General features: G+C 57.6%; 52 protein-coding genes and 1 tRNA gene (2 of these 53 cut by a window edge). 11 read left to right on the forward strand and 42 right to left on the reverse strand.

The window, feature by feature from the left end:
- On the reverse strand, positions 1-2,066 hold the 5' portion of the coding sequence (locus tag TM5383_RS03260) for a Hint domain-containing protein (protein WP_058317626.1). The gene continues 1,369 nt to the left of window position 1, outside the view; the window shows 2,066 of its 3,435 coding nt (coding positions 1-2,066); the start codon lies at positions 2,064-2,066; its stop codon lies off the left edge, out of view.
- A gap of 20 nt (positions 2,067-2,086) precedes the next feature.
- Positions 2,087-2,326 carry a hypothetical protein gene (locus tag TM5383_RS16820; RefSeq protein ID WP_058317627.1) on the reverse strand — a complete coding sequence of 80 codons (240 nt, stop codon included), beginning with the start codon at positions 2,324-2,326 and terminating at the stop codon, positions 2,087-2,089.
- A gap of 357 nt (positions 2,327-2,683) precedes the next feature.
- On the opposite strand from TM5383_RS16820, the gene TM5383_RS03270 reads away from it, so the two are divergent.
- From TM5383_RS03270 to TM5383_RS03280, 3 genes are all read left to right on the forward strand, one after another.
- Complete coding sequence (locus TM5383_RS03270) at positions 2,684-3,466, forward strand: helix-turn-helix domain-containing protein (RefSeq protein ID WP_076400273.1); 783 nt, start codon at positions 2,684-2,686, stop codon at positions 3,464-3,466.
- A 730-nt stretch (positions 3,467-4,196) separates the two neighbouring features.
- Positions 4,197-6,461 carry a Hint domain-containing protein gene (locus TM5383_RS03275; RefSeq protein WP_231725019.1) on the forward strand — a complete coding sequence of 755 codons (2,265 nt, stop codon included), beginning with the start codon at positions 4,197-4,199 and terminating at the stop codon, positions 6,459-6,461.
- A 385-nt stretch (positions 6,462-6,846) separates the two neighbouring features.
- Positions 6,847-9,564 carry a Hint domain-containing protein gene (locus TM5383_RS03280; RefSeq protein ID WP_058317629.1) on the forward strand — a complete coding sequence of 906 codons (2,718 nt, stop codon included), beginning with the start codon at positions 6,847-6,849 and terminating at the stop codon, positions 9,562-9,564.
- Here the strand turns inward: TM5383_RS03280 and TM5383_RS03285 are convergent, their stop codons facing one another.
- From TM5383_RS03285 to TM5383_RS16825, 5 genes are all read right to left on the reverse strand, one after another.
- Positions 9,565-10,170: a nucleotidyltransferase family protein gene (locus tag TM5383_RS03285; protein ID WP_058317630.1), complete on the reverse strand. Its 606-nt coding sequence runs from the start codon at positions 10,168-10,170 to the stop codon at positions 9,565-9,567.
- Between the two features lie 7 nt (positions 10,171-10,177).
- Entirely contained in the window at positions 10,178-11,515 is a 1,338-nt protein-coding gene (locus TM5383_RS03290; RefSeq protein WP_370695951.1) for an HlyC/CorC family transporter, read from the reverse strand.
- A 90-nt stretch (positions 11,516-11,605) separates the two neighbouring features.
- A complete protein-coding gene (locus tag TM5383_RS03295; protein WP_058317631.1) occupies positions 11,606-12,580 on the reverse strand; it encodes a site-specific tyrosine recombinase XerD in 975 nt (324 codons plus the stop codon).
- Positions 12,577-14,133, reverse strand: coding sequence for a hypothetical protein (locus TM5383_RS03300; RefSeq protein WP_231725021.1), 1,557 nt, complete (start codon positions 14,131-14,133; stop codon positions 12,577-12,579). Before TM5383_RS03300 ends, TM5383_RS03295 begins: the two co-directional genes overlap by 4 nt.
- A 7-nt stretch (positions 14,134-14,140) precedes the next feature.
- On the reverse strand, positions 14,141-14,290 hold the full coding sequence (locus TM5383_RS16825; protein WP_197407358.1) for a CusA/CzcA family heavy metal efflux RND transporter: 150 nt from the start codon (positions 14,288-14,290) through the stop codon (positions 14,141-14,143).
- A 120-nt stretch (positions 14,291-14,410) separates the two neighbouring features.
- On the opposite strand from TM5383_RS16825, the gene TM5383_RS03305 reads away from it, so the two are divergent.
- The 4 genes from TM5383_RS03305 (at position 14,411) to TM5383_RS03320 (ending at position 18,667) form a co-directional block, all read left to right on the forward strand.
- Positions 14,411-14,959: a shikimate kinase gene (locus tag TM5383_RS03305; protein ID WP_058317633.1), complete on the forward strand. Its 549-nt coding sequence runs from the start codon at positions 14,411-14,413 to the stop codon at positions 14,957-14,959.
- Positions 14,956-16,086 carry a 3-dehydroquinate synthase gene (gene aroB / locus TM5383_RS03310; protein ID WP_058317634.1) on the forward strand — a complete coding sequence of 377 codons (1,131 nt, stop codon included), beginning with the start codon at positions 14,956-14,958 and terminating at the stop codon, positions 16,084-16,086. The genes TM5383_RS03305 and aroB overlap by 4 nt, the downstream gene beginning before the upstream one ends.
- A gap of 95 nt (positions 16,087-16,181) precedes the next feature.
- The gene (locus tag TM5383_RS03315; RefSeq protein ID WP_058317635.1) at positions 16,182-17,831 is read left to right on the forward strand and encodes a U32 family peptidase; all 1,650 of its coding nucleotides are present in this window, start codon (positions 16,182-16,184) and stop codon (positions 17,829-17,831) included.
- Positions 17,832-17,959: 128 nt separating this feature from the next.
- Positions 17,960-18,667, forward strand: coding sequence for a DUF2971 domain-containing protein (locus tag TM5383_RS03320; protein WP_058317636.1), 708 nt, complete (start codon positions 17,960-17,962; stop codon positions 18,665-18,667).
- A 131-nt stretch (positions 18,668-18,798) separates the two neighbouring features.
- On the opposite strand, the gene tyrS is transcribed toward TM5383_RS03320, so the two are convergent.
- Positions 18,799-20,055 (reverse strand): tyrosine--tRNA ligase, encoded by a 1,257-nt coding sequence (gene tyrS / locus TM5383_RS03325; protein WP_058317637.1) that lies wholly within the window; start codon positions 20,053-20,055, stop codon positions 18,799-18,801.
- A gap of 112 nt (positions 20,056-20,167) precedes the next feature.
- On the opposite strand from tyrS, the gene TM5383_RS03330 reads away from it, so the two are divergent.
- A complete protein-coding gene (locus tag TM5383_RS03330) occupies positions 20,168-21,280 on the forward strand; it encodes an anhydro-N-acetylmuramic acid kinase (RefSeq protein WP_058317638.1) in 1,113 nt (370 codons plus the stop codon).
- A 90-nt stretch (positions 21,281-21,370) separates the two neighbouring features.
- Here the strand turns inward: TM5383_RS03330 and TM5383_RS03335 are convergent, their stop codons facing one another.
- From TM5383_RS03335 to TM5383_RS03360, 6 genes are all read right to left on the reverse strand, one after another.
- Positions 21,371-21,616 (reverse strand): hypothetical protein, encoded by a 246-nt coding sequence (locus tag TM5383_RS03335; protein ID WP_058316999.1) that lies wholly within the window; start codon positions 21,614-21,616, stop codon positions 21,371-21,373.
- 96 nt (positions 21,617-21,712) lie between these two features.
- Positions 21,713-21,958, reverse strand: a complete 246-nt coding sequence (locus tag TM5383_RS03340) for a hypothetical protein (RefSeq protein ID WP_058316998.1) — start codon at positions 21,956-21,958, stop codon at positions 21,713-21,715.
- A 110-nt stretch (positions 21,959-22,068) separates the two neighbouring features.
- The gene (locus TM5383_RS03345; protein ID WP_058317565.1) at positions 22,069-22,314 is read right to left on the reverse strand and encodes a hypothetical protein; all 246 of its coding nucleotides are present in this window, start codon (positions 22,312-22,314) and stop codon (positions 22,069-22,071) included.
- Positions 22,315-22,410: 96 nt separating this feature from the next.
- Entirely contained in the window at positions 22,411-22,656 is a 246-nt protein-coding gene (locus TM5383_RS03350) for a hypothetical protein (protein ID WP_058316999.1), read from the reverse strand.
- Between the two features lie 97 nt (positions 22,657-22,753).
- Entirely contained in the window at positions 22,754-22,999 is a 246-nt protein-coding gene (locus tag TM5383_RS03355) for a hypothetical protein (RefSeq protein WP_058317244.1), read from the reverse strand.
- Between the two features lie 111 nt (positions 23,000-23,110).
- On the reverse strand, positions 23,111-23,356 hold the full coding sequence (locus TM5383_RS03360; RefSeq protein ID WP_058316999.1) for a hypothetical protein: 246 nt from the start codon (positions 23,354-23,356) through the stop codon (positions 23,111-23,113).
- Positions 23,357-23,928: 572 nt separating this feature from the next.
- On the opposite strand from TM5383_RS03360, the gene TM5383_RS03365 reads away from it, so the two are divergent.
- Positions 23,929-25,086 carry an acyl-CoA dehydrogenase family protein gene (locus tag TM5383_RS03365; protein ID WP_058317639.1) on the forward strand — a complete coding sequence of 386 codons (1,158 nt, stop codon included), beginning with the start codon at positions 23,929-23,931 and terminating at the stop codon, positions 25,084-25,086.
- Positions 25,087-25,676: 590 nt separating this feature from the next.
- On the forward strand, positions 25,677-26,453 hold the full coding sequence (locus TM5383_RS03375; RefSeq protein WP_159438584.1) for a capsule assembly Wzi family protein: 777 nt from the start codon (positions 25,677-25,679) through the stop codon (positions 26,451-26,453).
- A gap of 577 nt (positions 26,454-27,030) precedes the next feature.
- On the opposite strand, the gene TM5383_RS03385 is transcribed toward TM5383_RS03375, so the two are convergent.
- The 20 genes from TM5383_RS03385 to TM5383_RS03480 all read right to left on the reverse strand — a co-directional run bounded on the left by TM5383_RS03385 (position 27,031) and on the right by TM5383_RS03480 (position 49,929).
- Positions 27,031-27,106 (reverse strand) — tRNA-Trp (locus TM5383_RS03385).
- Between the two features lie 135 nt (positions 27,107-27,241).
- Positions 27,242-27,907: a CatB-related O-acetyltransferase gene (locus TM5383_RS03390; RefSeq protein WP_058317643.1), complete on the reverse strand. Its 666-nt coding sequence runs from the start codon at positions 27,905-27,907 to the stop codon at positions 27,242-27,244.
- A 309-nt stretch (positions 27,908-28,216) separates the two neighbouring features.
- On the reverse strand, positions 28,217-28,579 hold the full coding sequence (locus TM5383_RS17150) for a DUF6331 family protein (protein WP_370695952.1): 363 nt from the start codon (positions 28,577-28,579) through the stop codon (positions 28,217-28,219).
- 308 nt (positions 28,580-28,887) lie between these two features.
- A complete protein-coding gene (gene tuf, locus TM5383_RS03400; RefSeq protein ID WP_058317645.1) occupies positions 28,888-30,063 on the reverse strand; it encodes an elongation factor Tu in 1,176 nt (391 codons plus the stop codon).
- An 89-nt stretch (positions 30,064-30,152) separates the two neighbouring features.
- A complete protein-coding gene (fusA, locus tag TM5383_RS03405) occupies positions 30,153-32,270 on the reverse strand; it encodes an elongation factor G (RefSeq protein WP_058317646.1) in 2,118 nt (705 codons plus the stop codon).
- A 21-nt stretch (positions 32,271-32,291) separates the two neighbouring features.
- Positions 32,292-32,762 carry a 30S ribosomal protein S7 gene (gene rpsG / locus TM5383_RS03410; RefSeq protein ID WP_058317647.1) on the reverse strand — a complete coding sequence of 157 codons (471 nt, stop codon included), beginning with the start codon at positions 32,760-32,762 and terminating at the stop codon, positions 32,292-32,294.
- Between the two features lie 12 nt (positions 32,763-32,774).
- On the reverse strand, positions 32,775-33,146 hold the full coding sequence (gene rpsL, locus TM5383_RS03415; RefSeq protein WP_005621086.1) for a 30S ribosomal protein S12: 372 nt from the start codon (positions 33,144-33,146) through the stop codon (positions 32,775-32,777).
- 294 nt (positions 33,147-33,440) lie between these two features.
- Complete coding sequence (locus TM5383_RS03420; RefSeq protein ID WP_058317648.1) at positions 33,441-34,349, reverse strand: DMT family transporter; 909 nt, start codon at positions 34,347-34,349, stop codon at positions 33,441-33,443.
- Between the two features lie 188 nt (positions 34,350-34,537).
- Positions 34,538-38,767 carry a DNA-directed RNA polymerase subunit beta' gene (rpoC, locus tag TM5383_RS03425; protein WP_058317649.1) on the reverse strand — a complete coding sequence of 1,410 codons (4,230 nt, stop codon included), beginning with the start codon at positions 38,765-38,767 and terminating at the stop codon, positions 34,538-34,540.
- Positions 38,768-38,820: 53 nt separating this feature from the next.
- Positions 38,821-42,960, reverse strand: a complete 4,140-nt coding sequence (rpoB, locus tag TM5383_RS03430; protein ID WP_058317650.1) for a DNA-directed RNA polymerase subunit beta — start codon at positions 42,958-42,960, stop codon at positions 38,821-38,823.
- A gap of 455 nt (positions 42,961-43,415) precedes the next feature.
- A complete protein-coding gene (gene rplL, locus TM5383_RS03435; protein ID WP_058317651.1) occupies positions 43,416-43,790 on the reverse strand; it encodes a 50S ribosomal protein L7/L12 in 375 nt (124 codons plus the stop codon).
- Between the two features lie 69 nt (positions 43,791-43,859).
- Entirely contained in the window at positions 43,860-44,378 is a 519-nt protein-coding gene (rplJ, locus tag TM5383_RS03440) for a 50S ribosomal protein L10 (protein ID WP_058317652.1), read from the reverse strand.
- 326 nt (positions 44,379-44,704) lie between these two features.
- Complete coding sequence (tagD, locus tag TM5383_RS03445) at positions 44,705-45,160, reverse strand: glycerol-3-phosphate cytidylyltransferase (RefSeq protein ID WP_058317653.1); 456 nt, start codon at positions 45,158-45,160, stop codon at positions 44,705-44,707.
- Positions 45,157-46,071: a LicD family protein gene (locus TM5383_RS03450; RefSeq protein WP_058317654.1), complete on the reverse strand. Its 915-nt coding sequence runs from the start codon at positions 46,069-46,071 to the stop codon at positions 45,157-45,159. Before TM5383_RS03450 ends, tagD begins: the two co-directional genes overlap by 4 nt.
- Positions 46,072-46,284: 213 nt before the next feature.
- Positions 46,285-46,983: a 50S ribosomal protein L1 gene (gene rplA / locus TM5383_RS03455; RefSeq protein WP_058317655.1), complete on the reverse strand. Its 699-nt coding sequence runs from the start codon at positions 46,981-46,983 to the stop codon at positions 46,285-46,287.
- Position 46,984: 1 nt separating this feature from the next.
- Entirely contained in the window at positions 46,985-47,410 is a 426-nt protein-coding gene (gene rplK / locus TM5383_RS03460; RefSeq protein WP_058317656.1) for a 50S ribosomal protein L11, read from the reverse strand.
- 253 nt (positions 47,411-47,663) lie between these two features.
- The gene (nusG, locus tag TM5383_RS03465; protein WP_058317657.1) at positions 47,664-48,197 is read right to left on the reverse strand and encodes a transcription termination/antitermination protein NusG; all 534 of its coding nucleotides are present in this window, start codon (positions 48,195-48,197) and stop codon (positions 47,664-47,666) included.
- A 261-nt stretch (positions 48,198-48,458) separates the two neighbouring features.
- Complete coding sequence (gene secE / locus TM5383_RS03470; protein ID WP_058317658.1) at positions 48,459-48,656, reverse strand: preprotein translocase subunit SecE; 198 nt, start codon at positions 48,654-48,656, stop codon at positions 48,459-48,461.
- 91 nt (positions 48,657-48,747) lie between these two features.
- The gene (locus tag TM5383_RS03475) at positions 48,748-49,197 is read right to left on the reverse strand and encodes a YtoQ family protein (RefSeq protein ID WP_058317659.1); all 450 of its coding nucleotides are present in this window, start codon (positions 49,195-49,197) and stop codon (positions 48,748-48,750) included.
- Positions 49,198-49,278: 81 nt separating this feature from the next.
- Positions 49,279-49,929, reverse strand: coding sequence for a class I SAM-dependent methyltransferase (locus TM5383_RS03480; RefSeq protein WP_058317660.1), 651 nt, complete (start codon positions 49,927-49,929; stop codon positions 49,279-49,281).
- A 126-nt stretch (positions 49,930-50,055) separates the two neighbouring features.
- Between TM5383_RS03480 and TM5383_RS03485 the strand changes: the two genes are divergently transcribed.
- The gene (locus tag TM5383_RS03485) at positions 50,056-50,958 is read left to right on the forward strand and encodes a LysR family transcriptional regulator (RefSeq protein WP_058317661.1); all 903 of its coding nucleotides are present in this window, start codon (positions 50,056-50,058) and stop codon (positions 50,956-50,958) included.
- A gap of 60 nt (positions 50,959-51,018) precedes the next feature.
- Here the strand turns inward: TM5383_RS03485 and TM5383_RS03490 are convergent, their stop codons facing one another.
- From TM5383_RS03490 to pyk, 8 genes are all read right to left on the reverse strand, one after another.
- On the reverse strand, positions 51,019-51,516 hold the full coding sequence (locus TM5383_RS03490) for a hypothetical protein (protein ID WP_058317662.1): 498 nt from the start codon (positions 51,514-51,516) through the stop codon (positions 51,019-51,021).
- 271 nt (positions 51,517-51,787) lie between these two features.
- A complete protein-coding gene (gene pheT / locus TM5383_RS03495) occupies positions 51,788-54,187 on the reverse strand; it encodes a phenylalanine--tRNA ligase subunit beta (RefSeq protein WP_058317663.1) in 2,400 nt (799 codons plus the stop codon).
- Between the two features lie 3 nt (positions 54,188-54,190).
- Positions 54,191-54,853, reverse strand: coding sequence for a hypothetical protein (locus TM5383_RS03500; protein WP_058317664.1), 663 nt, complete (start codon positions 54,851-54,853; stop codon positions 54,191-54,193).
- A complete protein-coding gene (gene pheS / locus TM5383_RS03505) occupies positions 54,853-55,926 on the reverse strand; it encodes a phenylalanine--tRNA ligase subunit alpha (RefSeq protein WP_058317665.1) in 1,074 nt (357 codons plus the stop codon). The genes TM5383_RS03500 and pheS overlap by 1 nt, the downstream gene beginning before the upstream one ends.
- Positions 55,927-56,224: 298 nt before the next feature.
- Complete coding sequence (gene rplT, locus TM5383_RS03510) at positions 56,225-56,587, reverse strand: 50S ribosomal protein L20 (RefSeq protein ID WP_058317666.1); 363 nt, start codon at positions 56,585-56,587, stop codon at positions 56,225-56,227.
- 16 nt (positions 56,588-56,603) lie between these two features.
- Entirely contained in the window at positions 56,604-56,804 is a 201-nt protein-coding gene (gene rpmI, locus TM5383_RS03515; RefSeq protein WP_058317667.1) for a 50S ribosomal protein L35, read from the reverse strand.
- Between the two features lie 171 nt (positions 56,805-56,975).
- Positions 56,976-57,200: a hypothetical protein gene (locus tag TM5383_RS03520; protein ID WP_058317668.1), complete on the reverse strand. Its 225-nt coding sequence runs from the start codon at positions 57,198-57,200 to the stop codon at positions 56,976-56,978.
- Positions 57,201-57,269: 69 nt separating this feature from the next.
- Positions 57,270-57,671, reverse strand: the 3' portion of a protein-coding gene (gene pyk, locus TM5383_RS03525; RefSeq protein WP_058317669.1) for a pyruvate kinase. Its footprint extends 1,047 nt past the window's final position; only the last 402 of its 1,449 coding nucleotides appear in the window; its start codon lies beyond the right edge, outside the window; the stop codon is at positions 57,270-57,272.

Raw genomic sequence — 57,671 nt, forward strand, 5'->3', positions numbered from 1 at the left:
TCACCGCCATCGATGCTGTCTTCGCCATCGCCGCCGTTGATGACATCGTTGCCGATGCCGCCGTCGATGGTGTCATTGCCACCGCCGCCCTGCAGGATGTCATTGCCAGCGCGGCCTTCTAGGCGGTTGGCGCCACCGTCGCCGGTGATCCAGTCACTGCCCTGAGAGCCGATCGCGTTTTCAAAATTGATAACGGTTTCACGGCCTACAGTGTTGCCGCCTGCACCGCGCAGGGTGGCCTCACCACGATCCATGACGTAGCGCACACTGTCGACGCCATCGCCAGTTGCGCCTTGGAACGAAACCGTATCGGTGCCAGCGCCACCGTCTTGGTAATCCTCGCCACGGCCACCGATCACCAGATCGTCGCCATCACCAGCCAAGAGGGTGTCATTACCATCGCGGCCATCCAGCGTATCGTTGCCACCGCGTCCTTCCAGACGGTTGGCGTCAGAGCTGCCCGAGATATCATCAGCGCCGCGCGCACCAATCGCGTTTTCGAAGTTGGTTACGGTTTCGGTCTGGTTAACATCGCCGTTCAGGATGCCTGTGCCAGCTTCCAGATCCAATTCGACGTATTCGCCCGCGGTTCCAAAGGCCGTGGTGTAGTCTACGGTGTCGATACCGTCGCCGCCATCCATGTGGTCGGTGCCAAATCCACCATCAACCGTGTCGTTGCCATCACCGGCAGCGACCGTGTCCTGACCCCAGCCACCGTCGATGCTGTCGTTACCTTCACCACCTTGCAGCGTGTCGTTGCCTTCACGGCCATAAAGGGTGTCGTTGCCATCGCCACCGGCCAACACGTTGGCGCCGGATGTGCCTGCGATGGTGTCATCGCCCTGCGACCCGATTGCGTTTTCAAAGTTGGTTGCGGTTTCGACGGTGCCATCGCTCAACCGACCAGTGCCAGCCTGCAGGTCGAGGTTGACGTTTTCATTCGAAGAGCCGAACGCGCGGTCATAGCTGACTGTGTCGATGCCATCGCCACCATCCATATGATCGGTCGAACGTCCGCCATCCACAGTGTCGTTGCCGATACCGCCTTGGATATTGTCGCCACCGTCGCCACCAAACAGGCTGTCGTTGCCTTCGCCACCGCGCAGCTGGTCGTGTTGTGCGCCACCATCCAGCGTGTCATCGCCAGTGCCGCCATAAAGCGTGTCGTTTTGGTTGCCGCCGGACAGGTTGTCGTCGCCACCACCGCCGTGGATTTCATCGTGACCGTCACCACCGGCCAGTGTGTCGTCACCTTCGACGATCGGGCCGGTTTCCACAACGGATACGTTATCAACGCGGGCGTCACTGCTGTGATGCTCGCCGGTCGATGTTGTGTTGATGATCCGCAGCGTGGTGTTCGGAGTGGTCGCCGTAAAGGTGAAGCTGACGCTCTGCGTGCTTTCGTTTTGGATCGCAACGGTCTCAGACGAAATAACGTTGCCATTCGCGTCGACGACATCAATGCGGACCTCGTGGTGCGCTGCACCGCCGTGGTTTTCATACAGATCCATCGAAACGGTATGCTCAGCGCCCACGTTTGTGCTGATGGTCTGTTCAATCCCATCGCCAGGTGCACGCCCGCCACCGTTAAAGTTGGCTTGGTTCCCATAGTAGTCGGGCGCAACGCCGTCGCCGTTCAAGTCAAGGCCGGTCCAGCCCGCTCCGTTGTTGTTGAACGAACCATTGCTGATCAGATTGCCAGAGGCAGGCGAGCTGCCGTCGCCGTCACCGTAGATTTTGTCGTTGCCAACGCCGCCTCTGATGTAGTCGTCATTGCCGCCGCCAAACAGGGTGTCGTTGCCCGCTTCACCGTTGATGGTGTCGTTACCAGTGTTCCCCGCAACAAAGTCGTTGCCGTCGCCGGAATAGATCGAGTCATTGCCGGTTCCGCCATCGACATAGTCGTTGCCGTAGCCCGCGTTGACGCTGTCATCGCCACCGTTTGAGTAGATGATGTCGTCGTTGCCGCTCTCACCGGGGAGGCGTGCATCTGCACTGTCGCCGCGATCGCCGTCTTCGTCGGTATATCCGGGGAAGATATTGTCGGTGGTTTCACCGCCGCGCACAACGCCGTCGGGGCCAACTTTCAGCGGGCCGCCGCCGCCACCGCCGCCTGGGCCACCCGAAACTGGACCGCCACCACCGGAACCGCTGCCAGAACCGCTACCGGAACCACCGCTACCGGAACCGGACCCACCGCCATGATGGCCGCCACCCGATCCGCTGCCCGAACCAGAACCTGTTGCTTTGTGTCCGCCGCCACCGCTGCCGCTGCCCGAACCACTGCCAGATCCGCTACCACGACGACGCCCACGACCTCGACCACTTCCGCTCCCGCTACCACCGGACATCGCTACACTCCTACGTTCTGCGGGTCAGCAGCGACCCGTATTTCTGAATTTTCGTAACCTGAATCGGTCCGTCTCCACCGGGGTAACGGCACGCGATCCAACTTTTTTATAGCGCGGAATGTGGCAAGTTTGAGGTAAGGTCATGTCACATTCGCGCCAAACGGTAGTGAACATCGCGTTAAGTCCGCAGTTTTGACCCTGCCAGAAAGTCGCCTCTCCGCATCGGAGGTGACGGATGGCATAAGTCTTGCACCACTGTAAATCCAAAGAGTTGGCACGAGGTGTTGCGCCTTGTCGCGGTTGCGGCACAAAGCGCAACAAATTGCAGTAAGATGACAGAACAGAAACAGTGTTTTTCAAAAAACCTAACGATTTCGTGTGCTTCACAACGGTCCGTTTCTCAGGTTTGCCGTGAAATCGGAATCAACCGACCGCAGTTTGCGCGCTATCTGAAGGGTGATTCGCTGCCCTCTGCAAACAATCTTCTGAAAATTGCGAACTTCTTTCAGATGGCCGAGGCAGACTTTTTCTTACCTGAGGAATTGTTTCGCGCCCGCTTTGAGCGCCAGCGTCGCCAATTGCGTGACGATCCACGAGAGGTTGTATTGAGTGCCTTTCGAAATCAGGACGCAAAGCTGGGGGATCGGGCCGGGCTGTACCACAGTTACTATATCTCTCCGTCTTGGGGGTACGGTGTGGTGTGTAGCGTCATTCAGGTGAGCATCGAGCAGGGGTTCGCTGTGACCCGTGGAATTTTGCGCAGCCAAAGCCGACCGAAACGAGCCGCACAGAAGACACGATATCATGGCGTCATGAGTGCTGCGCGCGGACATCTATTTGTTGTCGAAAAATCCAGCATCGGGGCAGGGATCTTGTGCGAAACAATTTTCGATACCAAACACCAACCAGATTACGCCGATCCACGGTCCCTGCGCGGGATGATTATGTCGGTGTCTTGGCGGGCAGATGAACGAATTTTCACCTCTCCGATTGTGTGGGATCCTGTTGACGATAAGGTCGGTCTGCGACAGGCAATGCGCAAATGTGGCGTCTATGCCAGTGACAGCGACCAGCTGCCTGATCATGTGCGGCGCTATCTAGCGCGCAATCGTTAACCTGAATATCGCCAGAATCGCCGGGGTGTGCGGCTGAGAAGTGATTCGGTTTTTAGCTATCAAAGCGTTAATGGTTCCCAAATGTGGACCGTAAAATCCGTAAACAATGAGCTGGTTTTGCCTGTAATTGCGGACGATTTGTAAACGCATTGCATTTTTTTGCCCCACCTCTCGGCAGAAATTTGACACAACTTTGGTCGGATCGCCTGTTTCGCATCCTGCAACAATCACAGAGCGCGGACAGGGAAATTCGGCGGACATTCCCCTTAAAGCTGCGCATATTCCACTATAGATACCCCAACAGGCATGCTTATTATCCCAGGTTGCGCGATAATGTTGCCGTTTCGAGGGGGATAGGTCACGGCGATTTGACGAAATTAGACGAAAAATTGGCGGCAAAAGCGCGGCCATCCCTTTGTCTGAGGCGCTGACTAAAGTATGTATGGATTAGCCCAACTGGGGGGCGACGTCTAATGGCTGCGGGGGCGGCCAGCGAAAATTTGTGATGCATTCCACGTGGATGCAGGCTGCTGCTGATCTTTTGCGCCAACTGCTAGGCACTGGATCATAGAACCGTTGGTACTGCGCCGACGGATCCGGAACGTGCGCCTGATCGTCTTGTATCGTGACACTGCATCTCACTTAGGTTGACTGTCGGCCTCCGCGCAAGCGTCTGCCGATGACAGGGTGGCTACCATGTGCAGTGGGCCGCCCGTGAGAGAGGGTTGAGATGGCTGATTTGGTTCTGGATTGGTCCCTATTTGGGACATACAACAGCGCGCTGACAGGCGCTTCCACCGCAGATACTGGTGGGGTTGCTGTTTCGGTGAACTACACCGGCATTTATGATGGCGCCGAGGCGTTCATTATGAACCTCGACGGCTATGTTGCCGAGGATGATCCGTTTAACCCCAACTCCCACCTGAAACTGCTGGGCAATGGCGGCGACGAACAGGGCACCAGCGCGACCTCAACTGTTGAGTTGAGCTTTGCATCGACCGATGAGCGCTTTGGCGACACGGTGCAGAACGTCAGCTTCCGCCTGAACGACATTGATGCGGGCACCGATCCGTTCAACGAAGGTGGCACCCATCTGGATGGGATCGAGATTGTTGCCTTTGACGCCGACGGAAACGAGGTTGCCGTTACCCTGACACCGGGTGCTGCAGTGGATAGCGCCGGTGGTGTTTTGTCTGGTGATGGCGGACCCTTTACCCCCACAGATGCGGAAGCATCAGCGTTGGTCGAAATCGCTGGTCCAGTGGCCCGACTGGAAATTCGGTACACTAACGGTGGGGATGACGAACAGCGCGCCTTTATCAGTGATGTACATTTTTCGACCGTAGATACTGTGGTTGACCCGACCCGCGACGGGATCGTGTGGGGCACTGATGATGATGACCTGATTGATCTGGGATATGACGGCGACAACGATGGTGATTTCGTTGATGCGGGCGACAACATCTTCCCCGAGAACGGCCCAGAGGATGACATCATCCGCGCAGGCGATGGTGATGACACTGTCTATGCCGGCGAGGGCGACGATGACATTACTGGTGGCGATGGGGCTGACAGCATCTTTGGTGAGGATGGATCGGACCTGATCGTGTCTGGCCCTGATGCGTTGGATGGTGCCTTGCCTGATCTTGGCTACCCCGGCCTCTACCCGGCGGACGAAGATCCTGAAAACGATCGTGATTTCGTTGATGGTGGCAATGGGGCCGATACCATTCGCACTGGCGATGATGCTGACACGATCCTAGGCGGCGAGGGCGCAGACCTGATCGACGGGGGCATTGACGCCGACGAAATCGATGGTGGCCTGGGCCGTGATACCATCGTTGGCGGCGAGGGGTCTGACACCATCTATGGCGGGTCCGGTCACGACCTGATCTATGGCGGCCTGACACCCGACGTGCCGGATGCAGTAAACATCCCCGACGACCGCGATCTGGTGCCTGAAAACGGTCAGGATCTGATCTTTGCCGGATCTGGAAATGATACGGTGTTTGGCGCAGATGATGATGACACCATCTATGGCGGGTCCGGCAATGACCTGCTGGACGGTCAAATCGACGAAGATGAAATCTACGGTGGCGGCGGCAACGACACTCTGCGCGGTGGTGACGGGAACGACACACTGACTGGCGGGAACGGTGACGACAGCATCTCTGGCGGTGCGGACCGTGACCTGATCATCGGCGCTAATGCGGGCGACGTAATCGAAGGTGGCTCTGCTGGCGATGACTTCGATACGTTGGATCTGTCAGATGTTGGCCGGTTCCGCCTGACGGATGTTGTCACCGACAGCGATGGCAACGGTTTTGATGGCACGGTAGAGTTTCTGGACAGCGACGGCGACGTTACCGGGACCGCCAGCTTTACCAACATCGAAGACATCGTGCCCTGTTTCACCCCTGGTAGTTTGATTGCCACCCCGCAGGGTCAACGCCGCGTTGAGGACCTGCAAGAAGGTGACAAGGTTATCACCCGCGACAATGGCATTCAGGAAATTCGCTGGGTCGGCCACAAGCGTATGAACGGGATTGATCTGGCCCGCCAGCCGCAGCTGCAACCGGTGCTGATCCGCAAGGGTTCCTTGGGTAATGACCTGCCAGAGCGTGACATCATGGTCAGCCCGAACCACCGTGTTCTGGTCACCAATGAAAAGGTTTCGCTCTACTTCAATGAAACCGAAGTGCTGGCTTCGGCCAAGCATCTGGTTGGGCTGGACGGGATCCATAAGGTCAACGTGGTGGGCACAACCTATATTCACTTCATGTTCGACCGCCATGAGGTCGTTCTGTCCGATGGCGCCTGGAGCGAGAGCTTCCACCCTGGTGACTATACGCTGAAGGGCATCGGACGGGATCAACGCGAAGAAATCCTGACCCTGTTCCCGGAACTGAAGGAGCAAAAGGGTCTGGACAGCTACCATGCCGCGCGCCGTTCTTTGAAAAAGCACGAAGCGCAGATCCTGACGCTGAAACGCTAAGCGACGAAAATCAGACGGCCCATCTTCGGATGGGCCGATTTGATTTCCGCATTGCACAACTGAAACCTGCGCTGATTTATTAGAAGATCAACTCCTGCGGGGCAGGATAGCCGTAATGGCCGCGAAGCGGTCGTGAACCTGTCCATATTTTGACAAATTGTCTGAATACCTCGGGAGTGTACTTAAATCAGTTGCCTTATTGCCGTTAGTTGAGTGTAGGAATGAACCCGTTTGTAGTGAGTGCCGTGGCCCGTCTGTTTGACACCGCTTCCGCCCCATGTGGCGGCCAGGTCTTTGGGACCTGCTTTGCTGTGCCGCGCGCAACTGCTGCCTTTTCCGTATCCTACGTTTCGACACGTCTTGTTGCCGAAGGGCAGGTGTCGGCATGAACGGAACCTTCCTGACATACGGAAATGACCTGCTGACGGGCGCCACAGTGGCGGCCAGCGGTGATCAGTTGACCATCAACAGCGGCAGCGCTGCCTTTGGCGACGGGCAGGTTCTGATCTGGGATGTGGTCGATGCTGCAGATGATGGCAGCTTCACCAGTGCGACGACAATCACAGGCGTCACAGTCTATGCAAGCTACGCCGACTATCAGGCGGCAAACCCACTATACACCTATGGCGGCACCGCATCCGTGGGAACCGCAGCAGCAGATATGGGGAACGCCTATCTGACGCTGGACCTCAGCAGCTTTGCCGCGCCACAGACGGGTGCGCCTGTTTTATCGACCACTGTTGTTGCACCAGGCAGTGATCTGACGGCCGAAGGTCTGCCGCAAACGCTAGATCAGATGCAGGATCTGGATGGTGCAGGGGGCGCAACAGCTGATGGAGTCTTCACGCTGGACGCGGCGCATCTTGCCTATCATGGCGGGGGCAATGAGCGCTATGTGATCGACGGCACCGATGGTGACGACGCAATCGGGTATGATCTGGCCCCTGACGCCGATGGCGATCGCCGTGATTCAGGCGATGCTGCGGATGGGTCGGACGATGACGTGATCCGCGCCGGTGCAGGCAATGACAGCGTTTTTGCCGGCATGGGCAATGACGTTGTTTTCGGCGGTCACGGCAACGACAGCCTACTGACCGGCGAAGGCGACGATACCATTCACGGCGGCGCGGGCGATGACACTGTACGTGCTGGCGTTGGCGCTGATCACATCTATGGCGGCAACGGCAACGACAGCATCGAAGGATTTGATGGTGGTGATTATATCGTCGGCGGCGACGGTGATGATTGGATGAACGGCGACCGCGGGTCGGACACGATGTTCGGCGGTGCGGGCAACGACTGGATGCGCGGATCCTTCGGCAACGAATGGATGGAAGGCGGCACCGGCAATGACTTTATCTGGTCGGGTTATGGCGATGACACCATCCGGCTGGAAAACGATTTCGGCAATGATACCATTGAGATGGAAGGTATTGATGAGGTCACAGGCGACGTTCTGGACCTAACTGCCATCACCGATGACCTGACCATTGACCTTAGCCACAACCTAGAAGGTTGGGGCAGCCTCAGCGATGGCACCTACACTGCCACCTATGAGGACGTGGAAAACCTGCGGCTGGGATCGGGCAATGATACCTTGCGCATGGCGGACTACGGCGGGCGCGATGCGGTGCAGGGTTTCCGTTTGCCGGACGAAAACCCTGATGGCAGCTTCACCGTCTATGACCGTTTTGACCTGTCGGCCATGACCGATGAGGGGGGCGAGGCATTAGGCCCCGGCGATCTGCGTATTCAGGTCGATACCGACGGCAGCGTGATGCTGCTCTTCCCCAAGGCGGAAAGCATCACCCTGACGGGGATCACACCCGATCAGATCACTGGCTCTGACATGCTGGAGGCGATGGGCCTGCCCGCGACAGAGGTTGTGGTGCCCGGCAGCGACGGCGTGGTGCGCGGCACCGATGGCGACGACACGATTGATGGCGATTACACCGGTGACGCCGACGGTGATGTTGTGGACGGCGGCGACAATGAAACCCCGGGCGAAGGTGCGGATGATGACCATATCGAAGCGGGGGATGGAAATGACCTGATCCGCGCGGGCGTTGGCGATGATCTGATCTACGCCGGTGAGGGCAACGATACAATCTATGCCGGTGACGGCCATGATGAGGTACGCGCCGGCGCGGGCGACGACCTGATGATCGGCGGGATCGGCAATGACTCGATGTATGCGGGTGAGGGCAACGATACCCTGATCGGCGGCGGCGGCTCTGGCTGGATTCACGGCGAGGCGGGTAATGACGCCTTTTCCATCGGGGACGGCGATATCGCCTTTGGCGGCTCTGGCGATGATATCTTTGAAATTCAGTATGACACGCTGGGTTTCGATGTTGAAATGACCATCACCGGCGGAGAAGACGGCGAAAGCGCAGGCGATCACCTGAAAATCCTCGGTCCGGCGACAATCACCTATGATCCTGATGATCCCGAGGCTGGCACTGTCTCTTGGGACAATGGCGCGCGGCTATACTTCTCGGAAATCGAGAAAGTTCATCATGTGCCTTGTTTCACTGCCGACACGATGATCCTGACTCGCGACGGCGAGCGCCGCGCCGCTGATTTGCAGGTCGGTGATATGGTGATGACCCGCGACGCTGGATTCCAGCCGATCCGCTGGATTGGCAGCCGCCGTTTGGGCGCGGCTGAGGTGGCCGCGATGCCTGATCTGCGTCCTGTCCATATACGCGCTGGCAGTCTGGGCGCAGAACGGCCGTCCCGCGATCTGACTGTATCACCGCAGCACCGGATGTTGGTTCGCGATCCCAAAGTATCCCTTTGGTTCGGTGAAGAAGAGGTACTGGTGCCCGCCGTTCAGCTGACCTGTCTGGACGGCGTGCAGCGTGGTGAAACCGCGCCTGTGACCTATGTGCACCTGATGTTCGATCAACACCAACTGGTGCTGGGTGATGGCGCGTGGAGTGAGAGCTTCCAGCCAGGCGATTACACCTTGGCGGGATTGGACGCGCCACAGCGCGAAGAGCTGTTCAAGCTGTTCCCTGAACTGGCGGTGGAGGCAACAGCCTATAGCGCCGCGCGTCCGACGCTCAGCCGTCATGAGGTGGCAGTACTGTTTGCCTGACTATCCGCGGCGTGCCCGCCACGCGGCCCATGCCTCGGGCGTGTCGAGGTCAGTGAGCGCGTGATTTTCTGGCAGGTTGATCAGCTTTACCGGTCCATCAAATCCCTTCACCACAGAGCGTGCGCCTTCGTCGCCCTGTAGCTGCGACAGGGCTGCGAAACACCGGGATGGGAAGATCACTGGATGCCCCGCCTGACCCGATGCGCTGGCGCCGCGGGTGATCTGATTAGGGCAGTGTGCGCTGACGACGCACCGTAGATCATGCGCCGTCAGTTCGGGCATATCGGCGGGTAATACCATCACGTTTTCAATACCTTGCGGCAGACACCTGATGCCGGTGCGCAATGATGCCCCCATGCCTTCCGCAGCATCCGGCACGGCAATCGGGATCACACCTTCTGGCAGCATTGAAGTCCTCAGGTGGGCTAAATCAGGCACGCAAACGCAAACATCCCAACCCGTTTCAAGCGCCGCCTCTGCCACGCGGGTTAACAGCGGCTTGCCATCCACATGCTCGGCCAGTTTGTCACGCGGCACGCCCGCAGCATCAAATCCCATGCGGGATGAGGCGCCTGCGGCCAGGATCAGGATCGCGCCGCCAGCCATCACAACATCACAACTTGCCGATTTTCAGGCGGGTGACACGGTTGTCTTTGCGTTCGATCACGCGGAACCGGAACCCGTGGAAGGAGAAGACCTGACCTACGGTCGGGATCATCTGTGCTTCATGGATGACCAGACCAGCGATGGTGTTGGCCTCTTCGTCCGGCAGGTTCCATTCCAGCGCACGGTTGAGGTCACGGATGGTCATCGCGCCTTCGACCATGAATTGTCCGTCTTTGGTTCTATGGACCTGACGCTCATCTTCGTCGTCGTATTCATCGGTGATTTCACCGACGATTTCTTCCAAAATGTCTTCTAGCGTGATCAAACCTTCGAGTGAGCCGTATTCATCCACCACCAGCGCGAAATGGGCGCGGCGGCGCAGGAATTGGCGCATTTGGTCATCCAGCGTTGTGGTGTCGGGCACAAAATAGGGTGGGATCGCAACGGAACAGATGTCAAAATCCGTCAGCCCCTCGCACTCAGGACCAAAGGCGCGTTTATGAATAGCGCGCAGCAGCTCCTTGGCGTGGACCACACCGATAATGTTGTCGGGATCATTGCGCCACAGGGGCAGGCGGGTGTGGGGGCTGTCCATACATTGTGCGACGATTACCTCTGGGTCATCATCGGCGTTGATCATTTCGATCTGACTGCGGTGCAGCATGATCTCATCCACCGCGCGATCACCCAGATCTAGTGCGCCAAGAATACGGTCGCGGTCTTCCTTCTCAACCACGCCTTCGGATCGGCCCAGCTGCAGCGCGCCGGCGATTTCCTCGCGCACCGCCAGAATGTGGCTGTCGGGATCGGTTTTTACCCCAAACACCCGCAACACCCCACGCACCAGCCAGCGCACGGCGCTAACGATAGGGGAAAAGACGGTGATCACGATGGCGATGATCGGCGATGCCTTGGCCGCTGCGGCCTCGGGGTTGGTGATGGCGTAGGTTTTTGGCAGCACCTCGGCAAAGATCAGGACGAGGAGGGTCATCACCAAGGTCGCCAGCGCTACGCCGCTTTCACCAAACAGGCGCGTGAACAGCGCCGTCGCCAGCGATGTGGCGAGGATGTTGACAAGGTTGTTGCCCAACAGGACCGAACCGATCAGCCGTTCGCTATCCTCGGTAATGCGCAGGGCACGCGCGGCGCCGCGCGATCCCTTGTCCGACTGGCTGCGCAGCTTGCCGCGCGAAGCGGCAGTCAATGCGGTTTCTGAACCGGAGAAAAAGCCAGACATGACCAGCAGAAACAGGATTGCGCCTGCCGTGCTCCAAAACGCGGTGTCGAGGGTTATTCCGTTGGTGATCAGGTCGGTGTCCATATCGTGGTCCAGATGCGGGTTCATCGCGCCGGCGCAAAACCCAGTTCAAAGAGGTGTTTAACTGGTTATGGGGTGGGCGGCGGCGCGGATCAAGGGGCTGCGCGCCACGATAGATCAGACGCTGTCGTCTTCGGCCGCACCTTGGGCCAATGGGTGATGGTCCAGCACCAGTTGTTTCAATCGTTCTTCTTGAACGTGGGTGTAAATTTCGGTCGTGGCCAGATCAGCATGGCCGAGCAGGGTCTGGATCACCCGCAAATCAGCACCATTCGCCAGCAGGTGGGTGGCAAAGGCATGGCGCAAGGTGTGCGGTGTAACTTCAGCCGGTGGCACACCCGCGTTCAGGGCAAACCCCTTGATCATCTGGAAAAAACGGTGCCGCGTCAGGTGCCCTAGTTTGCCCCGACTGGGAAACAGATAGGGGCTGGGCGGTGTGCCTTTTTCGATGCGGGCAATTTCTTCGATTTCATCGCGGTGGGTCAGCCATTCGGCCAATGCAGCGCGGGCCGGTGGGGATAACGGGACAATACGTTCTTTGTCCCCTTTGCCAGTGATCAGCAAAACCCGTGGGTCGCCACGGCAGGCATTGACCGGCAGCGACACCAGTTCACTGACCCGCATTCCCGTTGCGTAGAGCAATTCCATCAGGCAGGTGCTGCGTAGGCGGCTGCCCTCTTTTTGGTCGGGATCGCGTGCGGCCTGTAGCAGCGCTTCGACATGCGCCTCGCTCAGGGTTTTGGGAAGACGCTTGCTGCGGCCAGGTCCGGATATCTGGATCGCCGGATTGCTGTCACGCCAGCCTTCTTCAAAGGCGAAGCGATAAAGCTGCTTGATGGCAGACAGGCGGCGGGCGCGTGTGGATTGCGACAGCCCCTCCGCCTCGCAGTCGATGAGGTAGCTTTCGATCTGATCACGGGTCACACTGGCAAAATCAGATGCTGCACGGTCCAGCCAATCAGAAAAGTTTCGCAGGTCGCGTCCGTATGCCGCGAGCGTGTTTTGGGCTGCGCCCAGTTCGGCGGCCTGCGCGTCAAGAAAGGTTGAAATCCAGCGGACACTATCACTGCTACCGTTGCTGTGGTCGTTCAAAGCGTGCCCCGTTCCAGAATAAGAATGTGCAATGCAGCGCGTCGCGCCGTGTCTTCCAGACCCAGCGCACGGAATGTGGCGAGGGCGACCGGCAATTCCTTCACCTCACCTGCGACGGCGCGTTGATATAGCAACATTGCGCGTAAGATGACTTCGCCCAAACGGCGATCTGCCATGTCTGCCTGAAACTGAGCGGGCAGGGCGAGGGTTGCAAACCCTTCGGCGACATAGCGTTCCAGCGCAGTTTGTGCTGGTGCGCTGCCCGGTTGCCCTTTGGCCAGCGCGGTGAGGAAGGCCGATTGCGGCAGCACGTCACCCATTTTTAGGGCCGCTGCCTCATAGTCAGGTGACAACAGCGCTGTGTGATAGGCGGTTTCTGCGACCGCCCCGCTCAACGGTAGGGAAATCAGATCCTCTGCATAGATTTTGGCAAATGGTACCTCTAGGCGCGCCAGTTGCATCGCCTGAACCGCGCGCGGCAGGGTGTTGGCTACGGCGCTTGGGTCACGGGCACGCAGGGCTATATCGAACCGTTGCACCGCATCCACACGATCCCACAATCCGCCAGATGCAGCAGGCAGGCGTTCCGAATAAATCCCCAGTAAACGATTGGGTGACAATGCGCCCGTCTGGGCCAGCCGTTCCGCGGCCTCAATCCGTGCTTTCCATCCGGCGGTGCCACGCAGGTCCGACACTGCAAACGCCCGAGGTAGAGGGGCGGTTGGCAGGGCCTCGCCCACTGCTTCGCGCAGCCGGAACACCAGCGGGGTGGGGCGCACCGGCGGATGCGGTAGCGGATCACCCTCAAACAGTTCGGGATCAAGAAACAGGTTCAAAAGCGCCCGTTCCTGCGGATCAATCAACCCCAGCGCATTGCTGGTTTCCAGCGTCAACGCGGCGGTACGCCAATCACCAGTGCGCGCGGTGCAAAAAACCCGCGCGGCCTGTGATGGGCTAAGGTAAGGCGTCGTTTGCAGTTGGCGACAGGCGCGATCTTCATCACCGGTCATCAGGGTGGCATTGAACCAACGCTTGAACAGTGCAGGACTCGTTGCGCCACTGGCATCCAGCATTGCCTGCACGGCCTCAACCGCCCCGAGGTGCATCAGCGCGTCAAGGCGCGCGGTCAGCAGTGATGGCGCGCCTGCTTTGGTTGGTGGCGCCTCCGCTTCGGTCAGCAGGAGGGTGTAAAACAGCGCTTGCATCGACGGCAGTGCCTGCAAACGTTGGGCCAGCATCAGATCCGCAAGAGTGGCCGCATCCGAATGACGCCAAAGATCCGCCGGCAAGCCTGTTGCCTGTGATGATAGCAAACCAACCGCATCCGCCGTCGGCGCCCCTAACGGGGTGACATCTACTGTCGGTACAGATGCACCGCCGCTAGTTGGCGGCTCCACTGGGCGGGTCGGGTTGATAATCGGTGTATCAACGGGATCGTTCAGCCAGTCGATGGCAGACAAAGGGGCCTGTGACGCCAGCGGAACCTGCGCCAGTGCTGTTGTGCCAACCAGAGAAAATGCAAATGCGCCGATTGCAGATGCTATGCGCGCCAAGCGCCTGTTAGCCTGCATCCAGCACCACATTTTCACGGATTTCCTGTTGCTGCGGCGAAAAGTCAGCGCCCAACCATGGCCCGATATAGGCATAGGCCACCAACGCGATTGCCGCGACAAGTACCAAAAGAAAAAGCCATTTGATCAGACGCCCCATAGTCCTACTGCCCGCTGCTTGTGATTTTCTTTCACTTATAACTGGCAATTTCGCCAAGATCACGTCATTCAGTGATCAAAAGTAAAAAACGGCAGAGGTTGGCCGAGACGCGGGGGCATCATGGCGTGGAAGCTGAAGAAAACGGTTGTGCTGGTGGGCATGATGGGGGCGGGAAAAACCGCTGTGGGCAAGGCGTTGTCTGCCAAACTGGGCGTTCCATTCCTTGATTCGGACGCCGAAATTGTGGCTGCGGCCAATATGGAAATCGCTGAAATTTTTGCCCGCGATGGCGAAGCGTTTTTTCGCGACAAAGAAAGCCAGGTCATCGAACGCCTCTTGGGCGATGAACCGTGTGTGCTGTCTACTGGTGGGGGTGCCTTCCTAGCAGAACGCAACCGCGATGCCATTTCCGCGCAAGGCGTGGCTGTGTGCCTGCAGGCCGATCTGCAACTGCTGTGGAACAGGGTGAAGCACAAAGACACCCGCCCGCTGCTACGCACCGCCAATCCCTACGCCACGCTCAGCGAGATTTATGCCGCCCGCGCGCCGATCTATGCGCTGGCCGACCTGAAGGTTCCGGTGGAGCCGAGCTATTCCATTGAAATGACCTGCGACAAGGTGGTCGGCGCCTTGCTGACCCGCCAAGATGTGCTGGAGTGTGAGACATGACCCTGAACCCTGCCGTTGAAACCGTTCATGTCCCGTTGGGCGATCGCGCCTATGATGTTCTGGTCGGTCCCGGCCTGCTGGCCGAGGCGGGCGCGCATATCGCCCCTCTGCTAAACCGCCCGCGTGTGGCTGTGGTCAGCGATGAAAACGTCGCTAGCTTGCATCTGGATGCCCTGCGCGCTGGTCTGGCGGCCGCGGATATTGACATGGTGTCGATGACCCTGCCTGCGGGTGAAGCAACAAAAAGCTGGCCGCATTTTGAACGCACCGTCGAATGGCTTCTGGCCGAGAAGGTTGAACGTAACGACATCATTGTCGCCTTTGGTGGCGGGGTGATCGGCGATCTGGTGGGCTTCGCCGCCGCCAGCCTGCGCCGTGGAGTGCGCTTTGTTCAGATCCCGACCAGCCTGCTGGCGCAGGTGGACAGCTCCGTAGGCGGCAAAACCGGTATCAACGCACCGCAGGGCAAAAACCTGATCGGCGCCTTTCACCAGCCATCGCTTGTTCTGGCCGATACCGAGGTGCTGGGCACCCTGACCAAACGCGATTTTCTGGCTGGCTACGGCGAGGTGGTAAAATACGGCCTGTTGGGTGATGCGGCCTTCTTCGACTGGCTGGAGGCAAACGCCGAAGATGCAGCGGCGGGTGATATGGCCAAGCGTATCTATGCGGTCAAACGCTCGGTTGAGATGAAGGCAGACATCGTCGCCCGTGACGAGACAGAGAAGGGCGACCGTGCGCTCTTGAACCTTGGCCATACCTTCTGCCACGCGCTGGAAGCGGCGACCGGGTATTCCGACCGCCTGCTGCATGGTGAAGGCGTGGCGATTGGCTGCGCCTTGGCGTTCGAAGTGTCATCGCGTCTGGGGCTGTGTAGCCAAGAGGCGCCAAGTCGTGTGCGCGAACACCTGTCCCGCATGGGTATGAAGGTGGATCTGAAGGATATCCCCGGCGACCTGCCTGACGCCGACGCGCTGATCGCGCTGATGGGGCAGGATAAAAAGGTGGTCGGCGGACAGATCAACTTCATCATGGCGCGCGGCATTGGTGAGGCGTTTGTAACCAAAGACGTTGACCTGACAGTGGTGCGCAACGTGCTGGATGAGGCGCTGCAGCTTAAAAGCTAACGCGTCCAAAAGGCACATTTAAACCACATCTTTTTTCCGATCCCGTTTTGCGGCAATAGCCCCCCTTGGATGCTGATCACCAAGGATGGCTAGGGATGCGACGTTCGGAATTGTTGATGCCTGCGGGCAACCTGCGCAAGTTGAAGATGGCGATTTTATACGGCGCCGATGCCGTCTATCTGGGTACGCCGGATATGAGCCTGCGCACGAAATCGCAGTTCTCACTTGAAGAGGTGATCGAAGGGGTGGAGTTTTGCCACGCCCACGGCAAACGCGCCTATCTGACGTTGAACTTGTTCAGCCATAACAAGGACATCCCGAAACTGGATGAATACATCCAGACCATCCGCCGCGTGAAACCCGACGGGCTGATCATCGCGGATCCGGGCGTGTTCACCTATGTGAAAAAACATGCGCCTGAAATTCCGCTGCATATCTCGACGCAGGCAAACGTCTGTTCGTGGCTGTCGGTGGATTTCTGGAAAGACCAAGGCGCCGCGCTGGTGGTTTTGGCGCGGGAGGTGTCTTATCCCGAACTGGCCGAAATCCGCGAACACTGCCCCGATGTGAAGCTAGAGGCGTTTGTGCACGGCGCCATGTGCATGACCTATTCGGGCCGCTGCCTATTGTCGAACTTCATGGCCGAACGCGGCGCGAACCAAGGCAACTGCGCCAACTCCTGCCGCTGGAACTACGGCGTGCGGATGCGGCTGAAGGATGGCACGGTCGAAGATTTGAACATCACCCCAGAAAACGCTGATATGTTTGAGTTTCTGCTCGAAGAAGGCTGCCGCCCCGGGGAGCTGATGCCGATCGAAGAAGATGGCCGTGGCAGCTACATCATGAACTCGCGCGATCTATGCATCATGCCGAAACTGGACGATTACCTGAAAATCGGTGTCGATTGCCTGAAGGTCGAAGGCCGCGGCAAATCCGAATACTACTGCGCCATCGTCGCCCGCGCCTACCGCATGGCGATTGATGCCTATTACGAAGATCCCGAAAATTGGGATCCGAAGCCGTATATGGAAGAGCTGGAAACCGTCGGCAACCGTGGCTACACGCTGGCCTTCCACGACGGGCGGTTGACCAACTACGCCCACGGCTACGAACACACCGCCGCCATCGCGCAGTGGGAATATGCCGGTGTGGTTGTGGGTGTCGAAGACGACGCCTTCCTCGTTGAGGTGAAGAACAAGCTGGAACCGGGCGATGTGCTGGAATTCGTCTCCCCCATCGCGCGCGAAACCGTTCTGTTGCGGATGTATGAATTTGAAGAGGCCAAAACAGGCGCAATGAAGGATGTGATCCACGGATCCACCAAAACCGTGATGCGGGTACCCTTTGCCCTCTTTGATCATGAGGATACTGATTGGCTACGCGCCCAGTTCCCCGAATACACCGTGATGCGCAAGGAACGCGCGCTGACGGACGAACAATGGGCGCGGATCAAGCTGGACAAGGTGGTGCAGGGGATCGAAGCGTCCGGCACCGACCGCCCCAAAGCCTATGAGCGGTCGCGCGATAAATTGGTCGATGCCATCGGTGAAGGCGGCGAAGAGCGCCGTCACAAAACCAACCGCGTCGGCGTCGAAGGTTGCTGCGGCCGCGGCTGCAACGGCTGCCTGATGTTCTGGCAAGACCCGCAGTACGAAAAGGCACGGGGGGAGTTGCTGAAACGCAAGCAAGGCGCGCAGTTGAGCCGGGCTGAGGCGAAGGCGTTGAAATTACCGGCGGCGGAGTAGGGCGGGCGTAAAAAAATGTGTCAACGATTGATGGTCAGCACCTCACGAGCCAATTAATAAGCTGATAAGCCGATCTGAAAAATGCAACTCAGAGATAAGTGAGGGTAAGATTGCCAGATTGCCAATTTATGAATTTTGATTGTGCCGATGAGCTAGACCAGCCCATCTATAGAATTATGAAAGAGGAGCACGTCCTCAAGATGTTCGAGGATCGGCGAAGTGCAATGAGTAAGGTGGAGAACTGGAAGGACAATTTCGAAAACTTCCTCATGAAGTGCGGTCGCGAAAGAAGCGGGGGCAGGCATGACGACACAGTAAGACAAGGGATAGTTGCCCAGTGCTGGACCAAGGAAATTTATTCCGAAGCTATGTGGGGCATTTATGCGAATGACCGCAACACGCGGTTTTTACGTATCCGATCGACGCCAAGAAAATTGTTGGAGGCGTTGAGATGTGCAAAGCCAAATTTAGAGAAAGAACTTTGCCGAATAGGGAAGGTTGAATACAAAAAGACGAATGAAATTAGGCGGTGGTATTATCGACATAAAAGTGACGAGGTTAATCCTCGACAATTGTTTGAATCCCTTTTGCGTAAACGAAAGGCGTTCTCTCACGAGAACGAAGTTCGTTTAATGTATTGTGCTAAGACTATTCCTTTAGATCAGGAGGGACTATTTTGGTACGACGTTGATCCTAAGTCCATGATTACCCAGATCATGGCAGACCCGAATCGAAATCGCGAAGATTGGACTGACGAGAAAGAAAAGATACAGTCAAAAACCAAGTTCTGCGGAGAAATAAAACGATCAAAAATCTACGATGCGCCAGATTGGTAGATTAGGTTTTTATGGCGCCGACGGTTCTTGAAGAACACGCGGTTGGCGTCGGCCTGTATAAGTCTATTAATACAAAAAACACCCGCACCAACCAAGGTGCGGGCGTTCTCTATTCTCAATCTCTCCGGCGCTTACTCAGCCAGTTTCACCAGTGCGTGACGTTTCTTGCCTGCGGACAGTTTGATCGGCTGTGCCAGCTTCGCGGCGTCGACCATCAGGCCTGCATCAGTCAGGTTTTCGTCATCCAGCTTGGCGCCGTTTTCCTTGATCAGGCGTTTGGCGTCTTTGCCGGATTTGGCCAGACCGGTTTTCACGATCAGCTGAACGATGGACATGCCGTCGCCCAGCTCATCGGCGCTCAGCTCCAGCGTCGGCAGGTCGTCACCCACGCCGCCCTTTTCAAACACTTCGCGCGCGGTGGCTTCGGCTGCGGCTGCGGCCTCGGCCCCGTGACACAGGGTGGTGACGGCGTTGGCAAGGATCACCTTGGCGTCGTTGATTTCCTGACCTTCCAGCGCGCCGAGGCGGTCACACTCGTCCACCGGCATCTCTGTGTAAAGCTTCAGGAAACGGCCCACATCAGCGTCGTTGGTGTTGCGCCAGAACTGCCAGAATTCATAGGGGCTGCGCATGTCGGCGTTCAGCCAGATGGCACCATCGGCGGTTTTGCCCATCTTTTTGCCGTCCGAGGTGGTCAGCAGCGGCGAGGTCAGGCCAAAGATCTGGTTGTCGATCACCCGACGGGTCAGGTCGATGCCGTTCACGATGTTGCCCCACTGGTCCGACCCGCCCATTTGCAGCAGACAGCCGTAGCGGCGGTTCAGCTCAAGGAAGTCATAGGCCTGTAGGATCATGTAGTTGAACTCTAGAAAGCTCAACGATTGTTCACGATCAATCCGCGACTTCACCGATTCAAACGCCAGCATCCGGTTGACCGAGAAGTGGCGGCCAATGTCGCGCAGAAACTCCAGATAGTTCAGACCATCCAGCCATTCGGCGTTGTTCAGCATCAAGGCGCCGTTGTCCACATCCTCCGAGTAGTCGATGTATTTCGCAAACACCTGCTGAATGCCGCTGATGTTGTCGTTGATCGCCGCCTCATCCAGCAGGGGGCGTTCATCGGCGCGGAAGGACGGGTCGCCCACCTTGGTGGTGCCGCCGCCCATCAGGGTGATCGGTTTGTGGCCGGTCTTTTGCAACCAGCGCAGCATCATGATCTGGATCAGCGATCCCACATGCAGCGATTTCGCCGTCGCATCAAAGCCGATATAGGCCGGAACAACACCCTCGCACAGCGCCTCATCAAGTGCTTGATAATCGGTGCAGTCCGCGATGAAGCCGCGTTCCTTCATGACGCGCATGAATTCCGATTTGGGGTGGTAGGTCATTGCTTTTGTCCCTTACAGCTTTGCCAGCCAGTGTATAAGCTGCAACCAACTGGGGGGAAAGATGTGTTTTGCCCCCGCAGGTGGTGTTTGTGGGGCAAGATTTGGGGCAGGCATGAAGAAAGCGGCGGATCAGGGCGCGATTTGGGCGCTGGGGGCGATGTCGGGGACGTCTTTGGACGGTGTGGACGCGGCGATGCTGCTGAGCGACGGCCATGTGATTGAGGCGTTTGGGGATACTGCCTACCGGCCCTATTCGGCAGCGGAGCAGTCAGTGTTGCGCGCCGGCCTTGGCCGCTGGCCGGGTGATGAGGGCGTGGCAGAGGTTGCGGCCTTGGTAGAGCGCGCCCATGCGGAGGTGCTGGGCGGTTTTGAGGGGGCCGAGCTGATCGGATTTCACGGCCAGACGCTGGCCCATGATCCGGGCGGGCGTGGCACGCATCAGGCCGGCGATGGTGCGGCTTTGGCGGACCGTTTGGGTGTGCCGGTCGCATGGGATTTTCGTAGCTCCGATGTGCAGTTGGGCGGGCAGGGTGCCCCGCTGGCGCCGTTTTTCCATTTCGCCTGTGCCAAATGGATCGGCGCGACGCAACCTTTGTGTTTTCTCAATATGGGCGGCGTGGGCAACATCACATGGGTTGATCCGCGCAAAGCGGGGCCAGAGGAGCCGGGCGCGCTGTTGGCCTTTGACACAGGTCCGGCAAATGCACCGCTGAACGACTTGATGCAGGAACGACGCGGGCTGGCCTATGATCAGGACGGAACGTTGGCCGCACAGGGTGAGGTGGTGGATGGCGCGTTAGAACTGTTTTTGGATGACGTCTATTTCCCCAAGATGCCGCCCAAGTCTCTCGACCGTGATGCCTTTGCCGACATGCTGGAATTGGTGCGCGAACTGGATGACGCGGATGCGGCGGCGACGATGACGGGCATGGCGGCGACCGCGGTGATGCTGGGCCTTGATCACTGCCCCAGCCCACCATCGCAGGTGTTGGTCACAGGCGGTGGGCGGCACAATCCTGTGATGATGCAGATGCTGCAGGCGGGTATTGATTGCCCTGTGCGCCCTGTCGAGGATATGGGGCTAAACGGCGACATGCTGGAAGCGCAGGCCTTTGCCTACCTCGCCATCCGCGTGGCGCGCGGTCTGCCGACCTCTGGCCCAGAGACAACGGGCGTTTCTGCGCTGGTCGGCGGCGGCACCGTGAGTGTATCAAGCAAAGGTTAAAGCCATTTAAAACTCCAACGAAAAAGCCAGCCCCATAGGGACTGGCTTTCCGTGAGTGGTGGGATCACAAGGGATCCCTGGGGGTATTGCTTACTTGGTCAGAACGTGGCGCACACTGTTCTGGATTTGGGCAAACGACGCGTCGTCGTCTTCCAGGTTCTCGATGACCGAAGCGGCTTTCTTGACGGCGTCGGCGTCAACCAGGCTCAGGTCGATGTTCGGGGCAAAGGCGCGGATCTGGGCAGCGTCGTAGCCCGATACGTCAGAGGTCATTGCGGAAGCAGCACCGGTCAGGGCGATCAGGGCGGCGGCGGATGCGGTTACGATACGGTTCATGTTGTTAACTCCTAAGTCAGGTTTGTGTGGCACGATGGGGAGGTGGTGCCGTTGGGAAGGGGCGAGGCCGTTGTGGCCTCTCAGCCCCCGAGAGATTTATTTTGTCAGAACGTGGCGAACGCTGTTCTGGATCTGGGCGAACGACGCGTCGTCGTCTTCCAGGTTCTCGATGACCGAAGCGGCTTTCTTGACGGCGTCGGCGTCAACCAGGCTCAGGTCGATGTTCGGGGCGAAGGCGCGGATCTGAGCGGCGTCGTAGCCCGACACGTCAGCGGTCATTGCGGAAGCAGCACCGGTCAGGGCGATCAGGGCGGCGGCGGATGCGGTTACGATACGGTTCATGCTTTTAACTCCTAAGTCAGGTTTGTGTGGCACGATGGGGAGGTGGTGCCGTTGGGAAGGGGCGAGGCCGTTGTGGCCTCTCAGCCCCCGAGGGATTTATTTGGACCAGATTACTTGGTCAGAACGTGGCGAACGCTGTTCTGGATCTGGGCAAAGGACGCGTCGTCGTCTTCCAGGTTCTCGATGACCGAAGCGGCTTTCTTGACGGCGTCGGCGTCAACCAGGCTCAGGTCGATGTTCGGGGCGAACTGGCGGATCTGAGCGGCGTCGTAGCCCGATACGTCAGAGGTCATTGCAGAAGCGGCACCGGTCAGGGCGATCAGGGCGGCGGCGGATGCGGTTACGATACGGTTCATTGTGTTAACTCCTAAGTCAGGTTTGTGTGGCACGATGGGGAGGCGGTGCCGTTGGGAAGGGGCGAGGCCGTTGTGGCCTCTCAGCCCCCGAGGGATTTATTTTGTCAGAACGTGGCGCACGCTGTTCTGGATCTGGGCGAACGACGCGTCGTCGTCTTCCAGGTTCTCGATCACTGAAGCGGCTTTCTTGACGGCGTCGGCATCAACCAGGCTCAGGTCGATGTTCGGGGCAAATGCGCGGATCTGGGCTGCGTCGTAGCCCGACACGTCAGAGGTCATTGCAGAAGCAGCACCGGTCAGGGCGATCAGGGCGGCGGCGGATGCAGTTACGATACGGTTCATGTTGTTAACTCCTAAGTCAGGTTTGTGTGGCACGATGGGGAGGATGGTGCCTTTGGGAAGGGGCGAGGCCGTTGTGGCCTCTCAGCCCCCAAGAGATTTATTTTGTCAGAACGTGGCGAACGCTGTTCTGGATCTGGGCGAAGGACGCGTCGTCGTCTCCCAGGTTCTCGATGACCGAAGCGGCCTTCTTGACGGCGTCGGCGTCAACCAGGCTCAGGTCGATGTTCGGTGCGAACTGGCGGATCTGGGCGGCGTCGTAGCCCGACACGTCAGAGGTCATTGCAGAAGCAGCACCGGTCAGGGCGATCAGGGCGGCGGCGGATGCGGTTACGATACGGTTCATGTTGTTAACTCCTAAGTCAGGTTTGTGTGGCACGATCGGGGAGGTGGTGCCGTTGGGAAGGGGCGAGGCCGGTGTGGCCTCTCAGCCCCCGAGGGATTTATTTGGACCAGATTACTTGGTCAGAACGTGGCGCACGCTGTTCTGGATCTGGGCGAAGGACGCGTCGTCGTCTTCCAGGTTCTCGATGACCGAAGCGGCTTTCTTGACGGCGTCGGCATCAACCAGGCTCAGGTCGATGTTCGGTGCAAATGCGCGGATCTGGGCGGCGTCGTAGCCCGACACGTCAGAGGTCATTGCGGAAGCGGCACCGGTCAGGGCGATCAGGGCGGCGGCGGATGCGGTTACGATACGGTTCATGTTTTTAACTCCTAAGTCAGTTTGCGGGGTCGATCGGGGAGGTGATCGTTGGTGTGTGTCAGTGTGTTGGACTGTGTGTTTGTCCGTCTGACACCAAACAAACTGGGGGCGGATCGGGATGATTAAAACCCAACGAAATCGTCACGGAAATTCACGGCGATGTGTGTTGAAAAGAGGCCCGCGCACAACGGTCCCTGCGCAGCCTTGCACAGGGTCTGTGCGGGTCATGTTTTGCAGGGCTTTGCCCGGATCCAACAGGTTACACCCCACGCCACAGCGCGTGAGGAAAAGGGCTGATTTGGGCGAAAGTACATTTGTCACATAAACGTGTTGAGCAACTTTTTATCGCTTTGTTTCAACACGCTCACAGACCCGCGCGTGATCCTCTCAGGCAGGTGTGCGGAATGGGGGAGGTTGTAACATGGACAGGCTAACATCACTGCCAGATACCGACGCAATTCGGGTTTGGCGTTACGTCTTTTCGCCATTTCGTTGACAGCGCTACCGCGTCATCGCTTACCTGCCCCCGACAAGCCGGCTGCGACAGACGCAGCAACAGGGAGAAGGCCAAAATGACACTATTTTCACCAACCGCAGCCTGGGTTCAGGACGAACACAAGATGTTTGCAGAGAGCTGCGCACGTTTCATGACAGATGAACTGGCACCCAATCAGGACAAGTGGGCCGCGCAGGGAATGGTGGATCGTGATTTTTGGCTCAAGGCAGGGGAGGCAGGCATTATGGCTGGCGCGATCCCCGAGGAATATGGCGGCGTCGGCGGCGGCATCAGCTTTGATGCGATCACAGCCTATGAACAGGCCCGCAAGGGCGACATCGGTTGGGGTTACGGCATCCAATCCATCGTGACACACTATGTAACCGCTTATGGAACCGACGCGCAGAAAGAGCGCTGGCTGCCCAAGCTCACTTCTGGCGAGATGGTCGCAGCCATTGCGATGACTGAACCAGGCACCGGATCGGACCTGAAATCGGTGCGCACCACTGCAACGAAAGATGGCAACGGCTATCTGATCAACGGCTCCAAGATTTTCATTACCAACGGTCAAAACGCCGATCTGGTCATTGTGGTGGCCAAAACGGATAAAGACGCAGGCGCCAAAGGCGTGTCGCTGATCGCTGTTGAGACTGCGGATGCCGAAGGCTACAGCCGTGGCCGCAACCTCAAGAAAATGGGGATGAAGGGCAACGACACCTCAGAACTGTTCTTTGAGGATGTAAAGGTGCCTGCCGACAACCTTTTGGGCCATGAAGAAGGTCAGGGATTTTATCAGCTGATGAAGCAGCTCCCCTGGGAACGGCTGGTGATTGCGATCACTGCACTTGGATCCATCGATTTTGCGTTGGAAGAAACCCTACGCTACGTGAAAGAGCGCAAAGCCTTTGGCAACCGGATCATGGACTTTCAGAACACCCGGTTCAAATTGGCGGAGTGTAAGACGAAGGCAGAAGTTTTGCGCAGCTTCATAAACGACTGCATTGCACGCCTTGAGCTTGGTGAACTCGACGCGGCAACTGCATCTATGGCGAAATATTGGGGCACCGAAGTGCAGAATGAAGTGATGAACGAATGCGTACAGCTTCATGGTGGCTATGGCTATATGCAGGAATACCCGATTTCTCGCATGTATACCGACGCCCGCGTACAGATGATCTACGGCGGCACCAATGAGATCATGAAAGAGCTGATCGCCCGTTCGTTGGACGATTGATACAGAATCGATCAACATCACAAGGCATCCGGAAACGGGTGCCTTTTTCCCGCGAGATACCACTCGCAAAGAGCGCGCCGGTGCAGCTTACTTAGCTTTGCCATCGAGACATGAGAATGCTGATCTGCACCATCTAAGTGGTCCAAATTGATTGTTAGTGCATGATCGGCCATTGGTCCATTTGGACGATAGCCTCTGGCGCGAGCGGAAGACATCACTGACCCGCAAAGCTATGAGGACGCCACCATCGCCCCGATGGGCCGGCGGCTTAATACAGCGGTTTTTAAGGATTACACCCAGAAACAATGAAGCAGTGATCCGCGTAATCTGCCAGCTTCGGCCCGAAAGCGGTTGCAGTTCAGATTTGCTTCCGACGACGGCTATTTTGCCACCGCTATCAGGACATCCCGCGGGGTACTATAGTACGATGATCACGGCAATGCTGGATCACCCTGCGGCTGAACACGCCCTATGGCCCGGCGCAGGGGGCGTAATCAACCGAGAAGGACTGGGACAACGTGTTCTGATCTGGCCCGCTGAACGGCCATTTCAATCATGTGCCGAGGTCACTCAAATACTGCACGCTGACCTTGAACGCGTCATCTTCAAATGACGCAGGCCAACCTGACAATGCGCTGATCATGGGCATGCGCGCCCGCATCCGCCCCATCGAAAATCTGGAACTGGATTTTGTCCGCACCGCCCAGTTCGGCGGCGCGGGACAGCCGCAGGATTTTAACACCCTCCTGCGGGTTTTGGGCGGTCGCTCCAACGAGGGTGCCGCTAGGGGCGCCAACCAGATGGCGGGCATTGGGCTGAGCTACAGCCTGCCAAACCTTGGTGGTGGCAGCCGGATCTATTACCAGTTCGTCGGTGAGGATGAGGCGGGCTATTTCCCCTCCTGTTTGATGCACATGGGCGGGGTAGAGACAAACACCTTGCTATTTGGCATTCGTTCACAGATCACTATCGAGCACAAGGACACCACCATCGCTAGGACTACAAGCGGAGCATGCGGGGCCAACACCGCGTATCAGAACGGAACCTTTTCCTACGCCAACAACGGCGTGGTGCTGGGATCTGCAATTGATACCCAAGGCAAGGCCACCACGCTTTATATGAAGCATAAGCTGGATGAGACATCTGTGAATTGGAGCGTCGGGCACTACACCATCAACGATCAGTCGCTGGCTACCCACCGCCTGTCTACCACGCGGGCCACGGGGCTTGTCGCCACTGCAGGACTGTCGCAGCCCTTGCTGGGGGGCACGGTCAGCGCCTTGATTGCGCATCAGGACTTTGATCTGAACACTGCCGGTTTTGACAAAGGCACCCGTGTTGGGGTGAGCTTCCAGACCTCGTTCTAAGATGTCCCAACCGTAAGACGTAGAAAGTGCCTGTGATCCGAGATGGTCACAGGCACTTTTCTGTTCCAACTCAGCGGGTGCGAAAATGTTTCGCGCGCGAAACACTTGACCCTATTCCATCGAAATAGACGCTAATCTGCCGCACCAGACCGCGCCGACAGCCAGTCGATCAGTTCGGCGATCAGCGCCTCATCCTTATCCTCCCCCACTTTGCCAATGCTTCGAGCGCTTCCTTCTCATGCCTTAAGACGCGACGAATCTCGCTTCCCATGTCGAAAGCCAACTGAGGTGTTGTCTGCCCCTTCATCGCGGCGAGGCGATTGAAAAACGAAATCAACGTTTCGCGCCACGCTGGCTTAGGCGCAAGTATTAATGAGGACATATAAGTAGACCGCATATTGAGAAGGCGTGCAATGCTATCGGTCAAAACCCTCACAAAGTCCAAAGAAATAAGGGGGGCTAGTGCCAATCACAGCAAGTCGCGCATCAGCACCCAAACAAAAGACTTGACATACATTCGCACGAAACAGCCTGATTTCGCACTCTTATGCCTCGTTGGCATTAATTTTTGGGAAAATGGCAGGGGCACCAGGGCTCGAACCCGGGACCTACGGTTTTGGAGACCGTCGCTCTACCAACTGAGCTATACCCCTACGCTGGGCGTTTGATTATGGCAGCGCGGGGGGGAGATCAAGGGGCTTTTTCAGTTTCGGATGTGAAAAGCGTTTTCTACCGAAAGAAACCTTCCCCTCACCTACCCCGCGCAATACCAGCGACGGCTGCGATGATCAGGTTGGGCGCGTCTCGGCCACCAGATCCCGCAATGCGGCCACATCGGCGCTGGCCAAGACAGGCAAGACGCGCCGAATCTGATCCAGCGGCAAATCCCACCATGCGAGCCGTTCCAACAGCTCAATCACCGTCTCAGGGAAGCGCAAACGCACCACCTGTGCCGGATTGCCTGCGACCACTGCATAGCCAGGCACATCGCGACTGACCACCGCCCCAGCACCGATAATTGCACCATTGCCGACCGTGACGCCAGGCAGGATCATAGCGTTATGGCCAATCCAGACGTCATGGCCGATGTAGGTGTCATCGCCCTTGGCAAATTCCTCTGCATAGAGGTCCATGCAGTCGTGGTTAAACACCGCAAAGGGATAGGCACTGAACCAGTGCTTTGGATGATCGGCCGAGGCGGTGATAAAACGCGTACCGTGGGCGAACTGGCCAAAGCGACCGATGTGCAACCGTTCCGGCGCACCTGCGTAGAGGTACGGCGCAATGCGGGCGGCATAGTCTGTGACCGGATCGAAATCGTTGTAATAGGTGTAATCGCCCACAGTTATATTCGGGTGGTCAATCACCTGCGACAGATAGACGGTGTTGGGGTAGGGCTGGCCATCTGGCAGCAAGATAGGATGACGCAGTGAAGCGTCGAGGAAGGCAGGCATAACAGCACTCCTGTTCTGAAAAACATTCAAATCGGATTTTGGCTGTTACTGCTCCACGGCACCCTCCATTGGTTGTAGGGATTATGTGGGGATGCACGGGATGGCTTTCAAGAACGCTTACCTCAACCAAAGGCAGTTCACACATAGACTCTGGTAAAAGTGCCAGCCCTCTGAAGCGCTTAGTCCAAGCGAAATAAACAACCGCGTTAACAGCTGAATGTGGAGAGCCAAGTTACCCGATCAACTGACATTATACGTTGAACGCACAAAATAGCGCGCCCCTAGCCAAATTCGGGATCAAAAGGCGAGTTAGTCAGTTAGTAAACCTTCTTGCTCCAAAAATCTCACTGCTCGCGCCAACTCGTTCTGCATGTCTTCGACCCACTGTGTCAGAAGTACACCAGAAAATCTCCGGTTCATTTCCCCTATTTCGACTCCCTTACTGGACGCGCCACGCCGCCCATAGTTCACATTCAACGTTTCGAGTTGTTGTTCAATGCTATCAACATCTAGCCTCCGCGCGCGACCTTCATAGCTGCATTTCATCAAAAAAGAGGCCATGTGTACAAAGGAGAAATCGAAAGCATCCAGTCCACAACACTCGACTTCGCATAAAGCCACACAGTGCGCAACGAGCCCAGAAAGCGGATAGTCAAGCTTCAACGAATACACTGTCGCAACCCATATTGATCAAATATGACCATCCAAATAGCTCACCAGACACTTCAGCGCCACTATTCACTCTTCTGCTTCGCGGTCACTGACTGTGTTAGCTGCTGAAAAACCTGAAGCGGCGCGCCTGAACCGCAGGGGCGAAGCGAAGCGCCCGCGTTTTGCCAAAGGCAAACCTCCGGTTTGGTGGGGGCGGTTCGAGCGCTGCCAAATCTTTGATCTGACAAAGAGCTTCGCCAGTTACCCCGTCCCCCCACGCAAAAAGGGCGCCCCGAGGGACGCCCTTTTCTTAGATCAAATCGTCGAGATTACTCGATGATTTTGGATACAACACCGGAACCAACGGTGCGGCCGCCTTCACGGATGGCGAAGCGCAGGCCTTCTTCCATCGCGATCGGGGCGATCAGCTCGGCCGACAGTTTCAGGTTGTCGCCGGGCATTACCATCTCGGTGCCCTCGGGCAGGATGCAGGTACCGGTGACGTCGGTGGTACGGAAGTAGAACTGCGGACGGTAGTTCGCGAAGAACGGGGTGTGACGACCGCCTTCTTCTTTGGTCAGGATGTAGACCTCAGCTTCGAACTTGGTGTGCGGGTTAACCGAACCCGGGGCACACAGAACCTGGCCACGCTCAACCGAGTCACGGTCAACGCCACGCAGCAGCGCGCCGATGTTGTCGCCGGCTTCACCGCGGTCCAGCAGCTTGCGGAACATTTCAACACCGGTACAGGTGGTTTTCGAGGTGTCTTTGATGCCAACGATTTCGATCTCGTCACCAACGTTGATCACGCCACGCTCAACACGACCGGTTACAACGGTACCACGACCCGAGATCGAGAATACGTCTTCGATCGGCATCAGGAACGGCTGGTCAACGGCACGTGCGGGCTGCGGGATGTACTCATCAACAGCTGCCATCAGCTCTTTGATTTTCTCTTCGCCGATTTCAGGCTTGTTGCCTTCCATCGCCGCCAGAGCGGAACCTGCGATGATCGGAATATCGTCACCCGGGTAGTCGTACTCGGACAGCAGCTCGCGGACTTCCATTTCCACCAGCTCCAGCAGCTCTTCGTCGTCTACCTGGTCAACTTTGTTCAGGAATACAACCATCTTCGGGATGCCAACCTGGCGGCCCAGCAGGATGTGCTCACGGGTCTGCGGCATCGGGCCGTCAGCTGCGTTCACAACCAGGATCGCGCCGTCCATCTGCGCTGCACCGGTGATCATGTTTTTCACGTAGTCAGCGTGGCCGGGGCAGTCAACGTGTGCGTAGTGACGGCTCTCGGTTTCGTACTCAACGTGTGCGGTCGAGATGGTGATGCCGCGCGCTTTTTCTTCAGGTGCGCCGTCAATCTGGTCGTACGCTTTGAAGTCACCGAAGTATTTGGTGATTGCTGCGGTCAGCGTGGTTTTGCCGTGGTCAACGTGGCCGATGGTGCCGATGTTAACGTGCGGTTTGGAACGCTCAAACTTTTCCTTTGCCATGATGGCCTCCTAGTCTGTCATGAAAGGCTGAACAACCAGCCTTCAAATCGGGAAAGGGGGGACCGAAACGGGCCGGTCCCCCAAATTGCTTAGGCGTATTTCGCCTGGATTTCTTCACTGATGTTCGACGGCACCGGATCGTAGTGCGAGAACTGCATGGTGAACTGGGCACGGCCGGACGACATCGAACGCAGGGTGTTGATGTAGCCGAACATGTTCGCCAGCGGCACGTTTGCGTCGATCGCAATCGCGTGGCCGCGCGGCTCTTGGCCAGAAACCTGACCACGACGCGATGTCAGATCGCCGATGATACCGCCGGTGTATTCTTCGGGGGTGATCACTTCGACCTTCATGATCGGTTCCAGCAGCTTAGCGCCTGCCTTCTTCATGCCTTCGCGCATACACATACGTGCTGCGATTTCAAAGGCCAGAACCGAGGAGTCAACATCGTGGAATTTACCGTCGATCAGGGCAACCTTGAAGTCGATTACGGGGAAGCCAGCCAGCGGGCCGCTATCCATAACCGAGGTGATGCCTTTTTCAACACCAGGGATGTATTCCTTGGGAACCGCACCACCAACGATGCGGGATTCGAAGGAGTAACCTTCACCAGCTTCGGTTGGGGTGATGATCATCTTCACCTCACCGAACTGACCGGAACCACCGGACTGCTTCTTGTGCGTGTAGCTGTGCTCCACCTCGTGCGAGATGGTTTCACGGTATGCCACCTGCGGCGCACCGATGTTTGCTTCAACTTTGAATTCACGCTTCAGACGGTCAACCAGAATGTCCAGGTGAAGTTCGCCCATGCCTTTCATGATGGTCTGGCCCGATTCCAGGTCAGTTTCCACACGGAAGGAGGGGTCTTCGGCTGCCAGACGTGCCAGACCTTGCGACATTTTTTCTTGGTCGCCTTTGGTCTTCGGCTCAACCGCGATCTCGATAACGGGATCGGGGAAGGTCATGGTTTCCAGAACAACGGGATCCTTGGCGTCGCAGAGGGTGTCACCGGTGGTGGTGTCTTTCAGACCCGCCAGCGCGATGATGTCGCCTGCAAATGCCTCTTCGATCTCCTCACGGTTGTTGGAGTGCATCATCATCATACGACCGACGCGCTCTTTCTTACCTTTGGTGGAGTTCTGGATGCTGTCGCCCTTGTTCAGAACGCCCGAGTAGATACGGGTGAAGGTCAGCGAGCCAACGAAGGGGTCGTTCATGATTTTGAACGCCAGACCGGAGAACGCCATGTCGTCGTCTGCACGACGGGCAATGTTACGCTCTTCGTTTTCGTCACCAGGTGCGAAGCCCATGTAATCGACAACGTCCAGCGGGCTGGGCAGGTAGTCGATTACTGCGTTCAGCAGCGGCTGAACACCTTTGTTTTTGAACGCCGAACCGCCCAGTACCGGAACGAAGTCCAGTGCCAGAGTACCCTTACGCAGCAGTTTGCGCAGGGTTGCGACGTCGGGCTCTTCGCCTTCCAGGTAGGCTTCCATGGCGTCTTCGTCTTGCTCAACGGCCGCTTCGACCATCTTTTCGCGCCACTCGTTCGCCATGTCCTGCAGCTCAGGACGGATCTCAGCGTGGATCCAGGATGCACCCAGATCTTCGCCCTGCCACAGCCACTCTTTCATGGTGACCAGGTCCAGCAGACCTTCCAGCTCGGATTCTGCACCGATCGGAATACCGACGGGAACAGCACGCGCGCCGGTGCGTTCTTCGATCATGTTGACGCAGTTAAAGAAGTCTGCGCCGATCTTGTCCATTTTGTTGACGAAAACCATACGCGGAACCTTGTAGCGGTCAGCCTGACGCCACACGGTTTCGGTTTGAGGTTCAACGCCAGCGTTTGCGTCCAGAACACAGACAGCACCGTCGAGTACCGCCAGCGAACGCTCAACTTCGATGGTGAAGTCAACGTGGCCGGGGGTGTCGATGATGTTCATGCGGTGCTTGGGCGAGTCAGCAGTCTTACCATCTTCGGTGCGTTCCCAGAAAGTGGTGGTCGCAGCCGAGGTGATGGTGATGCCGCGTTCCTGCTCCTGCTCCATCCAGTCCATGGTGGCTGCACCATCGTGCACCTCACCGATGTTGTGGGATTTACCAGTGTAATACAGGATACGCTCCGAGCAGGTGGTCTTGCCTGCATCGATGTGCGCCATGATACCGAAGTTACGGTATAGGTCGAGCGAATATTCGCGTGCCATTGGTCTAAAGCCTCTGTGGAATTACCAGCGATAATGGCTGAACGCTTTGTTCGCGTCTGCCATCTTGTGAGTATCTTCGCGCTTTTTAACAGCGGCACCACGGGATTGAACGGCATCCAGCAGTTCGCCGGCCAGACGTTCTTCCATGGTGTTTTCGTTGCGGGCGCGGCTCGCGGAGATCAGCCAACGGATGGCCAGAGCTTCACGGCGCTCGGGGCGCACTTCAACGGGAACCTGGTAGGTTGCACCACCAACACGACGCGAACGAACTTCGACGGCCGGTTTGATGTTGTCCAGTGCTTCGTGGAACACTTCGACGGGGGCGCGTTTGATCTTACCTTCAACGCGGTCCAGCGCGTTGTAGACGATCTTTTCCGCAACCGACTTCTTACCGTCGATCATCAGGTTGTTCATGAATTTGGACAGTACGCGATCGCCATACTTGGCGTCGGGCAATACTTCGCGCTTCTCAGCAGCGTGACGACGAGACATTCTTCGATCTCCTTACTTCGGACGCTTGGCGCCGTATTTCGAACGACGTTGCTTACGGTCTTTAACGCCCTGGGTATCCAGAACACCACGCAGGATGTGGTAACGCACACCCGGAAGGTCTTTTACACGGCCGCCACGGATCAGAACCACGGAGTGTTCCTGAAGGTTGTGGCTTTCACCGGGAATGTAAGAGATCACTTCGAAGCCGTTGGTCAGGCGAACCTTCGCAACTTTACGCATAGCCGAGTTCGGCTTCTTCGGAGTGGTGGTGTATACACGGGTGCAGACGCCACGTTTTTGCGGGCACTGCTCCAGGTGCATAGATTTGGAGCGCTTGACTTTGGGCTGACGCGGCTTGCGGATCAGCTGTTGAATCGTTGGCATAGGGTCACTTTCCCGTTTGCTTCACAATGTTTATCCAAGGCGACTGCCCTGAACGATGATTGGTTGCGCAACACAGAAGCTGCATAGCGCAAAATCCGCGATGTTCCCGTACCGAGGCGAACAACGCGGTGAGTTTTCCAGAGGTCGCAAGCTTCAAAGTAGCTCAGGACTTGGCCTTCTCAGTTGTGGATTCGGCATTTGGGACTCGCCCAGATCAGCCGGATAGTGGGGCGTATAGGGGGAGTCGCGCCCTTTGTCAACAAGGGCCCCAAGCCACACAGCGTGACAGCAGATTTACCCTACCCGCGCCCGCGCCGCCCGCGCGATCTGCCCCTCACGGTAGAGCATGAAAACACCGCTGCCCACGACGATGACCGCGCCGATCAGCGTGACCATATCCGGCCATTCGCCAAACACCAGCCATCCAAGGATCAGCGCCCAGACCAAACTGGTATAGCGGAAGGGCGAAACGAACGAAATCTCGCCCACGCGCATCACCGCGATGGACGACACATAGGCGGCCAGAATAACTGGCGCGGACATGCCGATGATGGACCAGCTGGCCACATTCATCGTGACCCATTCCTGCCCAGTCATCAAAACGCCGAAGAACAGCATCACCCCTGCTGCACTGACAAAGGTAACCAACATCGACGGCACCGCCGATGACAAACGCCGCGTGGCCAGATCCCGCGTTGTGATGCTGGCGACCGCCGCCAGCACATAAAGCGAACTGCGATCAAACCCGTCGGTGCCAGGCCGGATGATCAACAACACCCCGACGAAGCCAACAAGAATGGCGCTCAGCCGCCGCCAGCCAATCGTTTCGCGAAACAACAGCGCCGCTGCCAGCGTCACGACCAAGGGCAAACACTGCAAAATGGCCGTCACATTGGCAATCGGTGCCACAAAAAGCGCGTTTAGGAAGAAATACGCGGCTGAAATCTCGGCCCCGACCCGCACAGCAATCAAGGCCCAGTCCCCTGCCCCAACCCGCGCCCGCAAGGCGCCGCCGCGCACAGCCAGAACACCAGTCATCCCCGTTGCCATTACACCGCGCAGAAACAGCAGCTGAAACAGCGGCACAATCCCTGCCAGCGATTTCATCAAGGCATCATTCAAGGTGAAGGCCGCCATTGATGCCATCATCAACAGCGCGCCACGGGTATTGTCAGAAAGGGAAAGAAACAGTCGCGTTATCATTGCGCGACCCTGCGTCAATGGTTGTGCCTTGTCAAACCCGCACGACTACGGGCAGCGCACAATCAAACGCGCCCGCGCCCTCTTTCACTGTTTCCAAAATACTCCCGCCGGAGGCAGCGCAGGAACCACCACATGAAAAAGGCCCCCGCAATTGCGGAGGCCTCTCTCAATCTCAGTGGAAAACCGACTTATTCGTCGCGGCTTTCCGGGGTGTTGAAGGCATCAGCCGCGCCCATGTCGTCGATGGTCGGGGCAGCCAGTGCGGCGGCTGCTTCGGCCTCTTCACGACGGGCTTCCAGGACCACGTTGTCACGCGAACGCGCAATGCGACGAACACGATCGGTGGCGCCACCGGTACCGGCTGGGATCAGGCGACCAACAAGGATGTTCTCCTTGAGGCCAACCAGACGGTCGCGTTTGCCCTGAACCGAAGCTTCGGTCAGCACGCGGGTGGTTTCCTGGAACGATGCTGCCGACATGAACGAACGGGTCTGCAGCGACGCTTTGGTGATACCCAAGAGGATCGGACCACCAGTTGCCGGACGACCGCCGCGGGCGATGGCCTTTTCGTTGGCCTCGTCCAGTTCGGTCTTTTCGACGTGTTCGCCTTTCAGCAGGGTGGTGTCACCGCTGTCCGAAATCTCCCACTTCTTCAGCATCTGGCGCACAATCACTTCGATGTGCTTGTCGTTGATCTTCACGCCCTGCAGTCGGTAAACCTCCTGCACCTCGTTGATCATGTAGTCGGCCAGTGCGCCAACGCCCATGATGGCGAGGATGTCGTGCGGTGCCGGGTTGCCGTCCATGATGTAGTCACCCTTCTGGACGAAGTCACCTTCCTGAACAGGAATGTGCTTGCCCTTGGGCACCATGTATTCGACGGGCTCGCGACCCTCTTCGGCAGCTTCGATGGTGATACGACGCTTGTTCTTGTAGTCGCGGCCAAAGCGTACGTAACCATCGATTTCGGCGATGATTGCGTGATCTTTCGGACGACGCGCTTCGAACAGTTCCGCAACGCGCGGCAGACCACCGGTAATGTCCTTGGTCTTGGCGCCTTCACGCGGGATACGCGCAACAACGTCACCTGCTTTGATCTCTTGACCGTCTTCGACCGACAGAATGGCGTCAACCGACATCGGGTGAGTCAGCGGGTGGCCCTGTGCGTTACGCACCGGATCGCCGTCACCGTCCACCAGAATAATTTCCGGCTTCAGCTCGTTGCCTTTCGGTGCCGCACGCCAGTCGATCACGATCTTCTGGGTCATGCCGGTGGCTTCGTCGGTGACGTCGCGCACTGCGATGCCGCTGACCAGGTCCACATATTTGGCGGTACCGTCTTGCTCCGCGATGATCGGCAGGGTGAAGGGGTCCCATTCGAACAGTTTGTCACCGCGGGCAATCTTCTGGCCCTCGGTCACGAACAGCTTGGTACCGTAGCCCAACTTGTGGCTGGCGCGTTCTTCACCGTTGTCCATGATCTTCAGCTTCATGTTCCGGCCGATAACCAGAACTTCGCCGTTGACGTTGGTCAGGATCTGCGGGTTCTCAAACTCGATCTCGCCTTCTTGGCTTGCTTCGAGGAAGGACTGCTGACCACCCTGTGCCACGCCGCCGATGTGGAAGGTCCGCATCGTCAGCTGTGTACCAGGTTCACCGATCGACTGTGCCGCGATGATGCCGACGGCCTCACCCACGTTCACAGGCGTACCGCGCGCCAGGTCACGACCGTAGCAGGTTGCACAGACACCGTCGTCGCTTTCACAGGTCAGCGGGCTACGGATCTGAGCGGTCTGAACACCGGCTGCTTCGATGGCGTCGGCCATACGTTCGTCGACCAGAACACCACGGGCTGCGATCACTTCGTCGGTGCCCGGCTTCATCACGTCTTCGGCGATGATCCGGCCCAGCATACGCTCACCGATGGAGGCGACAACTTCACCGTCGTTCACTGCCGGTTCAACAGTGATGGCGTTTTCAGTGCCACAGTCTTTGTCACGAACGATACAGTCCTGTGCCACGTCAACCAGACGACGGGTCAGGTAACCCGAGTTCGCGGTCTTAAGCGCGGTATCGGACAGACCTTTACGAGCACCGTGGGTCGAGTTGAAGTACTCAAGAACGGTCAGGCCTTCTTTAAAGTTCGAGATAACAGGCGTTTCAATAATGTCACCGTTCGGCTTGGCCATCAGGCCGCGCATACCACCCAGCTGACGCATCTGCGTAACCGAGCCACGCGCACCGGAGTGAGCCATCATGTAAACCGAGTTCGGCTCCATCTCTGCGCCCGACTCGTCGTGACGGGTGGAGGAGATGGTGGACATCATCGCTTCGGTCAGCTTGTCGTTACACTTCGACCAGCTGTCGACAACTTTGTTGTACTTTTCGCCCTGAGTGATCAGACCGTCCATGTACTGCTGTTCAAAGTCTTTTACCTGATCGCGTGTCTCATCAACGATGGTCCACTTGTTGTCAGGGATAACCATGTCGTCCTTACCGAACGAGATGCCTGCCTTGAACGCTTCTTTGAAGCCCATCGACATGATCTGGTCACAGAAGATGACCGACTCTTTCTGGCCGCAGTAACGGTAGACGGTGTCGATGACCTGCTGCACTTCTTTCTTACGCAGCAGACGGTTCACCAGCTCAAACGGTGCTTTGGCGTTTTGCGGCAGCAGCGAACCCAGACGGACACGGCCCGGCGTGGTTTCAAAGATCTGCTGCACTTCCATACCGTTTTCGTCGATCTGGGGCACACGTGCCTTGATCTTGGAGTGCAGGTGCACCTCACCAGCGTCCAGCGCGTACTGAACCTCATCCAGCGAGGAGAAGACCATGCCTTCGCCCTTCATGCCATCGCGGGCGATGGTGAGGTAGTACAGACCCAAAATCATATCCTGCGACGGAACGATGATCGGCGCGCCGTTTGCAGGCGACAGAACGTTGTTGGTCGACATCATCAGGACGCGCGCTTCCAGCTGCGCTTCCAGCGACAGCGGGACGTGAACCGCCATCTGGTCACCGTCGAAGTCCGCGTTAAACGCCGAACACACCAGCGGGTGCAGCTGAATTGCCTTACCTTCGATCAGGGTGGGTTCAAACGCCTGGATACCCAGACGGTGCAGCGTCGGTGCGCGGTTCAGCAGAACGGGATGTTCGCGGATCACCTCATCGAGGATATCCCACACCTCGGGACGTTCTTTTTCCACCAGTTTCTTCGCCTGTTTCACAGTCGAAGACAGACCACGCGCTTCGAGGCGCGAGTAGATGAAGGGTTTGAACAGTTCCAGCGCCATCTTCTTGGGCAGGCCACACTGGTGCAGCTTCAGCTCAGGGCCGGTCACAATCACCGAACGACCAGAGAAGTCGACGCGCTTACCCAAAAGGTTCTGACGGAAGCGACCCTGCTTACCTTTCAGCATGTCGGACAGCGATTTCAGCGGACGCTTGTTGGCGCCGGTGATCACGCGGCCACGACGGCCGTTGTCGAACAGCGCGTCTACAGATTCCTGCAGCATACGCTTTTCGTTACGCACGATGATGTCGGGCGCACGCAGTTCGATCAGACGCTTCAGACGGTTGTTCCGGTTGATCACACGACGGTAAAGGTCGTTCAGGTCGGAGGTCGCAAAGCGGCCGCCATCCAGCGGGACCAGCGGACGCAGTTCCGGCGGGATCACCGGCACAACGGTCATGATCATCCACTCAGGACGGTTGCCCGACTCGAGGAAAGCTTCGACCACTTTCAGACGCTTGATGATCTTCTTAGGCTTCAGTTCACCGGTTGCTTCGGCCAGTTCGGCGCGCAGCGTTTCGGCTTCAGATTCCAGATCGATCGCGGACAGCATCTCACGGATCGCTTCAGCACCGATGTTGGCGGTGAAGGCGTCCATGCCGTACTGGTCCTGCGCGTCCATGTACTCTTCTTCGGACATCATCTGACCGTACTGCAGGTCGGTCAGACCCGGTTCGATGACGACGTAGTTTTCAAAGTACAGAACACGTTCCAGATCGCGCAGCGTCATGTCCAGCATCAGGCCAATACGCGACGGCAGCGATTTCAGGAACCAGATGTGTGCAACAGGCGCGGCCAGTTCGATGTGGCCCATACGCTCACGGCGCACTTTCTGGAGGGTAACTTCAACACCACATTTCTCGCAGACAACGCCGCGATACTTCATGCGCTTATATTTGCCGCAGAGGCATTCGTAATCTTTGATCGGGCCAAAGATACGCGCACAGAACAGACCGTCGCGCTCGGGCTTGAAGGTCCGGTAGTTGATGGTTTCGGGTTTTTTGATCTCACCGTAGGACCACGACAGGATACGCTCGGGCGATGCCAGCGAAACGCGGATCTCGTCAAAGACCTTGGGCGGGGTCAGCGGGTTGAACGGGTTGTTCGTCAGTTCCTGGTTCATTTTGATACCTCAAATCTTGCGGAAGGGGGGGATGGGAGAAGGGCGCGCGGCCCTTACTCCTCTTCCTCCGCATCCAGGAGTTCCATATTCAGGCCGAGGCCACGGACTTCTTTCACCAGAACGTTGAACGATTCTGGGATGCCCGCCTCAAAGTTATCCTCGCCCTTGACGATGCTTTCGTAGACCTTGGTCCGGCCTGCCACGTCATCCGACTTCACAGTCAGCATTTCCTGCAGGGTGTAAGCTGCGCCGTATGCTTCCAGCGCCCAAACTTCCATCTCACCGAAACGCTGACCACCGAACTGTGCCTTACCACCCAGCGGCTGCTGGGTAACAAGCGAGTACGGACCAGTCGAACGCGCGTGGATTTTGTCATCCACAAGGTGGTGCAGTTTCAGCAGGTATTTCACACCTACGGTCACCGGACGGGCGAACTGTTCACCGGTGCGGCCGTCGAACAGGATCGACTGACCCGATTCCGAGAAGCCAGCACGCAAGAGCGCGTCGTTCACGTCCAGTTCCTTGGCGCCGTCGAAGACCGGGGTGGCGATCGGCACACCGCGGGTCACGTTGCCGGCTGCTTCCAGCAGGTCGGCTTCGTCCAGGTCGGCCAGGCCTTCCTGATAGACGTTGTCGCCATAGGCGTGCTGCATCGCTTCGCGTACAGGGGTCAGATCGCCGGTGCGGCGGTAGTCCTGCAGAGCGTCGTCGATTTTCAGACCCAGACCGCGTGCGGCCCAACCCATGTGGGTTTCAAGGATCTGACCAACGTTCATACGCGAAGGCACACCCAGCGGGTTCAGACAGAAATCAACCGGCGTACCGTCGGCGAGGAAGGGCATGTCTTCCATCGGAACAACGCGCGAAATCACACCTTTGTTCCCGTGGCGACCCGCCATCTTATCGCCCGGCTGCAGCTTACGCTTCACCGCGATGAAGACTTTGACCATCTTCATCACACCCGGCGGCAGGTCGTCACCACGACGGACCTTCTCTACCTTGTCCTCAAAACGGGCGTCCAGCGCACGTTTCTGGGCTTCGTACTGCTCGTGCAGGGCCTCAACGATCTGTGCGTCACCCTCTTCTTCGAGGGCCAGCTGCCACCACTGACCACGGGTCAGCATTTCCAGCGTGTCCTCGGAGATGACGGAGGATGCTTTGACGCCTTTCGGACCCTTCACGGCAACTTTGCCGATCAGCATGTCGCGCAGACGGGCATAGATGTTGCGATCCAGGATCGCCAGCTCGTCGTCACGGTCACGGGCCAGACGCTCAACCTCTTCACGTTCGATCTGAAGGGCACGTTCGTCCTTCTCTACGCCGTGACGGTTGAACACGCGCACTTCAACAACGGTACCAAAGTCACCCGGCTTCACGCGCAGCGAGGTGTCGCGCACGTCGGATGCTTTTTCACCAAAGATGGCGCGCAGCAGTTTTTCCTCGGGGGTCATCGGCGATTCACCTTTGGGGGTGATCTTACCGACCAGAATATCGCCCGGCTCAACGTCTGCACCGATGTAAACGATGCCAGCCTCATCGAGGTTGCGCAGCGCTTCTTCACCGACGTTCGGGATGTCGCGAGTGATCTCTTCCGGACCAAGTTTGGTGTCACGGGCGGCGACTTCGAATTCCTCGATGTGGATCGAGGTAAAGACGTCGTCACGCGCGATACGTTCGGAAATCAGGATCGAGTCTTCGTAGTTGTAACCATTCCAGGGCATGAACGCGACGATCACGTTTTTACCCAGTGCCAGTTCACCGATATCAGTGGACGGGCCGTCTGCCACAACTTCGCCTTTGGTGACGCGCTGGCCTACTTTCACCAGCGGACGCTGGTTGATGCAGGTGTTCTGGTTCGAACGCTGGAATTTGCGCATGCGGTAGATGTCTACGCCTGCGTCACCCAGTTCCAGATCCTCGGTTGCGCGGATAACGATACGCTGGGCATCGACCTGGTCGATGATACCGGCGCGTTTCGCCATGATCGCAGCACCCGAATCGCGGGCCACAACTTCCTCAATACCGGTACCAACCAGCGGCGCCTCAGCGCGCAGCAGCGGAACCGCCTGACGTTGCATGTTCGAACCCATCAGTGCGCGGTTCGCGTCGTCGTTTTCAAGGAAGGGCATCAGCGATGCAGCGACCGAAACCAACTGTTTCGGGCTCACGTCGATCAGATCCACGTTGTCGCGCGGTGCGAGGGTGTAGTCACCGGACTGACGGGTCGAAACCAGTTCGTTCTGGAAACGGCCATCTTCGTCGAGCGAGGCGTTCGCCTGCGCAACGGTGTGACGCATTTCCTCGGTCGCGGACATGTAGTGAACCTCGTCGGTTACCACACCTTCGTTAACCACACGGTACGGGGTTTCGATGAAGCCGTATTTGTTCACACGCGCGAAGGTCGCCAGCGAGTTGATCAGACCAATGTTCGGACCTTCCGGCGTTTCAATCGGACACATACGACCGTAGTGTGTTGCGTGAACGTCGCGCACCTCAAAGCCGGCACGTTCGCGGGTCAGACCGCCCGGGCCAAGCGCCGAAAGACGGCGTTTGTGGGTCACTTCGGACAGCGGGTTGGTTTGGTCCATGAACTGCGACAGCTGCGAGGAGCCGAAGAATTCACGTACAGCCGCCGCTGCCGGTTTGGCGTTGATCAGATCCTGCGGCATCACAGTGTCGATCTCAACCGAGGACATACGCTCTTTGATCGCGCGTTCCATACGCAGCAGACCAACGCGGTACTGGTTTTCCATCAGTTCGCCGACCGAACGCACACGACGGTTGCCGAGGTGGTCGATGTCGTCGATGTCGCCGCGACCATCACGCAGGTCAACCAGCGCTTTGATGCAGGATACGATGTCTTCTTTGCGCAGGGTGCGCTGGGTGTCTTCGGCATCCAGAGCCAGACGCATGTTCATCTTCACGCGACCAACGGCCGACAGGTCGTAACGCTCGCTGTCGAAGAACAGGGTGTCAAACAGGTTCGACGCGGCCTCAACGGTCGGCGGCTCACCCGGGCGCATCACGCGGTAGATGTCCATCAGCGCGGTGTCGCGGCCCATGTTCTTGTCTGCCGCCATGGTGTTGCGCATGTAGGGGCCGACGTTGACGTTGTCGATGTCCAGAACCGGAATGTCGGTGATGCCCGCTTCCAGCAGTTCCTGCAGGGAACCACCGGTCACTTCACCGTCTTTGTCGTACTCCAGGGTCAGTTCATCACCCGCTTCGACGTAGATCGCACCGGTTTCTTCGTTGATGATGTCCTTGGCGACGAATTTACCAACGATGTGGTTGAAGGGCACCAGCAGTTCGGTGATCTTGCCTTCGTCGATGATCTTCTTGACCGCGCGCGGGGTCACTTTCTTGCCCGCTTCGGCGATGATTTCGCCGGTCGCCGCGTCTACCAGATCGTAGGTCGGGCGGGTGCCGCGCACACGCTCGGGGAAGAACTTGGTGACCCAGCCCTTCTGACCTTTTTCAAGTTTGAAATCAACGGTATCGTAGTAGGCATCCATGATGCCTTCCTGGTCCAGACCCAGCGCGTACAGCAGGGTGGTCACAGGCAGTTTACGACGGCGGTCGATACGTGCGAACACGATGTCCTTAGCGTCAAATTCGAAGTCCAGCCACGAGCCGCGGTAGGGAATGATGCGGCAGGCGAAGAGCAGCTTGCCCGAGCTGTGCGTCTTGCCTTTGTCGTGATCGAAGAACACGCCCGGCGAACGGTGCATCTGCGAAACGATCACACGTTCGGTGCCGTTCACGATGAAGGTGCCGTTCGGGGTCATCAGAGGCATGTCGCCCATGAAGACGTCTTGTTCTTTGATGTCCTTCACCGACTTGGCGCCGGTATCTTCGTCGACATCAAATACGATGAGGCGCAGGGTCACCTTCAGCGGGGCGCTGTAGGTCATGTCGCGCTGCATGCACTCTTCGACGTCGTACTTGGGGGTTTCCAGTTCGTACTTTACGAACTCCAGAATGGAGGTTTCGTTGAAGTCCTTGATCGGGAAAACCGACTGGAACACGCCCATGATACCTTCGCCGTCAGTCGGCAGGTCGGCATCGCCGGAGCGCAGGAAAAGATCATATGAGGATTTCTGAACCTCGATCAGGTTCGGCATCTCCAGCACTTCGCGGATTTTGCCGTAATATTTACGAAGACGTTTCTGGCCAAGAAAGCTTTGAGCCATGGTCTATGTCACCTTTCGAAATCTCGTCCACAATCTACCGTCGGGCCCCGGCAAATCGCGTCAGTGACGGCGTGGACCAGATCCATTCTCGACCCCGTCCCACCGGGGTCTCTCGATCCGAAATCCTGCCTTGGGAAACCTCTTCATGCGCGTGCATCAAAGAGGCTTGCCAAGCCGGGTTTTCACCTGATTTTCAGTAAAAAACTATGAGTTTTGATCCCAGATTTCGTGCCGCCTTACCTACCGAACCCACATAGGCCAAAAAGCGGCCTCGAATCGCTCGAAACCGCATGAAGCTTCCGAATAGTCAAATTTCACCACAGTTACAACCCCGTTGGGCTTGACAAATATAATATATTCAAAATGCCAAATCACCTTAGACGGGAACACAGCAATCGCCAAACGAAAACAGGCGCCCCAAAGGGACGCCTGTTAGTAATTGGGTTAAACCCGAATTACTTCAGTTCGATCTCAGCACCAGCTGCTTCCAGCTTGGCTTTGATGTCTTCTGCTTCAGCTTTGTCTACGCCTTCTTTGACGGCTTTGCCGCCGGCTTCAACCAGCTCTTTTGCTTCTTTGAGGCCCAGGCCGGTGATGCCGCGGACTTCTTTGATGACGTTGATCTTTTTGTCGCCAGCGGACTTCAGGATCACGTCAAATTCGGTTTTTTCTTCTGCTGCTGCGCCGCCTTCTGCGGGGCCAGCCATGACAACTGCGCCGCCAGCTGCGGGCTCGATGCCGTACTCATCCTTCAGGATGGTTTTCAGTTCTTGTGCTTCCAGCAGGGTCAGACCCACGATGCTTTCTGCAAGTGCTTTCAGATCAGCCATTGTACTGTTTCCGTATGTTTAAGTGTGTTCCAACGTGCGAGCTTTGCCCCACGCAGATCATTAGGTTGCTTACGCGGCTTCTGCCTTGTCTTCGATGGTAGACAGAATGCCCGCGATATCCGAGGCAGGTGCGCCAATCGCGCCAGCGATACCCGAAGCAGGTGCGCCCAGCATGCCTGCGATGGTAGCAATAAGCTCCTCGCGGGACGGCATTTTGGACACGGCTTCAACGCCAGCAACGTCAAGAGCGTTCTCACCCATGGCACCGCCGAGGATCTCGAATTTCGAGTTGTCCTTGGCGAAACCAGCGGCAACCTTAGCGGCTGCTACCGGATCTTCCGAGTAGGTCAGAACGGTCATACCCGTCAGGTATTCACCCATGCTTTCACAGGGCTTACCCTCAAGGGCGATCTTGGCGAGCCTGTTCTTGGCAACGCGGACCGAGGCATCAGCCTCACGTGCGCGTGCGCGCAGATCCTGCATCTCAGCAACCGTGAGACCTGCGTAGTGGGCTACGACCACAACGCCAGAGCTGTCAAAGATCTGGCCGAGCTCTTCGACCAACTTCTCTTTTTGTGCTCTATCCACAGTTTCACTCCAAATTTGGGGGTCTCCCCCCGGCTCTTTTCTGCCGGACGAAGTCCGACACTCAGGTCCTTTTTACGGGGCTGCGCCAACATCACCCGAAGGAAAGCCTTCGGCTAATCTTTGTCGTTTTCCCGTCTCAGGAGGGAAATTAAGACCCCAGTATCGAGGTCACCCACCGTCTTGGACGAAACGCACGAGGCGCACGACGAATCGCGCGCTATCAGCGTGGGTGCGGTGTAGTGGCAAAACACCTATCGCGCAAGGGGCTAAAGCAAACGACACACCGCGGCATGTCAGGCCTGTCACATCGATACCGAGGCAACAGGTTAATCAGCGAAACTAAAGTTTTCGGGCAACCCTAGCGCCTTGGCATTCTGGGTGCGGATCACAGCGCGCTTCAGATCCGTCGTAGACACATTTTCCGTACGCGGCAGATAAACCACATCACACAGATCAGCCAAATCATCAAACTTGCCGGCCCAGTCATCGCCCATCGCAAACACATCGACGTTGTATTTCACCACATCGTCGCGCTTTTGCGCCCAGTCGTATTCCGGGATCACCAGATCGACATAGCGGCATGCCTCTAGCACCTCGACGCGATTGTCATAGGGGACGACGGTTTTCTTGCCCTTCACCGCGTTAAACTCATCGGTGGAGCAGGCAACAACCAGACGATCCCCCAGTTTGGCCAACCGCTGCAACAGACGCACATGGCCAAAGTGAAACAAATCAAATGTGCCATAGGTCAAAATAGTGCGCTGACGCGGCTGGTCGGTCATGACAGAGCTCCGAGGAAAGTTTTGAACCGCCGGGCGGCATGCGCCCAGGGAAATTTGAAATAGGGATCAGGTTCGCGCCAACCGGCACCATAGTTCACTGCCAGCATTTTCTCTGGCTCTGCAGGCACAGGGCGCCCTGAAATGTCGCAGGACCGCAACGGCAGCACGTCAGTTTCGCTCAGGTCCGCATAGGTGTGCGGATAGATGTGAACCTGCCCATCACTGATCCATGCAGGAAACAGATCAATCTCACACCCGTCCTGCGCCTTTAGCTTGTAGATGCCAGGGGACTTCAGCCCCCCTTCCCCATCAAGCCCCAAATCGACAAGCCGCTGCCAAAGCGCACTCCACTCTGCTGCGGCCTCTTCTTCGCTGGTGGCCTTCAAGATCAGCGCCAAATCCACATCATCATCGTGGTCAATCAGTTTACCATCGCGCACAACACCAAGCAGCGTGCCAGAGTTCAAGAAGCACTGATACCCCATTTGATCCAGCGCCTCGATGTGACCGCCAACTGCGCCCCAGATTTCACCATGATCGCGGTTTTCAAACGTCGTGGCTGCATAGCCGTGGTTTGTCGGGATACGGTCCCCCAGCAGCGCCTCGAACTCATCAAACAGCTGCGGCTGACCTTCGGCCACGCGCTTGGCCTTCAAGGTGCCCAACGCCCGAACCGTCGCTGCAGGGCGCAACTGCCCAACAACGGCGGTTGCAATAAACGCTTCGAGGAACAGCGGAGACGGAGGATTGCGGCGCAGATGCTTCAACTCAGCAAAGTAGTGCCACGCACTAAAGTTGCCCTTAACCCCGTGCAAAGCCGCCATCGCCATCAACCGGATCTCTTCGATTCGGGTGACGCGGTCGCCTTTCTTCAGGCCTTTGGCCCGCTCGATCAGTGCTACCGTATCCACTAACTTACCTGTGATGTTATCTTTTGCTTTATATACCCCCACTTCGGGGGCCGCTCTTGGACGCAACGATACGCATTTTTCAGCGCAAAGGCGATTCACCGCTGCCCAGCATTTGAAACAACCCAGACCAAGGCGACATCACAGTCACATCTTTGCAACAAAAAAGGGCGCGCCGTCCGGCACGCCCCTTAAATTTTCACCTGATCAGAAGGATCAGTTGTTGGTTGCGCTGTCGATGTTCAGCGAAACGCCCGGACCCATGGTCGAAGAGATTGCGATCTTCTTCATGTAGGCGCCTTTGGCACCTGCGGGTTTGGCTTTCTGAACAGCTTCAACGAAGGCGCGGATGTTTTCCACCAGCTTGGCTTCGTCGAAGGATGCTTTACCGACGCCTGCGTGTACAACACCGGCCTTCTCGACCTTGAACTGTACTTCGCCGCCTTTGGCTGCTTCTACGGCCGCTTTCACGTCCATGGTCACGGTGCCAACTTTGGGGTTCGGCATCAGGTTGCGCGGGCCCAGGATTTTACCCAGACGACCAACAACCGGCATCATGTCCGGGGTCGCGATGCAGCGATCGAATTCGATGGTGCCGCCCTGAATGGTTTCCATCAGGTCTTCGGCGCCAACGATGTCTGCGCCAGCGGCCTGAGCTTCTTCAGCTTTCGGGCCACGTGCGAAAACAGCAACGCGAACGGATTTACCGGTGCCGTTGGGCAGGCCAACAACGCCACGAACCATCTGGTCTGCGTGACGGGGGTCAACACCCAGGTTAACGGCGATTTCAACGGTCTCGTCGAATTTGGCGTTTGCGTTGGCTTTCACCAGTGCAACAGCTTCTTCAACGGTCAGGTCAGCTTTGCCAGCGAAGGCTTCACGCGCAGCGGCGGTACGTTTTCCCAGCTTTGCCATCTTACTTCACCTCGATGCCCATGGAGCGGGCGGAGCCCAGGATGATCTGCATTGCCGCGTCGATGTCGTTGGCGTTCAGATCTTTCATCTTGGCTTCGGCGATTTCTTTCACCTGAGCCACGGTTACCGAACCTACGGTCTCACGACCGGGGTTGTTGGCGCCGGATTTCAGCTTGGCAGCTTTCTTCAGGTAGTAAGACGCGGGCGGCGTCTTGATGTCCATGGTGAAGGACTTGTCCTGGTAGTAGCTGATCACGGTCGGGCAAGGCGCGCCAGGATCCATTTCCTGGGTCTTTGCGTTGAACGCTTTACAGAATTCCATGATGTTGATGCCGCGCTGACCCAGTGCCGGACCTACCGGCGGGGACGGGTTAGCTTGACCAGCAGGCACCTGCAGTTTCAGGGTGCCGACGAGCTTCTTAGCCATTGTCTTTTCCTTTTCAAACAGCCGTGGGGCGCGCCCCGCAGCCTACGTTGCCGTGGTTGGGTCGGACCATCGCGATGGACGCACCTCCCACGAGGGATTCGCCGCATAACACGGCGATAAGCCGCGCTGATAGACCTGTTGCGATCAGAATGCAAGCCGCATTGGCAGCGTTTCAGCGCAAAATCCGCCAATGAAAAAAGGGGCGACGCATCAGCGCCACCCCTTTCGCAATTCCTGTCAGAAACAGCCAGCCTTAGCCCTGTTTCGTCACCTGGGTGAAGTCCAGCTCCACCGGGGTTTCGCGACCGAAGATCGACACCGAAACCTTCAGTTTCTGCGCTTCGTCGTCGACACCTTCGATCATGCCGTCGAAATCTTCGAACGGGCCGTCGTTCACTTTGACCTTTTCACCGATCTCGAAGCTGATCAGGGTGCGCGGCGCTTCTTCGCCTTCCTGAACGCGGTTGAGGATCTGGTTCACCTCTGCGTCGCGCATCGGCATCGGGCGGCCCTGCGGGCCGAGGAAGCCAGTGACGCGGTTGATGGTCGAAATCAGGTGATAGCCACGATCGCTCATTTCCATGCGGACCAGTACGTAACCGGGCATGAAACGGCGTTCGGTGGTCACTTTCTTACCACGGCGCACTTCGATGACCTCTTCGGTCGGCACCAGCACCTCTACGATCTCATCTTCCAGACCGTTTTCTTCCGCCGAGGTGCGGATCTGTTCGGCCACCTTCTTCTCGAAGTTCGAGAGAACGCTCACCGAATACCAACGCTTCGCCATCTTCTGTGTCTCCGCACTTGTGACCCGCGCGGGATGTCAGATCCCAGATCGAGCGAGTCGGAATTAAAACTGTAGATGCGGATTATACCACACCTTTCCGGAACAAAAATACGGCGTGCAACTCGAATCGCCACACGCCCTAACCGGATTAGATTTTCACCTACGCCGCAGCAGGTAGGATTTCAAGCGAAAAGGCGCAACCAAAGCGGCGCGCCCTCCCCTAAACCAGCAGATCAAACCCCGGATCGGGTTTGCCGTGCTTTAGCCGAAAATCGACAGAATGCCGCGCAGACCGCCTTTGATCGCCAGATCCACCAGCGCAAAGAACAGCGCGGTGACGGTCGCCATGATGAACACCATCACGGTGGTCAGCAGAACTTCACGACGGGTCGGCCAGACAACTTTGCCCACTTCGCCGCGGACCTGCTGAATGAACTGTAGCGGATTTGTACGTGCCATATATCTGTCTTTTCTCTCAAGCTAGGGCGCAGATACGCCGAACTGCGCCCGAATTCAAGGGGCATCGCCCCCTGATCCGTTGCAAGGCCGCTTATGCGGGCAATGCGCCGGTCAAGACATAGCGCAGCATCTCGACCACCTGCGCCGGCTCTTCGGCGACGGCCAGTGCGGCGGCGTCCACCTCTTTCAGCGCGTGCTGGTGTTCGGCGGGATGCAGTACAATCAGGGACTTACCCAATGCCGCCGCATATCCGGCGTCAAAAGCGGCGTTCCACTGTTTGTATTTTTCGCCAAAGCGCACGACAACAACGTCCGCCTCGCCGATCAGGGTGCGGGTGCGAATGGCGTTCAGCTTCGCGCCCTTGTGATCGTGCCAGAACTTGTTCGGTTCCGCCCCCAGAATCGCCACGCCGCAATCGTCGCTGCTGTCATGATCGGTGTTCGGCGCGGAGAAGCTGACATCCAGCCCCTTCGCACCTTCAATGATCTGTTCACGCCAATCGGTGTGGATCTCACCGGACAGATAAACCTTCAGCGTCATGTTGCGCCCTCCATAGTCGTTTCACCCTATCTAGGGGCTTGGCACAGGCTTGCACAGGGGCATGTTGCACGCAGGATCCATTCAGCCCGCCCGCCGCCGCGCCACCAGATACCGCACCGGCGGGGCGCCATTGGGGAAATTGCCTGCCTCGATGATCTCGAACCCCGCTGCGGTCACCAACCGCTCCAGCGTCGTTATGGAGAGCGAATTCACATAAGGCGCTTTGCCGAGCAGCCGCATCAACGGCAACACCGCGCGGATCGCCAGTGATTTGGGCGACAGCCCCTCGCCCAGGCAGCCGGTTTTGGAAATGAACAGACCACCCGGTTTTACCAGTGCCGCAATATCATCCAGCCGCTGATCCAGATCAGGCAACAGATGCAGCAGCGAATGCGCCATCACCACGTCAAACTGCCGCCCCTGAAACGTCTGATCGCCCACCATCGCCTGCGTGAAGTCGAGGTTATCCAACCCCGCCTCCGCCGCCCGCACGCGGCAATGGGTCAACATCCCCTCGGACACATCCGATCCGGTGAAATGCCCTGCATGTGGCGCCAGCCGTACCGCGGTCATGCCGGTGCCGCAGCCCAGTTCCAACACCTCATCCTGCGCACCGATATAGGACGCGGAACGTTCCAATGTGTATTCATAGGCCGCCAAATCCGCGATGTCGGACTTGGCATAGCCATCTGCAATCTTGTCCCAAAATCGGGCAGTCTGTTGTGCCGTCATGATCCGGCCCTTTCTAAACGATCTCTCTGAGGCTGAAGATATCCATGCACATTCACCATATAAATTGGCGAAATTTGCAGTATACCCATACAAAAACGTATAGATTTTCAAATCGGATCCACATTTATGGCCAACCCGAAAACAGATTTTGACTGGAACCACATGCGCGCCTTCCTCGCCACGGCGGAGGAAGGATCGCTCTCCGCTGCCGCGCGCCGTCTGGGTCTGACGCAGCCAACGCTGGGCCGTCAGGTCAGCGCGTTGGAGGAAGAGCTGAACCTGATGCTGTTTGAACGGGTCGGCCGCAATCTACAACTGACCACGGCGGGGGCTGAACTGCTGCATCATGTGCAGGCGATGCAACGCGCCGCCGATCAGGTGTCGCTGGTGGCCACCGGTCAATCCCAAACCATCGAAGGGCTGGTGCGCATCACGGCGAGTGAGGTGTTTTCCGCCTACCTGTTGCCGCCGATCCTAGAGGATCTGCGCACCCGCGCCCCGCAGCTGGAGATTGAGATCGTCGCCTCCAACGACCTACGCGACCTAATGCGGCGTGAGGCAGACATCGCCATCCGCCACGTGCGCCCCGACCAGCCCGATCTGATCGCACGACTGGTCAACGAGGCCGACGCCCATTTCTACGCCGCCACCCGCTATCTGGATCGCAAGGGTCGCCCAAACAGCGTTGAGGATCTGGCGGATCATGAGTTTCTGAACTTCGGCACGCCGGAACGCATGGTGGGGTTCTACAAACCCCTCGGTTTCCCCGTGACCGAGAAGCATTTCCGCATGGGGTCAGAAAACGGCGTGGTGGCGTGGGAACTGCTGCGTCAGGGGTTCGGCATCGCCGCGATGATGGCCGAGGTGGGCCGCGTCACACCGGGGGTCGAGCAAGTCCTGCCACAGATGGATCCGATCAAAGTGCCGATCTGGCTGACCACCCATAGGGAACTGCACACCAGCCCGAAAATCCGGCTGGTGTTTGATGTATTGGCAGAGCATTTGGGGAAGAAGGGGAAGGCACATTGATAACCCGAAATTCCAAGTGTCCGCAATTGAGTGCACCGCTGATCCTTCGCCGCAGCGCTATTATACTGATACAGATATGTTGATTTTATCTGCCGTTGTTTCAAAATAGACAGCCAAGCGTCGCTTGGCTTCATCTGGCGTTATTGCCTGCAACTCAATGTCATATTTGTATGCTGCAAAGCGTGTACCGAGCCCCGCCAACGACCAAGTTGTATTACTGCGGTTCTCAGGGGATTCATCCATCCATTGACGTTGATGAGTGCGCAACTCATTTTCCACATATCCTATTGGGACCAAGTATGCTGATAGGTTCCCAATGTCACCAGTCACCGCCAAGACATGGTCAACGTCATCTGTAAATCCGCTTATCACCGCGACTTCTGGATTTGGGACGTCTGTTTTAACCATAATATTATCATTTTTACTGGTCTTGAGCATTGCGCGCTTACCATCCGAAAGCTGGATCACCCACCGCTGCCCGTTTCCAATACGGGTAGCCCCGGGCAGCATGGCAAGAATCGCCTGTTTACGTTCATTTGCAGTGTACTTAACGGCCATCGGCAAAACTCCTTAGTGGCAACAGATTACATACCTTACACACCACTATGTATGAATAGGTATACAAGTTTTTTTATTAGGCATTATGATGAATTCCAACCTCAATCTGACCAAAGCTCTTCGGTCTTAGGATCGCAGTTGAAATTTATTTAACTTTAAACCGAACTCTCTGCCCCAGGCGGAATTAGCGCCTCTACTCATTGAGTTCACCCATCCCCAACAAAAAAGGCCCAGCAAAACGCCGGGCCTTCTTCACATCTCTACCTTCAGCTTAGCCCCGCAGGGTGCCGCCGGTGGCTCTGCTGACCTTCTCGACGATCTTGGCGGCGACCGCTTCGATGTCTTTTTCCTTCAGCGTTTTGTCTTTGGGTTGTAGACGCACGGTGATGGCGATGGACTTCTTGCCCTCACCCAAAGAACCACCGATGAACTGGTCAAAGACGCGCACGTCCTCGATCAGCGCCTTGTCGGCACCGGCGGCGGCGTTGACCAGTGTCAGCGCCTCTACCTCGGCATCCACGACGAAGGCAAAGTCACGCTCCACCGCTTGCAGGTCGCTGATGTCCAGCGCGGCACGGGTTGCGGTTTTCTTCTTCGGCTGCGGAATTTCCTCAGGGAACAGGGTGAAGGCCACCGCCGGCCCTTTGACGCCCATTTCCTGCAGGGTTTTCGGGTGAATCTCGCCAAAGATGCCCAGCACCTTTTTCGGCCCCAGACAGATCTTGCCCGACCGGCCCGGATGCCACCAGTCCTGCACGCCGCGCAGGATCTGCACCTTGGCCGGAGCACCGATAGCGGCCAGCACGGCCTCTGCATCCGCTTTCACGTCGTAGACATCTACACCGCGCGCGGTGCCATGCACATCCTTCGGACCCGTCTGACCGATCATCAGGCCGGTCACTTGCAGGTGCTGTTCACCCGGTTCGCCACCGTGGAAGGCAGGGCCGCATTCAAACAGCGCCATGTCGTTGAACCCACGCGCCTGATTACGCGCTGCGGCCTGCAACAGACCGGGCAGCAATGCGGGGCGCATATGGCTCATCTCGGACGAAATGGGGTTGTCCAGCATGGTCGCATCGGCGCCACCGCCAAACAGTTCCGCCGATTTACGGTCGATGAAGCTGTAGGTCACACATTCGTTGTAGCCCAGAGCAGCCGTGGTGCGACGCGCGATCTGCTCACGACGTTGGATCGGCGATTGCGTCGGGCGCGGCACTCCGGCAGAGGGACGCGCCAGCGGGATCGGCTGCAGTTTGGTCAGCGAGGCAACGCGCGCCACCTCTTCAACCAGATCGGCAGAGCCTTGGACGTCAGGACGCCAGCTAGGCACATGGGCCATGTCGCCGTCCATCACGAACCCCAGTTTGGTCAGTGTCTCACGCTGCGTGTCGGCGGGGATTTCCATACCCACCAGCGACTGCACGCGATCGGTGTCCAGCTTATAGGCACGCGATACATCGGGCACCTCACCGGCAACCACAACTTCGGACGCTTCACCTCCACAGAGGTCGATGATCATCTGCGTCGCATCTTCCATCGCCTGCATGTTGTAGGCGGGATCAATACCGCGTTCGTTGCGGTAGCGGGCGTCGGTGTTGATCTTCAGCGCGCGACCAGTTTTGGCGATCTGGATGGTGTCCCAAACAGCGGCTTCGAGGAAGACGTTCACGGTGTCCTCGGTACAGCCAGACACCTCACCGCCCATGATTCCGCCAATGGATTCCACACCGTTGTCGTCAGAAATCACGACGCAACCAGCGGGGAAGGTATAATCCTTCTCATCCAGACCCAACAGGGTTTCACCACCGTTGGTGCGATGCACACGCAGGTCGCCTTTGACCTTATCCGCGTCAAAGACGTGCAGCGGGCGGTTGCGGTCGTAGGTGAAGAAGTTGGTGATATCGACAAGCGCCGAGATGGGGCGCAGTCCAATCGCGGTCAGGCGCTGTTGCAGCCATTCCGGCGAAGGTCCGTTTTTCACGCCCTTGATCAGACGGCCAGCAAAGACCTCACAACCGTTTTCACGGGTGTCGTCGTCGATGGTGACGTTGATGGTCGATGTGAACCCGCCCGCAACCGATGTGGTTTTGGCTGGCTTCATTTCCCCCAGACCACGGGCCGCCAGATCCAGCGCGATGCCGCGCACGCCCAATGCGTCAGGACGGTTCGGGGTGATGGCAATTTCGATCACCGGATCGACCTTTTCCGGCATGTTCGCCGCCAACCAGTCGGCGAAGTTATCGCCAACCTCACCGGAGGGCAGTTCGATGATGCCGTCGTGATCATCGCCCAGTTCCAACTCTCGCATCGAGGCCATCATGCCGTGGCTTTCAACGCCGCGGATGTTGCCGACCTTGATGGTGATATCCAGACCGGGGATATACATGCCCGGTTTACACAGCACCACGGTAATGCCCGCGCGGGCGTTGGGGGCACCGCAGACGATCTGCTTCTCGCCTTCGTCGGTCGCCACCTTACAGACGCGCAGCTTGTCGGCGTCGGGGTGTTTTTCGGCTTCTTCGATCTTTGCAAGGGTGAAGCCCTGCAAAGTCGCCGCCGGATCGGTGACCTCTTCGACTTCCAGACCCAGATCGGTCAGCGCGTAGAGGATGTCATCAAGGCTTGCCTGGGTGTCCAGGTGCTCTTTCAGCCAGGAGAGGGTGAATTTCATTATTTACGCTCCGAATGTAACCCACAAAGCATCAGCTATGAGTACAAAAAAATAGGTGAGGATGACGAAAGCGGACACAAGTTTAGAAAACCGGTAACCCCGCTCTTTCTTCAACAGATCAGACATCAAGTTTAGCTGCATCTCTTTGGCACCAAGAGCTTTGCCTTGATCAACTCCTACGCGACTGTCGAAGGTATCTAGGTGCCCGATACCAACAAACGCATGATACAGTGGAGCCAAGAGGTTGAGTGCGGCCACCACTGTCAAAAGACCATAGGCATCGTATCCATTTGGCTCACAAGAATTGGATCCAGAGCTACAAGCAACGGCGCCAGAATCGCTGAATACAACAGTTAGAAAAGCTCCCATTGCGAACACAATAATAGTCGATAACGCAGCACTTTTCGTTTCGACCTTCTTCAGCGTCCCCAACAAAACTTCATGACCACCTGCGGAAAGCAACTCAGAATTATCAACTGTATGGTCTTCAGAAAGCGTGCCTTTGCCCTTCTTTAATGCTGCATATGTTTCTACTCTTTCCTTAAGCGCAGTTACATTCAGTGCAACTTTGCCTCCACACGAGTACCGGAACCACAGGACAAGTTGCGCAACGACCGTGACGACTACTGCCACGCCAAAAACACAATATGGCAAGCTTTCAATCATTACCGCGACAGCCCACCGTGCAAGGTCGGTACGTCCAGCGAGGCAAAGCCATAGTGGCGCAGCCAGCGCAGGTCGCTGTCAAAGAAGGCGCGCAGGTCGGGGATGCCGTATTTCAACATCGCCAGACGGTCGATCCCCATGCCAAAGGCAAAACCCTGCCATTCATCGGGGTTCACACCGGCGGCTTCCAGCACCTTCGGGTGCACCATGCCGGACCCCAGAACCTCCATCCAGTCGTCGCCTTCGCCGATCTTCAACTGGCCATCGACCCAGGAACACTGAATATCCACCTCTGCCGACGGTTCGGTGAACGGGAAATGCGAGGCGCGGAAGCGGGTTTTGATGCCGTCGATCTCGAAAAACGCGGCAAAGAACTCTTCCAGCACCCACTTGAGGTTCGCCATCGACACGTCCTTGTCGATGCACAGACCTTCGACCTGATGGAACATCGGGGTGTGGGTCTGGTCATAGTCGGAACGATACACACGGCCCGGCGCGATCACGCGGATCGGGGCGCCCTGCTTTTCCATCGCGCGGGTTTGTACCGGCGAGGTGTGGGTGCGCAGAACGTGCGGCGGGCGATCGTCGCCTTCGGCACGGTTCATGTAGAAAGTGTCAAACTCCTGCCGCGCGGGGTGGTGCGGCGGGATGTTGAGGCTGTCGAAGTTGTACCAATCGGTTTCGATCTGCGGGCCTTCGGCCACGGCGAAACCAAGGTTGGCAAAGATCGCGGCGATCTCTTCGCTGACTTGTGAAATCGGGTGGATGGAGCCACGGCGTTCGTTACGACCCGGCAGGGTCACGTCCAGCCATTCGGTGCGCAGGCGCTCATCCAGCGCGGCGTCAGCCAGCGCGGACTTCTTCGCCGCGAGGGCCGAGTTGATCTCATCCTTCAGCGCGTTTAGCGCGGGGCCTGCCACCTGACGTTCCTCGGGCGTCATTTTGCCCAACTCACGCATTTTCAGGGACACCTCGCCCTTTTTGCCCACTGCCTGCAGTCGCAGGTCTTCCAGCGTTGCCTCATCGCCAGCATCCGCAATCGCGCTGAGGTATTTCTGTTTCAGATCGTCCATCCGACCCCTCCAATTCCGTTAAGGCTCTGCTAGCGAGAAGAGCCATAAAACGCAAGGGTTGGGCGGGCAATGAGCGCCACGAAACAAAGGGCATCGCCCGACCTGGAGGGCGTGCAGAACGTTAGGAACAGCGCAACGCCGCTAGATAGCACGCCGTTAACTCCATCGCTCCCCTTCAAATCGCCCTCCTTGGGGAGGTCGGGCGATGCCCGGCAAGCCGGGCGGAACGCATGGGGCGACCAACAAAAAAGGCGGCGCCTTGCGGCACCGCCTTTCTTTTCAAACCATAATTTCAGGCTTACGCCAGAGCGGCCTTTGCTTTTTCGACGATTGCGCCGAATGCTTCAGGCTCGTGTACGGCCAGATCGGCCAGTACTTTACGGTCTACTTCGATGCCAGCCAGGCCCAGACCGTTGATGAAGCGCGAGTAGGTCAGCGCTTCGTCGTGTGCACGTACAGCAGCGTTGATACGCTGGATCCACAGCGCACGGAAGTTACGCTTGCGGTTCTTACGGTCGCGGGTTGCGTACTGGTTCGCCTTGTCAACTGCCTGACGGGCGACCTTGAAGGTATTCTTGCGGCGGCCGTAATAGCCTTTTGCTGCCTTAATGACCTTCTTGTGGCGGGCGTGAGTCGTGGTACCACCTTTAACGCGGGACATATCAGCTCTCCTCTACTTAGCGGTCGTAGGGCATGTAGCCCTTGACGGTTTTGGCGTCGGGAGCCGACAGCGTGGTGGTGCCGCGAGCGTCGCGGATGAATTTCTTGGTGCGTTTGATCATGCCGTGGCGTTTGCCGGCCTGACCTGCGATCACTTTACCGGTCGCGGTCACCTTGAAGCGCTTTTTGGCGCTCGACTTGGTCTTCATCTTAGGCATTTTCGTCTCCTAGTCTTTGTACGATTACACGCGACTCGGCATGCCATATAGCCGGCCGCGCAGACAGGAGGCTTCTTTAGGGGGGATTCGGCCATCTGGCAAGGGGGAAAACGCCGCCCTTCCGGCAAAGGCTGCCCAACAAAAAAAGGGCAGATCGCGCATGTCGGAACGCTAATTTAGGATATCCCCTGCGACAACGACAAAAGCCAAAGGAATATCCATCAGATCAAAGCCACCGGGTTTCACAGTGGTGGCGTAAAAGCCCAGCGCCAAGCCGATCAGCAAAAACACAGCCGCAGATCGCGGCGCTTCGCCCTCACTCCAGGCATAGACAAGCGCAGGGATGGCGAAAAAGGCAATCGTTACGCCGATCACCATGATCAGATCTGCCTGCATTCTTCGCCCCTTCACTGCCATTTGCGCATCAGAGGTCGGGCCTGCATGCCCGACCTCTGGCACGACAGCTTACTCTGGATCTGTGGCGTAGATCAAACGCTCTGCACAGGGTGCGACGCGCAGAATGTTGGTGGAACCGGTCACGTTGAAGGGCACGCCTGCAGTGACGAGGATCTGATCCTCTTCGGCCGCATAGCCCCCCATCCGGGCGGCACGGGCCGCGTTCACCACTGCCTGCTTAAAGCGACCAACGTCTCCGCTGATCACCACACAGTCGGTCCCCCAGCTGAGCGCCAGACGACGTGCGGTGCCACGCAACGGGGTCAGCGCGATGATCGGCACACGCGGGCGTTCCCGCGACACCAACAGCGCCGTGGTGCCCGATTGGGTGAAACAGCAGATCGCCTTGATATCGGTGGTTTCCGCAATCTCACGCGCGGCTGCGACGATACCGTCAGCGACGGTTTTGCG

Source organism: Thalassovita mediterranea (genome assembly GCF_001458435.1).
Lineage (GTDB): Bacteria > Pseudomonadota > Alphaproteobacteria > Rhodobacterales > Rhodobacteraceae > Thalassobius > Thalassobius mediterraneus.

Excerpts from the sequence above, each read along its gene's own strand:
- TM5383_RS03365 (WP_058317639.1), top strand. The coding sequence starts at position 23,929 with ATGACACTATTTTCACCAACCGCAGCCTGGGTTCAGGACGAACACAAG.
- TM5383_RS03290 (WP_370695951.1), bottom strand. The coding sequence starts at position 11,515 with ATGAACCCGCATCTGGACCACGATATGGACACCGACCTGATCACCAAC.
- rplT (WP_058317666.1), bottom strand. The coding sequence starts at position 56,587 with ATGTCCCGCGTTAAAGGTGGTACCACGACTCACGCCCGCCACAAGAAG.
- rplL (WP_058317651.1), bottom strand. The coding sequence starts at position 43,790 with ATGGCTGATCTGAAAGCACTTGCAGAAAGCATCGTGGGTCTGACCCTG.
- TM5383_RS16825 (WP_197407358.1), bottom strand. The coding sequence starts at position 14,290 with ATGGGGCGTCTGATCAAATGGCTTTTTCTTTTGGTACTTGTCGCGGCA.
- tagD (WP_058317653.1), bottom strand. The coding sequence starts at position 45,160 with ATGACCGACCAGCCGCGTCAGCGCACTATTTTGACCTATGGCACATTT.
- TM5383_RS03305 (WP_058317633.1), top strand. The coding sequence starts at position 14,411 with ATGGCGTGGAAGCTGAAGAAAACGGTTGTGCTGGTGGGCATGATGGGG.
- TM5383_RS03350 (WP_058316999.1), bottom strand. The coding sequence starts at position 22,656 with ATGAACCGTATCGTAACTGCATCCGCCGCCGCCCTGATCGCCCTGACC.
- tyrS (WP_058317637.1), bottom strand. The coding sequence starts at position 20,055 with ATGACCTACCACCCCAAATCGGAATTCATGCGCGTCATGAAGGAACGC.
- rplK (WP_058317656.1), bottom strand. The coding sequence starts at position 47,410 with ATGGCTAAGAAGCTCGTCGGCACCCTGAAACTGCAGGTGCCTGCTGGT.
- TM5383_RS03285 (WP_058317630.1), bottom strand. The coding sequence starts at position 10,170 with ATGGCTGGCGGCGCGATCCTGATCCTGGCCGCAGGCGCCTCATCCCGC.
- tuf (WP_058317645.1), bottom strand. The coding sequence starts at position 30,063 with ATGGCAAAGGAAAAGTTTGAGCGTTCCAAACCGCACGTTAACATCGGC.
- TM5383_RS03520 (WP_058317668.1), bottom strand. The coding sequence starts at position 57,200 with ATGCAGGCAGATCTGATCATGGTGATCGGCGTAACGATTGCCTTTTTC.
- TM5383_RS03500 (WP_058317664.1), bottom strand. The coding sequence starts at position 54,853 with ATGATTGAAAGCTTGCCATATTGTGTTTTTGGCGTGGCAGTAGTCGTC.
- TM5383_RS03390 (WP_058317643.1), bottom strand. The coding sequence starts at position 27,907 with ATGCCTGCCTTCCTCGACGCTTCACTGCGTCATCCTATCTTGCTGCCA.
- TM5383_RS03340 (WP_058316998.1), bottom strand. The coding sequence starts at position 21,958 with ATGAACCGTATCGTAACCGCATCCGCCGCCGCCCTGATCGCCCTGACC.
- TM5383_RS03490 (WP_058317662.1), bottom strand. The coding sequence starts at position 51,516 with ATGGCCGTTAAGTACACTGCAAATGAACGTAAACAGGCGATTCTTGCC.
- pheT (WP_058317663.1), bottom strand. The coding sequence starts at position 54,187 with ATGAAATTCACCCTCTCCTGGCTGAAAGAGCACCTGGACACCCAGGCA.
- TM5383_RS03475 (WP_058317659.1), bottom strand. The coding sequence starts at position 49,197 with ATGACGCTGAAGGTTTATCTGTCCGGTGAGATCCACACCGATTGGCGT.
- rpsG (WP_058317647.1), bottom strand. The coding sequence starts at position 32,762 with ATGTCTCGTCGTCACGCTGCTGAGAAGCGCGAAGTATTGCCCGACGCC.
- TM5383_RS03275 (WP_231725019.1), top strand. The coding sequence starts at position 4,197 with ATGGCTGATTTGGTTCTGGATTGGTCCCTATTTGGGACATACAACAGC.
- rpsL (WP_005621086.1), bottom strand. The coding sequence starts at position 33,146 with ATGCCAACGATTCAACAGCTGATCCGCAAGCCGCGTCAGCCCAAAGTC.
- rpoC (WP_058317649.1), bottom strand. The coding sequence starts at position 38,767 with ATGAACCAGGAACTGACGAACAACCCGTTCAACCCGCTGACCCCGCCC.
- TM5383_RS03270 (WP_076400273.1), top strand. The coding sequence starts at position 2,684 with ATGACAGAACAGAAACAGTGTTTTTCAAAAAACCTAACGATTTCGTGT.
- TM5383_RS03360 (WP_058316999.1), bottom strand. The coding sequence starts at position 23,356 with ATGAACCGTATCGTAACCGCATCCGCCGCCGCCCTGATCGCCCTGACC.
- TM5383_RS03355 (WP_058317244.1), bottom strand. The coding sequence starts at position 22,999 with ATGAACCGTATCGTAACCGCATCCGCCGCCGCCCTGATCGCCCTGACC.
- TM5383_RS03420 (WP_058317648.1), bottom strand. The coding sequence starts at position 34,349 with ATGATAACGCGACTGTTTCTTTCCCTTTCTGACAATACCCGTGGCGCG.
- TM5383_RS03320 (WP_058317636.1), top strand. The coding sequence starts at position 17,960 with ATGAATTTTGATTGTGCCGATGAGCTAGACCAGCCCATCTATAGAATT.
- TM5383_RS03280 (WP_058317629.1), top strand. The coding sequence starts at position 6,847 with ATGAACGGAACCTTCCTGACATACGGAAATGACCTGCTGACGGGCGCC.
- TM5383_RS03480 (WP_058317660.1), bottom strand. The coding sequence starts at position 49,929 with ATGACGGCACAACAGACTGCCCGATTTTGGGACAAGATTGCAGATGGC.
- TM5383_RS03335 (WP_058316999.1), bottom strand. The coding sequence starts at position 21,616 with ATGAACCGTATCGTAACCGCATCCGCCGCCGCCCTGATCGCCCTGACC.
- rpmI (WP_058317667.1), bottom strand. The coding sequence starts at position 56,804 with ATGCCTAAGATGAAGACCAAGTCGAGCGCCAAAAAGCGCTTCAAGGTG.
- aroB (WP_058317634.1), top strand. The coding sequence starts at position 14,956 with ATGACCCTGAACCCTGCCGTTGAAACCGTTCATGTCCCGTTGGGCGAT.
- rplA (WP_058317655.1), bottom strand. The coding sequence starts at position 46,983 with ATGGCAAAGCTGGGAAAACGTACCGCCGCTGCGCGTGAAGCCTTCGCT.
- rpoB (WP_058317650.1), bottom strand. The coding sequence starts at position 42,960 with ATGGCTCAAAGCTTTCTTGGCCAGAAACGTCTTCGTAAATATTACGGC.
- TM5383_RS03330 (WP_058317638.1), top strand. The coding sequence starts at position 20,168 with ATGAAGAAAGCGGCGGATCAGGGCGCGATTTGGGCGCTGGGGGCGATG.
- nusG (WP_058317657.1), bottom strand. The coding sequence starts at position 48,197 with ATGGCGAAGCGTTGGTATTCGGTGAGCGTTCTCTCGAACTTCGAGAAG.
- pheS (WP_058317665.1), bottom strand. The coding sequence starts at position 55,926 with ATGGACGATCTGAAACAGAAATACCTCAGCGCGATTGCGGATGCTGGC.
- secE (WP_058317658.1), bottom strand. The coding sequence starts at position 48,656 with ATGGCACGTACAAATCCGCTACAGTTCATTCAGCAGGTCCGCGGCGAA.
- TM5383_RS03345 (WP_058317565.1), bottom strand. The coding sequence starts at position 22,314 with ATGAACCGTATCGTAACCGCATCCGCCGCCGCCCTGATCGCCCTGACC.
- fusA (WP_058317646.1), bottom strand. The coding sequence starts at position 32,270 with ATGGCACGCGAATATTCGCTCGACCTATACCGTAACTTCGGTATCATG.
- TM5383_RS03315 (WP_058317635.1), top strand. The coding sequence starts at position 16,182 with ATGCGACGTTCGGAATTGTTGATGCCTGCGGGCAACCTGCGCAAGTTG.
- TM5383_RS03485 (WP_058317661.1), top strand. The coding sequence starts at position 50,056 with ATGGCCAACCCGAAAACAGATTTTGACTGGAACCACATGCGCGCCTTC.